Annotated in this window: 49 protein-coding genes and 1 pseudogene (1 of these 50 running past the window's edge); 14 read left to right on the top strand and 36 right to left on the bottom strand. The window is 69.4% G+C overall.

Features of this window, described 5'->3' with window-relative positions; translation table 11 throughout:
* The 20 genes and pseudogenes from dhaL to xylA all read right to left on the bottom strand — a co-directional run.
* Positions 1 to 258 (bottom strand): annotated as a pseudogene (dhaL, locus tag D4740_RS13565) (dihydroxyacetone kinase subunit DhaL) (its annotated part extends 372 nt beyond the left edge of the window); the annotation flags it as partial.
* Positions 246 to 1,256 (bottom strand): dihydroxyacetone kinase subunit DhaK, encoded by a 1,011-nt coding sequence (dhaK, locus tag D4740_RS11050; protein WP_119837006.1) that lies wholly within the window; start codon positions 1,254 to 1,256, stop codon positions 246 to 248. The gene dhaK and the pseudogene dhaL, both read right to left, overlap by 13 nt.
* Positions 1,257 to 1,466: 210 nt before the next feature.
* On the bottom strand, positions 1,467 to 2,273 hold the full coding sequence (locus tag D4740_RS11045; protein WP_119837005.1) for an L-ribulose-5-phosphate 4-epimerase: 807 nt from the start codon (positions 2,271 to 2,273) through the stop codon (positions 1,467 to 1,469).
* Positions 2,274 to 2,451: 178 nt separating this feature from the next.
* The gene (locus D4740_RS11040) at positions 2,452 to 3,450 is read right to left on the bottom strand and encodes a sugar-binding transcriptional regulator (protein ID WP_243106912.1); all 999 of its coding nucleotides are present in this window, start codon (positions 3,448 to 3,450) and stop codon (positions 2,452 to 2,454) included.
* A gap of 179 nt (positions 3,451 to 3,629) precedes the next feature.
* Positions 3,630 to 4,424 carry an SDR family oxidoreductase gene (locus D4740_RS11035; RefSeq protein WP_119837004.1) on the bottom strand — a complete coding sequence of 265 codons (795 nt, stop codon included), beginning with the start codon at positions 4,422 to 4,424 and terminating at the stop codon, positions 3,630 to 3,632.
* Positions 4,425 to 4,617: 193 nt separating this feature from the next.
* Positions 4,618 to 6,183, bottom strand: a complete 1,566-nt coding sequence (locus D4740_RS11030; protein ID WP_119837003.1) for a sugar ABC transporter ATP-binding protein — start codon at positions 6,181 to 6,183, stop codon at positions 4,618 to 4,620.
* On the bottom strand, positions 6,180 to 7,124 hold the full coding sequence (locus D4740_RS11025) for a substrate-binding domain-containing protein (RefSeq protein ID WP_119837002.1): 945 nt from the start codon (positions 7,122 to 7,124) through the stop codon (positions 6,180 to 6,182). Before D4740_RS11025 ends, D4740_RS11030 begins: the two co-directional genes overlap by 4 nt.
* Before the next feature lie 30 nt (positions 7,125 to 7,154).
* The gene (locus tag D4740_RS11020; protein WP_119837001.1) at positions 7,155 to 8,150 is read right to left on the bottom strand and encodes an ABC transporter permease; all 996 of its coding nucleotides are present in this window, start codon (positions 8,148 to 8,150) and stop codon (positions 7,155 to 7,157) included.
* Between the two features lie 22 nt (positions 8,151 to 8,172).
* On the bottom strand, positions 8,173 to 8,982 hold the full coding sequence (locus tag D4740_RS11015) for an SDR family NAD(P)-dependent oxidoreductase (protein WP_119837000.1): 810 nt from the start codon (positions 8,980 to 8,982) through the stop codon (positions 8,173 to 8,175).
* A gap of 481 nt (positions 8,983 to 9,463) precedes the next feature.
* A complete protein-coding gene (locus D4740_RS11010; RefSeq protein ID WP_119836999.1) occupies positions 9,464 to 10,414 on the bottom strand; it encodes a transketolase family protein in 951 nt (316 codons plus the stop codon).
* Positions 10,411 to 11,289 carry a transketolase gene (locus tag D4740_RS11005; RefSeq protein ID WP_119836998.1) on the bottom strand — a complete coding sequence of 293 codons (879 nt, stop codon included), beginning with the start codon at positions 11,287 to 11,289 and terminating at the stop codon, positions 10,411 to 10,413. The genes D4740_RS11010 and D4740_RS11005 overlap by 4 nt, the downstream gene beginning before the upstream one ends.
* 49 nt (positions 11,290 to 11,338) lie before the next feature.
* The gene (locus tag D4740_RS11000; protein ID WP_259390812.1) at positions 11,339 to 12,421 is read right to left on the bottom strand and encodes a sugar phosphate isomerase/epimerase; all 1,083 of its coding nucleotides are present in this window, start codon (positions 12,419 to 12,421) and stop codon (positions 11,339 to 11,341) included.
* A 136-nt stretch (positions 12,422 to 12,557) separates the two neighbouring features.
* Positions 12,558 to 14,027 (bottom strand): glycerol kinase, encoded by a 1,470-nt coding sequence (locus tag D4740_RS10995; protein ID WP_119836996.1) that lies wholly within the window; start codon positions 14,025 to 14,027, stop codon positions 12,558 to 12,560.
* Positions 14,028 to 14,193: 166 nt separating this feature from the next.
* Entirely contained in the window at positions 14,194 to 15,282 is a 1,089-nt protein-coding gene (locus D4740_RS10990; protein ID WP_119836995.1) for a D-ribose ABC transporter substrate-binding protein, read from the bottom strand.
* Positions 15,279 to 16,634 carry an ABC transporter permease gene (locus D4740_RS10985; protein ID WP_119836994.1) on the bottom strand — a complete coding sequence of 452 codons (1,356 nt, stop codon included), beginning with the start codon at positions 16,632 to 16,634 and terminating at the stop codon, positions 15,279 to 15,281. Before D4740_RS10985 ends, D4740_RS10990 begins: the two co-directional genes overlap by 4 nt.
* A 158-nt stretch (positions 16,635 to 16,792) precedes the next feature.
* Positions 16,793 to 18,337 (bottom strand): sugar ABC transporter ATP-binding protein, encoded by a 1,545-nt coding sequence (locus tag D4740_RS10980; protein ID WP_119836993.1) that lies wholly within the window; start codon positions 18,335 to 18,337, stop codon positions 16,793 to 16,795.
* Positions 18,334 to 19,065, bottom strand: a complete 732-nt coding sequence (locus D4740_RS10975) for a DUF2291 family protein (RefSeq protein ID WP_182911407.1) — start codon at positions 19,063 to 19,065, stop codon at positions 18,334 to 18,336. Before D4740_RS10975 ends, D4740_RS10980 begins: the two co-directional genes overlap by 4 nt.
* Before the next feature lie 258 nt (positions 19,066 to 19,323).
* Positions 19,324 to 20,280 (bottom strand): ribokinase, encoded by a 957-nt coding sequence (locus D4740_RS10970; RefSeq protein ID WP_119836991.1) that lies wholly within the window; start codon positions 20,278 to 20,280, stop codon positions 19,324 to 19,326.
* Positions 20,281 to 20,532: 252 nt separating this feature from the next.
* Positions 20,533 to 21,996, bottom strand: coding sequence for an FGGY family carbohydrate kinase (locus D4740_RS10965; protein WP_119836990.1), 1,464 nt, complete (start codon positions 21,994 to 21,996; stop codon positions 20,533 to 20,535).
* 187 nt (positions 21,997 to 22,183) lie between these two features.
* Entirely contained in the window at positions 22,184 to 23,365 is a 1,182-nt protein-coding gene (xylA, locus tag D4740_RS10960) for a xylose isomerase (protein WP_119836989.1), read from the bottom strand.
* A gap of 158 nt (positions 23,366 to 23,523) precedes the next feature.
* Between xylA and D4740_RS10955 the strand changes: the two genes are divergently transcribed.
* Positions 23,524 to 24,804 (top strand): ROK family protein, encoded by a 1,281-nt coding sequence (locus tag D4740_RS10955; protein WP_259390811.1) that lies wholly within the window; start codon positions 23,524 to 23,526, stop codon positions 24,802 to 24,804.
* Positions 24,805 to 24,995: 191 nt separating this feature from the next.
* The gene (gene tkt / locus D4740_RS10950) at positions 24,996 to 27,095 is read left to right on the top strand and encodes a transketolase (RefSeq protein WP_119836987.1); all 2,100 of its coding nucleotides are present in this window, start codon (positions 24,996 to 24,998) and stop codon (positions 27,093 to 27,095) included.
* Positions 27,096 to 27,214: 119 nt separating this feature from the next.
* On the opposite strand, the gene D4740_RS10945 is transcribed toward tkt, so the two are convergent.
* The 6 genes from D4740_RS10945 to D4740_RS10920 form a co-directional block, all read right to left on the bottom strand.
* Positions 27,215 to 27,517: a hypothetical protein gene (locus tag D4740_RS10945; protein ID WP_182911406.1), complete on the bottom strand. Its 303-nt coding sequence runs from the start codon at positions 27,515 to 27,517 to the stop codon at positions 27,215 to 27,217.
* 226 nt (positions 27,518 to 27,743) lie between these two features.
* Positions 27,744 to 28,253, bottom strand: coding sequence for a hypothetical protein (locus D4740_RS10940; RefSeq protein WP_147392910.1), 510 nt, complete (start codon positions 28,251 to 28,253; stop codon positions 27,744 to 27,746).
* Positions 28,254 to 28,281: 28 nt separating this feature from the next.
* Complete coding sequence (locus D4740_RS10935; RefSeq protein ID WP_119836984.1) at positions 28,282 to 28,608, bottom strand: hypothetical protein; 327 nt, start codon at positions 28,606 to 28,608, stop codon at positions 28,282 to 28,284.
* The gene (locus tag D4740_RS10930) at positions 28,605 to 30,062 is read right to left on the bottom strand and encodes a hypothetical protein (RefSeq protein WP_147392909.1); all 1,458 of its coding nucleotides are present in this window, start codon (positions 30,060 to 30,062) and stop codon (positions 28,605 to 28,607) included. The genes D4740_RS10935 and D4740_RS10930 overlap by 4 nt, the downstream gene beginning before the upstream one ends.
* The gene (locus D4740_RS10925) at positions 30,055 to 30,723 is read right to left on the bottom strand and encodes an ATP-binding cassette domain-containing protein (protein ID WP_259390821.1); all 669 of its coding nucleotides are present in this window, start codon (positions 30,721 to 30,723) and stop codon (positions 30,055 to 30,057) included. The genes D4740_RS10930 and D4740_RS10925 overlap by 8 nt, the downstream gene beginning before the upstream one ends.
* 140 nt (positions 30,724 to 30,863) lie before the next feature.
* Complete coding sequence (locus D4740_RS10920; RefSeq protein WP_220475045.1) at positions 30,864 to 31,130, bottom strand: hypothetical protein; 267 nt, start codon at positions 31,128 to 31,130, stop codon at positions 30,864 to 30,866.
* 353 nt (positions 31,131 to 31,483) lie between these two features.
* Between D4740_RS10920 and radA the strand changes: the two genes are divergently transcribed.
* Both radA and disA read left to right on the top strand, forming a co-directional pair.
* Positions 31,484 to 32,905, top strand: coding sequence for a DNA repair protein RadA (radA, locus tag D4740_RS10915; RefSeq protein WP_259390810.1), 1,422 nt, complete (start codon positions 31,484 to 31,486; stop codon positions 32,903 to 32,905).
* 173 nt (positions 32,906 to 33,078) lie between these two features.
* Positions 33,079 to 34,149, top strand: a complete 1,071-nt coding sequence (gene disA, locus D4740_RS10910) for a DNA integrity scanning diadenylate cyclase DisA (RefSeq protein WP_119836981.1) — start codon at positions 33,079 to 33,081, stop codon at positions 34,147 to 34,149.
* Between the two features lie 103 nt (positions 34,150 to 34,252).
* On the opposite strand, the gene D4740_RS13375 is transcribed toward disA, so the two are convergent.
* The 4 genes from D4740_RS13375 to D4740_RS10890 all read right to left on the bottom strand — a co-directional run bounded on the left by D4740_RS13375 (position 34,253) and on the right by D4740_RS10890 (position 38,598).
* Positions 34,253 to 35,587: a hypothetical protein gene (locus D4740_RS13375; RefSeq protein ID WP_259390809.1), complete on the bottom strand. Its 1,335-nt coding sequence runs from the start codon at positions 35,585 to 35,587 to the stop codon at positions 34,253 to 34,255.
* Between the two features lie 208 nt (positions 35,588 to 35,795).
* Entirely contained in the window at positions 35,796 to 36,728 is a 933-nt protein-coding gene (locus D4740_RS10900; protein ID WP_243107017.1) for an A/G-specific adenine glycosylase, read from the bottom strand.
* Positions 36,729 to 36,817: 89 nt separating this feature from the next.
* Positions 36,818 to 37,486 (bottom strand): amino-acid N-acetyltransferase, encoded by a 669-nt coding sequence (locus D4740_RS10895; RefSeq protein WP_119836978.1) that lies wholly within the window; start codon positions 37,484 to 37,486, stop codon positions 36,818 to 36,820.
* 122 nt (positions 37,487 to 37,608) lie between these two features.
* The gene (locus D4740_RS10890) at positions 37,609 to 38,598 is read right to left on the bottom strand and encodes a sugar-binding transcriptional regulator (RefSeq protein WP_119836977.1); all 990 of its coding nucleotides are present in this window, start codon (positions 38,596 to 38,598) and stop codon (positions 37,609 to 37,611) included.
* 359 nt (positions 38,599 to 38,957) lie between these two features.
* On the opposite strand from D4740_RS10890, the gene D4740_RS10885 reads away from it, so the two are divergent.
* Complete coding sequence (locus D4740_RS10885) at positions 38,958 to 39,746, top strand: DeoR/GlpR family DNA-binding transcription regulator (protein WP_205570082.1); 789 nt, start codon at positions 38,958 to 38,960, stop codon at positions 39,744 to 39,746.
* A gap of 83 nt (positions 39,747 to 39,829) precedes the next feature.
* Here D4740_RS10885 and D4740_RS10880 read toward each other — a convergent pair whose 3' ends face one another.
* The 6 genes from D4740_RS10880 to D4740_RS10855 form a co-directional block, all read right to left on the bottom strand.
* Positions 39,830 to 41,284, bottom strand: coding sequence for a sn-glycerol-1-phosphate dehydrogenase (locus D4740_RS10880; RefSeq protein WP_119836976.1), 1,455 nt, complete (start codon positions 41,282 to 41,284; stop codon positions 39,830 to 39,832).
* Between the two features lie 53 nt (positions 41,285 to 41,337).
* The gene (locus D4740_RS10875; RefSeq protein WP_119836975.1) at positions 41,338 to 42,945 is read right to left on the bottom strand and encodes a ribulokinase; all 1,608 of its coding nucleotides are present in this window, start codon (positions 42,943 to 42,945) and stop codon (positions 41,338 to 41,340) included.
* A gap of 105 nt (positions 42,946 to 43,050) precedes the next feature.
* The gene (locus D4740_RS10870; RefSeq protein ID WP_119836974.1) at positions 43,051 to 43,935 is read right to left on the bottom strand and encodes an HAD-IIA family hydrolase; all 885 of its coding nucleotides are present in this window, start codon (positions 43,933 to 43,935) and stop codon (positions 43,051 to 43,053) included.
* 14 nt (positions 43,936 to 43,949) lie between these two features.
* A complete protein-coding gene (locus D4740_RS10865) occupies positions 43,950 to 45,026 on the bottom strand; it encodes a hypothetical protein (RefSeq protein WP_119836973.1) in 1,077 nt (358 codons plus the stop codon).
* 194 nt (positions 45,027 to 45,220) lie between these two features.
* Complete coding sequence (locus tag D4740_RS10860) at positions 45,221 to 45,694, bottom strand: RpiB/LacA/LacB family sugar-phosphate isomerase (protein WP_119836972.1); 474 nt, start codon at positions 45,692 to 45,694, stop codon at positions 45,221 to 45,223.
* Positions 45,685 to 47,685: a ribulokinase gene (locus D4740_RS10855; RefSeq protein ID WP_119836971.1), complete on the bottom strand. Its 2,001-nt coding sequence runs from the start codon at positions 47,683 to 47,685 to the stop codon at positions 45,685 to 45,687. Before D4740_RS10855 ends, D4740_RS10860 begins: the two co-directional genes overlap by 10 nt.
* Before the next feature lie 405 nt (positions 47,686 to 48,090).
* On the opposite strand from D4740_RS10855, the gene D4740_RS10850 reads away from it, so the two are divergent.
* The 9 genes from D4740_RS10850 to D4740_RS10810 all read left to right on the top strand — a co-directional run bounded on the left by D4740_RS10850 (position 48,091) and on the right by D4740_RS10810 (position 57,436).
* On the top strand, positions 48,091 to 49,845 hold the full coding sequence (locus D4740_RS10850) for a glycerol-3-phosphate dehydrogenase/oxidase (RefSeq protein ID WP_119837080.1): 1,755 nt from the start codon (positions 48,091 to 48,093) through the stop codon (positions 49,843 to 49,845).
* 333 nt (positions 49,846 to 50,178) lie between these two features.
* Positions 50,179 to 50,922, top strand: a complete 744-nt coding sequence (locus D4740_RS10845) for an MIP/aquaporin family protein (RefSeq protein WP_119836970.1) — start codon at positions 50,179 to 50,181, stop codon at positions 50,920 to 50,922.
* Positions 50,923 to 50,983: 61 nt separating this feature from the next.
* On the top strand, positions 50,984 to 52,534 hold the full coding sequence (gene glpK, locus D4740_RS10840) for a glycerol kinase GlpK (protein WP_119836969.1): 1,551 nt from the start codon (positions 50,984 to 50,986) through the stop codon (positions 52,532 to 52,534).
* A gap of 447 nt (positions 52,535 to 52,981) precedes the next feature.
* On the top strand, positions 52,982 to 54,670 hold the full coding sequence (locus tag D4740_RS10835) for an L-lactate permease (protein ID WP_119836968.1): 1,689 nt from the start codon (positions 52,982 to 52,984) through the stop codon (positions 54,668 to 54,670).
* 168 nt (positions 54,671 to 54,838) lie between these two features.
* A complete protein-coding gene (locus D4740_RS10830) occupies positions 54,839 to 55,138 on the top strand; it encodes a hypothetical protein (protein WP_147392908.1) in 300 nt (99 codons plus the stop codon).
* A 14-nt stretch (positions 55,139 to 55,152) separates the two neighbouring features.
* Complete coding sequence (locus tag D4740_RS10825) at positions 55,153 to 55,428, top strand: hypothetical protein (RefSeq protein ID WP_119836966.1); 276 nt, start codon at positions 55,153 to 55,155, stop codon at positions 55,426 to 55,428.
* Positions 55,425 to 55,754 carry a hypothetical protein gene (locus D4740_RS10820; RefSeq protein WP_119836965.1) on the top strand — a complete coding sequence of 110 codons (330 nt, stop codon included), beginning with the start codon at positions 55,425 to 55,427 and terminating at the stop codon, positions 55,752 to 55,754. Before D4740_RS10825 ends, D4740_RS10820 begins: the two co-directional genes overlap by 4 nt.
* A gap of 266 nt (positions 55,755 to 56,020) precedes the next feature.
* Complete coding sequence (locus tag D4740_RS10815) at positions 56,021 to 56,227, top strand: hypothetical protein (RefSeq protein WP_119836964.1); 207 nt, start codon at positions 56,021 to 56,023, stop codon at positions 56,225 to 56,227.
* Positions 56,228 to 56,524: 297 nt separating this feature from the next.
* Entirely contained in the window at positions 56,525 to 57,436 is a 912-nt protein-coding gene (locus tag D4740_RS10810) for a DeoR/GlpR family DNA-binding transcription regulator (RefSeq protein WP_119836963.1), read from the top strand.
* The last annotated feature ends 235 nt before the right edge of the window (positions 57,437 to 57,671 follow it).

Raw genomic sequence — 57,671 nt, 5'->3', positions numbered from 1 at the left:
AGGACCGGAGGCACCACCCACCTTGGACACCAGGGTCATGCCTACTCGCTTGAGCAGGGCATCAGCACTGCTGAACGTCCCAGTGTCCAGCACCTCGACCACAGCGGTCAGACCACGCCGCATGTTGGCACCGTGGTCAGCGTCTCCGATAGCCGCGTCGAGGGCAGTCAGCTCCTCGGCACGGGCACCCACGAGCTCGGCGCAACGCCGTACCCAGGCCTCCAGGTCTGCGACCCCGAGCTGGCTCACGCTTCCCACCTCAGGCCCGGGGTGGACACGGGCGCGTCCCACAGACGCAGCATCTCGGCGTCGGCCCGCAGGAGCGTCAGTGAGCAGCCCGCCATGTCAAGGCTGGTGATGTAGTTGCCCACCAGGCTTCGGGCAACCCGTACACCGGCGTCCTCCAGGCGCTGGGCCACCTCCCCGTACATGAGGTAGAGCTCAAGCAGCGGCGAGCCACCCATGCCGTTGACGAAGGCGATCACTCCCTCGTCAGGTCCTGCGGCGTCAGGTAGTTCAGCCAGCACCGGTGAGACCAGGCGCTCGGCGATCTCGGATGCGGGGGCGACCTTCTCCCGGTGCCGTCCCGGCTCACCGTGGATACCGATACCGATCTCCATCTCGTCCTCAGGAAGGTCGAAGGAGGGCTTACCGTTGGCCGGTACGGTGCACGAGGTCAGCGCCATCCCCATGGAGCGTCCTGCCGCGTTGACACGGGAGGCGATGTCAGCCACCTCGTCCAGCGCACGGCCTTCCTCCGCCGCCGCGCCAGCGATCTTCTCCACCAGCACCGTGACACCGACCCCACGGCGCCCGGCGGTATAGAGGGAGTCCTCCACGGCGACGTCGTCGTTGGTAACCACGGAGGCCACCTTGATCCCAGACTCCATGTCGACGATCTCGGCAGCCATCTCAAAGTTCATGACGTCGCCGGTGTAGTTCTTCACGAGGTGGAGGACTCCTGCGCCCCGGTCAACCTGCCTGGTAGCGGCGACAATCTGGTCAGGGACCGGGGATGTGAAGATCTCTCCCGCACAGGCCGCGTCAAGCATGCCAAGGCCGACGAAACCGCCGTGAAGCGGCTCGTGCCCGCTGCCTCCGCCGGAGACGATAGCGACCTTGCCCTCCTCCTTAGGGTGCCGACGCAGGACCACCCGGTTCTCCAGGTCGACACGAAGCTGCTCAGGGTGGGCTGCGGCCATGCCGCGCAAACTGTCAGTAACGATGCTGTCAGTGGCGTTGATAAGTTTCTTCATAGCCTCGAACGGTACTCGACCGACCGCTCCTGTCCTAACATAATCGGGGACTACAAGGGAGTTGTGCACTTCGGTGCACAACAGGCACCCTCCAGAAGCACAAATGTTCACGACACGGGCCCAGACTGGCACGAGACAGCCTGGGCCACCGTGCCCTAGCCGGGGGCACCGGCTGGCAGCGCTGACTGCACCGCCAGCGCGCCAGCACAGTCAGCGCTGGCCGTAGACGTTCTGGTAGCGGTCGTTGAGACGCTCGACCTGATCAGCCGCGATAGGCACGACCTCCCCGCCCTGACGGGCGACGTGGACGGTGCGGGCGACCTCCTCGCACATGACAGCAGCCTTGACCGCAGCACGCGCGTCCCTGCCGATCGTAAAAGGACCGTGGTTGGCCATGAGCACCGCCGGGGACCGTGACCCGCTCAGGGTCTCCACGATGCCCCGGCCGATGGAGTCGTCACCGATGAGAGCAAAAGGACCCACAGGGACGTCCCCGCCGAACTCGTCAGCCATCATCGTCAGGACACAGGGAATCGGCTCCCGGCGCGCGGCCCAGGCGGTGGCGTAGGTGGAGTGGGTGTGCACAACCCCTCCCACGTGGTCCATGTGCCGGTAGACGTAGGCGTGGGCGGCCGTGTCCGAGGAGGGCGTGAGCCTGGCTGGCGTGCCGTCCTCAATCTTGTCCCCTTCCAAGGTGCACACCACCATGGTGTCCGCGCTCAGCTCGTCATAGGACACACCGGAGGGCTTGATGACAAACAGGTCGGTCTTCTCCGGGCCGCTGCCACGGTCCACAACGACACGCTGGGAGACGTTGCCCGCTGTCCACACGACCAGCCCCCACCGGGGCAGCTCGGCGTGAAGAGCGGCGACAACCTCCCGGGTGGCGGCGACGGCCTCCCGAAGAGCCGGGTCCAGCTCGGACAGCACGGGGACGGGCCGCTGCGGCTGAGACGACCGGGACGGTGACGACGGGGGTGACGAGGGGGACGGCGACGGGGATGACTGAGACGACATGGTGGCTCCTTTGCTGCCGGTCCAGGACGAGGCTCGTGCGCACGGGGCCGGGGGCTCTTGAACAGGCCGGTGTCGTGGACATTCCGATGGTGACCGCTGACACGAAGATCGTCAACCCCCTGCACCCGTCATTGCTGTCGGCAGGCACCTCCGCCCGGGTACGTGACTCGCCACGGCCTCAGGCAGCACCACCGGCGCCAGAGACGTCCTTTCCTGAGAGGGGCCGCTCCTGAGCGAGCAGCGCCCTGGCGGTGTCGACGTCGGTGATAAGCACGTCCACCCAGCCGCCCAGCAGGGCTCCCCTGACGGCGGCGTGCTTGCGCTGCCCTCCCGCCGCCGCCACGCGACGTGGCACCGCTCGCAGCTGCTCGGCGTCGGCCCCCACCAGACGCTCGTCGTAGTCGGAGGCCACGGGCCGCCCCTGCGCGTCAAAGAACCGCAGGCACACGTCCCCCACCGCTCCCGCTGCCCGTAGCTGGGCGTCGTCTTCCTCCGACGTCATGTTCCCTGACTCGCGCAGCAGCGGGGAGGGCTCCAGGCTGCCGATGCCCACCAGGGAGACTGTCACCTCGCGGAGCTGGTCCAGAACCGAGCGCACCGACACGTCCTGACGCAGCTGGGCCGCCGCCTCCGGGGTCCCTAGGACCGCAGGGGAGGGGAAGAAGACAGCCTGAGCCCCGGTGGCCCGGGCCAGCTGGTCGATCAGCCTGGTCGCCTTGACCTGGACCTGCGGGTGCCCGACCCCCCCGAACAGCTGGATGACCCGGTCCGCCACGGGCAGCCGGAACGGGGCCAGCTGCTGGACCGCCGCCAGCCAGGTGGCCGACCACGAGGACAGTCCGATGGTGTCCCCGCCGGTCAGCGTGGTCTCCAGGTAGGCGGCCCCCGCCGTGGCAAGCGCCGAGGTCACGCCCTGGTCAGAGTCGTCAGCGTCGACGACGACGCACTCCGACAGGCCGTAGCGCTCCTCCAGAGCCTCCTCCAGCTCGGTGTAGGTCCCAGTGGGCAGCGCGACGACAGTACGCACGATGCCCTCCTCACCAGCACGCTTAAGCAGGCGGGAGACACGCGGCTGGGACACGTGCAGCTCGGTGGCGATCTGCGTCTGCTTCATACCGAGCTCGTGGTACATGCGCGCGATGCGGGCCATGAGCCGCAACTGGCTGTCGTCGTTCACCGACTGGTGTCCTCTCCGGGGCAGGGGCTGTCCCGGTTGACGGGACCAGGGCACTCCCAATCTACCCGTGAAGCCACCAGCCCCAGAGCACCCGGTTGCAGGCACGGCTGGCAGACCCGCCCGTACGTACCAGGCGTGTCTCAGGTACGCCACTGGTACGTACCTGAGACGTCGTCATGTCACCAGGCAGTGAAGCCTCCGTCGACGAGAAGGTCGTGGCCGGTAAGGAAACTGGCGGCGTCGGACAGGAGAAAGTGGGCAGGACCAGTCATCTCCTCCGGCTGGGCCATGCGTCCCAGGGGGGTGTCCTCGGCGAACTGCCTAGCCTGCTCGGCCACCTCGGGTCGGGTGTTCATGGGTGTGGCGGTGTAGCCGGGACTGATGGTGTTGACCCGCACCCCCTGGCGTGCCCACTCCATGGCCAGGGACCTCGACAGGTGGATAACCGCTGCCTTGGCCGAGTTGTAGTGGACCTGGACCAGGCCCCGGTTGACAATCGTGCCCGACATAGAGGCGACGTTGACGATCGAGCCCCCGCCGGCCGCAATCATGGCCCGGCCCTGGGCCCTGCTGGCCAGGAAGACGCCGGTGCAGTTGACGTCGTACATGCGCTGCCACTGGGACAGTGACATGTCCAGGGCCGGGGTGGCGTTTGCGATTCCTGCGGCGTTGAAGGCCAGGGTCAGCGGACCGAGCCTGTCCTGGGTGGTGGCGACGGCGGCCTCGGCCTCCTCCTCCACGGTGACGTCCCAGGGGACGGTGACGGCGCTACCGCCTGCCGCAGTGATGTCCTCGACGACGGCCTCCAGGGGCTCGCCGGGCAGGTCGGCGCAGGCCACCCTGGCCCCGCAGGCGGCCAGGTGCCTGGCAACTGCCTGGCCGATTCCGGAGGCCGCCCCAGTGACGACAGCGACCCTGCCGGAGATGTCAAATACGTCGACGCTGCTAGTGGTACTGGTGTCGTTGACGCTCATACGAGCTCCCTTCGTATATGCCTTTCTCCTGCCCAAGGCCCCACGACCTATGAGCGCGGAAGCGTCACCGGTGACGGTGATCTCGCCTGGTTGTTCTGGTTTGTCCCCGATCGTCTCCCTCCTGCCCGCACGGCCGCCGTAGAACTGGTACCGCAGAACTGGTACCGCTCAGGCCACCAGCCAACGGGCCTGGTCAACGGGTAGCCATCGAGATAATTCGCTCCCCGTCAGCCTCCTCGTGGTCCAGGACTCCCTGGACCCGCCCCCGGCTGAGCACCATGACGCGGTGAGACAGCCCGATCACCTCCTCCAGGTCCGAACTCACCACGACGACAGCGACGCCACGACGCCGCAACTGGTCAACCACCTCGTAGACGGAGGCACGGGCGCCCACGTCGATCCCGCGAGTCGGCTCGTCAAGGATGACGACCTTGGGAGACCGCGCGACCCACTTTCCGATGACCACCTTCTGCTGGTTCCCTCCGGAGAGCTGTCCGACCTTCTTGCCGGGGTCGCCCTTGACGCCCATCTGCGATATGACGTCGTTGGCCAGCGCCTTGGCCCGGGAGCTGCTCAGCCACCCGGACGGCCCACATACCTTGTCAAAGTTCGGCAGGCTCACGTTCTCCCGCACGGACGCCTCGGTAAGCAGCCCCTGCCGCCTGCGGTCCTCGGGGACCATGACGAGACCCGCGGCCTTCGCTGCCCTGATGGAGCGTGGCCGCAGCCGACTGCCCTCCACCCACACGGTGCCGCTGGCCGTCGTGTCCGCTCCGGCCACCGCCCGAACCAGCTCAGTACGGCCCGCCCCCACAAGACCTGCGATCCCGAGGACCTCGCCCTCGCGCACCTCAAGGTCGACGTCCCTGACGAACCCGTTGGCGGCGCTGATCCCACTGGCGCGCAGCACCACCCGCTCACCCGGGGTGGTCAGAGGCGGGAACAGCCTGTCGACCCTTCTTCCCACCATCTCGGCAACCAGATCCTCAGGCGGGACCCGCGCGCTGGCGTGCTGGGCCACCTGTGCGCCGTCACGCAGGACCACGACCCGGGTGGCGATCTGTGCGATCTCAGCGAGCCTGTGACTGACGTAGACGAACGCGACCCCGTCAGCCTGAAGATCGCGGACACATGTGAACAGCGCCTGGGTCTCCTCGCCCCCAAGGGCTGCGGTGGGCTCGTCGAGAATGATGAGCCGTGAGCGCTGCGACAGCGCCTTGGCGATCTCCACCTGCTGCTGCCCGGCCACGCTGAGGTCGCGCACCAGGGTGGACATCGGTCTGGAGAAGCCAAGCCGCTCGAGGTGCCTACGCGCCTCCTCTCGCATCGCCCTCTGGTCGACACTGCCCCGCGCGAGGCGGGGCCACCGTCCGACGAACACGTTCTCAGCCACCGTCAGATCCGGCAGGAGCCGCATCTCCTGGTGGATCATGCCTACACCGGCACGGATGGCGTCCAGCGGGGAGGTCGGAGCGTAGGCACGCCCCTGCCACTCCATCGTCCCGCTGGTCGGGGCCTCGACGCCTGCAATGATCCTCGCCAGCGTCGACTTCCCGGCCCCGTTCTCACCCAGCAGCGCCACTACCTCGCCGGCACGGACGTCCAGGTCGATACCCGTCAGCGCTACTGTTCCCGGGTAGCGCTTGCCCACCTGCCTGACGGACAGCAGCGGTACGCTCCCGGCTGCGCCGCTGTCAGCGTCCCTGTCAACCACACCCGTCAGGCTCTCGTGAGCCACGCCAGTCGCTGTCCCCCTCATGGGTGCTCACCGATGAACTCGTCGACGTTGTCAGGCGTGGCCAGACTCCCCTCCTGAAGCTGCTCGGGCTCGACCGTCTCCCCATTGATGAGCCGCAGAGCGGACTGAACCGCCAGCTGCCCCATGTACATGGTCTTCTGGACCATGGTCGCGGCGATCGTGCCGTCCTTGACCCCCTGGAGCCCGGCGTCGTCGCCGTCGAACCCCACGATGAGGATGTCGTCACGCCCTACTGCCCGGGCTGCCTGCGCCGCACCCAGCGCAAGAGCGTCAGAGCGGCCAAAGATGACGTCGATCTCTGAGTGGGCCTGAAGCATGTCCTGTGCAATGTCAAAGCCCTCGTCCTGGTGCCAGCCCTCGGAGGCCTGACGCGCGACCTCAGTGACCTGGGAGCCGGAGATCCCGTTCTTGAACCCCTTGTCCCGGTCGTTCTCCGGGGTGGTCCCGACCTGCCCCTGGATGACTCCAAGCGTCCCGGCACCTCCGGTACGTTCCACGACCCACTCGCCCAGGACCTGGGCCGCCGCCACGGAGTCGGTGGCGATAAAGGTGTCTCCGGGCTCTCCGTCCGGATTTCGGTCAACCGTCACGACCGGGATGTCCTGGGCGCGGGCGTTACGGACAGGTACGCTCGCTGCGGTGGCCCCGGCCGGGATGTAGATGACTGCCTCGACCTGCTGGCTGATGAGGTCCTGGACCTGGCTGACCTGCTTGTCGGCGTCGCCTCCTGCGTCTGCGACGATGATCTGCGCGCCCTGGGCCTGAGCCTCTGCCTCCGCAGACTGGCGTATACGGTTGAAGAAGTCGGCCTGGAGGTTGGCGACGGCCAGCCCTATCCTCCTCCCACCAGAGGACTGGCTCGAGCGGCAGCCAGCCAGCGGGCCGACGGCCGCGACGGCCACCCCGGCCCCAACAAGCCTGATAAATTCTTTACGTCTCATGGAGGACCCCTTTCCTTCCGCTGGTCCCGCCTAGTTCCTGCGTCTGAGGACGTCACCCATCACCGCAACGGCAATAACCAGGCCGATGAGAATGGCCTGAATGAACGGCGACACCCCAAGAAGGTTGAGACCGTTTCGAAGGATGCCGATAATGAGCACGCCGACGACGGTCCCCGATATGCTCCCCACCCCACCGGTCAGGCTCGCTCCGCCGATGACGACGGCCGCGATCACATCGAGCTCAAGCCCTGTCCCTGCGCTGGGCTGCGAGGAGTCGAGCCTTGTAGCGAGGATGATCCCTGCCACCCCGGCCAGGGCTCCCGCAATGGCGTAGGTAGCCGTCACGACCCGCCTGACCTGGATACCAGCCAGCCGGGCGACCTCCTCACCTCCCCCGATCGCGTACAGCGCCCGCCCCGAGGGCCGCGACCGCAACCACACTGCGGACACGACAGCGATGACGACCAGCGTCACGGCCGTGACCGAGAAGAACTCCAGGTACCTCTGGGAGGAGAGACTGAAGAACCAGTCGGGGTAGCCCACGATCTGCTGGCCGTCCGTGATGAGGTTGGCCAGGCCGCGCGCAACAGACATCATGGCCAGCGTCGCGATAAAGGGCGGCAGCTTGGCGATCGTCACTGCTACGCCGTTGACGGCGCCGCACGCGGTACCGACAAGCGCCGCAGCGACCATAGCCGCCCACATGGGCCAGCCGCCGTCGTGAGACAACCAGCCCAGCACCATCGTCGCCAGTGCCATGACCGACCCCACCGACAGGTCGATACCGCCGGTGATAATAATAGCGGTCCCACCGATAGCGACAATACCTAGGGTCGTCACCTGGTCGATAATATTGACAAGGTTGCGCGAGGTGGCAAAGCCGGGGGCGACCAGGGACAGGACGACGACAAGGACGACAAGCCCTATCACCGCCCCTCCGGTGCTCTTGAGAGCCTCGGCCAGCCTTCCCCAGCGAGGCGCGGCCGACTGGACTGAGCCGTGCGCTACGGCTTGTGCGTACGACATCTGAGTTCTCCTCCGCACCCGGTCAGTTCATTTCCATGCCGCCGTCAACGTTGACGGCCTGGCCCGTGATGCACCCGGCAGCGTCAGACGCGAGGAAGAGGACAAGGTTGGCGACGTCCTCCCTGGTTGCCGCACGGCCCAGGGGAATCTTGTCTATCCACTCAGCCACGAGCTCACCCGGCTCGTAGCCGCCCAGCAGGGAGCCCCACCTCCTGTCGTTGTAGGCCCACATGTCCGTGACCACGATGCCCGGGCAGTAGGCATTGACCCGGATACCGTCCGCAGCCAGCTCCTTGGCCAGCGACTGGGTCAGTCCCAGCACACCAAACTTGGAGGCAGCATAACCGGGGGTGTAGATGAAGCCGTGACGGGCCTGGGCCGAGGCCGCGTTGATGATCGACCCCCCGCCGGCCCTGCGTAGTAAAGGCGCAGCCTCCCGAGCGGCGATGAACTGAGCCAGGGTGTTGACGCGCAGGACACGCTCGAACCCCTCGGTCGTCGTGTCCTCCAGCCTCTCGATCTCGATGACGCCCGCGTTGGAGACCAAGACGTCAAGCCCGCCGAAGTCCTCGCCGACACGCCGGAAGAAGGCTCGCACGCTGGGGTCGTCGGTCACGTCGAGCTGCTCGGCAGTAACCGCAAGCCCCTCGCTGCGCAGATCCTCAGCCACATCGAGCACTGCGCCGCACAGGTCAGCGACACGCACCGTCGCCCCGCAGCTCGCGAAGGCCCGAGCAATACCCAGGCCGATGCCTCCTGCGGCGCCGGTGACGACAACGTGCCTTCCCGCGAAGTGGTCGCGGAAGAGCGTCGATATCTGGTCCTGTGACATGAAGGTACTCCTCACACTCGCCCTTGAGTTGATGAATCAGTATTCAGTACCGAATGTCTGCACTTCATGCTATCTCCCTCGCACCTCTGTGTCAACCCACCCCACCTCCCCCACGTACGCACCCCTCTCAGATATGCCGCAATCTCACCCTAAAAATAGGGGTCGTACGCCCGAGACCTGCGGAGTCTAGACCAAGCCGCCCTCATCTCACCCACCCGAATGTCATCTGTATGCCAATCTGAATTAGAATCTGGGTGATCCCTAGAGATCACCAGTGGCTCCGGTAGCACGAGGTCGGCGGAACCATTACCTCACTGCCAGGACGTACCGGGCACGGATCGTGCGTCCAGACGGCGGGCACAGTCGGCAGAGCGCACCCCCGGAGCACCGCACAGCGGGGCCACCAGGTGCACGCCGGGCCGTCAACGTCGGCGCTGCCTGGAGGCCCCGCTGCGGGACAAGAACCTGGACAGCTCCTGCGTCAGGCGAGCAGGTCCTTGGCCGCGGCGATAATGCCCTCAGCGCTGATACCCCAGTGGTCCATAAGCCAGGACTCGGAGCCGGTGGGGGCGAACTCGTCGGGCACGCCGACTCTCCTGACTGGCACAGGGTGCCGACTGGCGGTCAGCTCGGCGACGGCACCACCCAGGCCACCCTTGACAGTCCCCTCCTCCACGGTGATGATCCCTACGGTCTCGCGGGCGGCAGCCAGGACCGCCTCCTCATCCAGCGGCTTGACCACAGGCACCGACAGCAGCCGGACACTGATCCCCTCCCGAGCCAGTTGTGTCACGGCCTGGACCGCCCGGTGGACGGTGACACCGTTGGCGATCACCGTCAGGTCCGTTCCCTCGTGGAGCACGACCGCCCGGGGTGTGAACGCGTAGTCCTCGGCGTGGACGGCAGGCACCTTCATACGTGAGACGCGGATGTAGGCCGGGCCGTCGAGCTGTTCGTAAGCCCAGCGCACGGCTCCGGCGGTCTCAGCCGGGTCCGCCGGGACGATGACGGTCATGCCCGGGATGGCGCGCATGATCGACACGTCCTCTGCGCTGTGGTGGGTGGAGCCTAGCGCCCCATAGGCCAGGCCCGGCGACTGGGCGCACAGCAGCACGTGACGGCGGGAGTAGGCGGTATCGATCTTGACCTGCTCGGTGGCGCGGGCGGACAGGAAGGATCCCGCGCAGGAGACGACAGGGACCTTGCCTCCGTTCTCCAGCCCTGCGGCCACTCCCACCTGGTTCTGCTCAGCAATGCCGACATTGACGAGCCGACCAGGCATCTCCTGACGGAACTCACCCAGGCTTGAGGATCCCACGGAGTCATTGGTAACCACGACAAGCCGCTCGTCATGGCGCGCGATGTCCAGCAGGGTCTGCGCGTAGGCCTGTCGGCAGTCGTACATGTGCCCTGTCTCAGTGATGGTATTCATACCAGTGCCTCCAGCTCTGCCAGTGCCTGCTCCACCTCGGCATCACTGGGCAGCCTGTGGTGCCAGGCGACCGAGTCAGACATGAACGAGATCGGGTGCCCCTTGTGCGAGTGGGCGATGACAAAGGTGGGCCGCCCGCTGGCGGAGGGGACCCCTGCGAACACGTCAAGGAGCTGTCCGTAATCGTGGGCGTCGACCTCAACGACCTCCCAGCCGAAGGCTCGGGCCTTGTCGTCCAACGGGGACAGGTCGTTGGTGTCCTCGACCCGGGCACCCTGCTGAAGACGGTTGCGGTCCACCAGCACACACAGGTTGTCCAGCTGCTGCTGGGAGGCGAACATGAGGGCCTCCCAGTTGGATCCCTCCTGGAGCTCGCCGTCGCCGGTGAGGACGAACACGCGTCGGGGCGAGCCGTCGATCTTGGCGGCGACGGCGTCCCCGACACCGACAGGCAGGCCGTGCCCCAAGGGTCCCGTGCTGGCCTCCACGCCGGGCACCGAGGTACGGGAGGGGTGTCCGTTGAGGGCGGAGCCCGGCTGGACAAAGGTGTCGAGCTGCTCGACAGGGATGACTCCGGCTGCCGCCAGCGTCGTGTACAGGGCGTTGGCGGCATGCCCCTTGGACAGGATGACACGGTCGCGGTCGGGGTCCTCCAGATTGTCCGGGGTGATCCTGGCCGAGTGCAGGTAGAGGACGGCCAGGGCGTCAATGATCGACATCTCCCCGCCTACGTGTCCCATCCCGGCACTGACGATGTTGGTCAGGGCCTTGCGGCGGATCAGGCGCGCCCCCTCCCTCAGGTGGCTGATCACCTCCTCCCGGGAGGCTCCAGGTGCGGTGCGCCCGATGACGGGCAGGTCGGCCGAGACAGTCATGACAGCAGGTCTCCTTTCCTCTTGCTCGGCTCAGGTGCTTCCTGGCGGCTCAGGCCATGCAGCCCAGAAGTGCGTCCTGGACGGCGCGCTGGGCGGCCAGGGAGTCGTGGCGGGCCTGGGCCTGCGCCAGGGCCTCCTCGTCCAGGCGCTCTAGGGCGCGGTGGATGGCCTTGAGGAAGCGGATGGAGGTGCGGGCGTTATCCACCACGTCCTCACGGAAGGGGAACTGGTCGAGTTGCCACACCCCCTCCCAGCCGTTCTTCCTCAGGGTGTGGAAGAACTCGAATACCTCGGTGATGTGGACACTGCCCACCACCATGTCGTCGTCCCAGCCCCGAAAGTTGTCGTTGACGTCCATACCCCACAGCAGGCCGTGGTCAATGAGCAGCTGGGCGGCCTCAGCGGGGGACTCCCCGCCGAACAGGGCGTGGCCGAAGTCCAGCAGCACGCCCACGTTGTCCACCCCCATCTGCTGGATGCCCAGTACTGTCCTGGCCGCGGAGGACCAGAGCATGTGGGTACGCGGCTCACGCGGCTTGTACTCAATGACGAATCGCAGGTCGGGGTTGGCCTGGGCCAGGTCGCGCATGCCGTCGACGGCCAGGCGGTTCAGCTCGGCGTAGTCCACCTGGAAGGGGTAGTCGAATCCGTCCTGGCCGGGCCAGATCTTGACGTAGCGTGCGCCGAGTTCGCGTACCACGTCGGCCGCGCCCTGCATGATCGCCATGGCGGAGGCCCGCCTGGCCGGGTCTGGGTTGGTGAAGGCCCCCAGCTGGTGCTCGCGCAGGTAGATCTCCGGAGTGACACCGATGGCCGCGATACCGGTGCGCTCTAGCGCCGCCTTGACGTCGCCGAGACTGACACCGTGCGTGAAAGGGTAGTTGAGGTCCACATAGCTGATGTCGCCCACCCGCGCAGCCAGCTCAATCTGCTCGATGGTGGAGCGGGCCTCCCCGTAGCGGTCCACGGCGTAGCGGTCCACGTAGGTAGCGAAGTTCCACAGGCCCGCGCCGAAGACGGGGCTGGCAGCGGCCTGGACCGTCCCCGGGCACATCCCTGGTCCTGCTGCAGTGCCTGTCGCCGCAGCTGGGGTCGTGTTCGTCGCCGTAGTCGCCGTAGTCGCTGTAGTCATGGTGTGTCATCTCCCCCGACTGGTGGTGTTGTCTGAGAATGGTTGGCGATCTCAGGTGTGGACTGGCTGCGGTGGACGGCCAGCAGCATCCGGGGCCTTCTGGCACCCCGCCCGGCTGCGGAGCCACCGTGAGGGCTCACGCGCCGGGGGCCAGGCGGGAGCGGGCCAGAGCGTGGGACCACCGGGTGCGGGCGCAGGAGCGCTGGTGCTCGTCGAGCACCGGGTGGTAGCGCCTGCCGCCCTGCTCCTGCTGGCCCGGCAGGGGTGTCGGCACTTCCCAGCCCAGGCGGGTGAAACCCATAAGGGCTGCGCCCAGGGCGGAGATCTCCGCATCGGCGCTGACCATGACGTCACGGCCCAGCAGGTCGGCCTGGGTCTGCATGAGCAGGCAGGAGGCGGTGGCCCCGCCGTCGGCGTGCAGGACGGTCAGGTCCTGCGCCCCCAGTGCATCGACGACGTCGGCGACCTGGTGGGCCACGCTCTCCAGGGCCGCGCGAGCCAGGTGCCCGCGGCTGGAACCAGCAGTGACGCCAGTGATGACGCCCACGGCCTGGCGGTCCCACCAGGGGGCGCCCAGCCCGGTGAAGGCGGGTACCAGGCTGACACCTGCAGCGTCCTCCACGGTAGCCGCCAGCGCGTCAAGGCCCTTGCCCGCCTCCACGCCCAGGAGCCGGGCGGCCCAGTCCATGGCAGTCCCAGAGGCGACGACATTGCCCTCGTAACCGTAGACGGGCTCCTCGGTCAACCAGGCCAGGGTGGTGGACACGCCCCGGCGCACGGAGGGCTGCGCACCTGCGGGCACCATGACGGAGGAGCCAGTGCCGTAGGTGGCCTTGCCCTCGGCAGGGGTGCGACAGCCGTGTCCGAACAGCGCGGCGTGGGAGTCGCCCAGCACCCCAACCACCGGTACCCCGTCGGGAAGCACGTCCAGCCCCCTGGTGGAGCCGAAGTCGGCGTTGGAGGCCACCACCTGGGGCAGAATCTCCCTGGCCACGCCGAAGAGGTCGCACATGGGCTGCGACCACTCCAGCGTGGACAGGTCCAGCAGCAGGGTGCGCGAGGCGTTGCCCGCCTCAATGACGTAGGAGTCCTGGCCGGTCAGGCGTGACACCAGCCAGGAGTCGATCGTGCCCACCCGCACCTGCCCGTCCACGACCCCGGCGCTGGCACCGAGCCGGTCCAGCAGGTAGCGCATCTTCGGGGCGGAGAACATAGGGTCCAGGGACAGGCCGGTGGCCACGGACACGGCGAACTCGCGCTCAGGGGAACGCAGCCAGTCACAGAACTCGGCGGTACGGGAGTCCTGCCAGCCGATGACGGGGCCGAGCGCGGCACCGGTGCGCGCGTCCCAGGCAACCACGGACTCGCGCTGGTTGGAGATGGCGACACCCTCCGGGCCTGCGTCGAGAACCCCGAGGCAGGCCCTGATCGCCTCGACCTGGGCCTTCCAGACGGCGTCGGCGTCCTGCTCCACCCAGCCGGGGCGCGGGTAGGCCACGGGCACGGGTGCCGACCCTGCTGCCAGGACGGTACCGTCACGTGCCACGGCGAGGGCCTTGGCGTTGGTGGTGCCCTCGTCGAGGGCGAGGATGTAGGGGGTACTCATCAGAAGCCTCCTCTGCGAGGGAAGCGGGCTGCCACGCGGGCAACGGACAAGAGAGAATAAGCATTCATCTTTGAATGATATCTGTGCTTAGCCTAGCAGACGACACTGCGCAGCACCAGTCCTGCCCGTCTGGCTCCCCGCCCCCACACCACTGTCGCGACGGGCCCTAGGAGTCCTCCTCCATCTCGAAGAGGGTGTAGCCCTGCGCGTTGGACTCGTCGATGAGCACGCAGTCCACAAGCTGCTTCTCCCTCTTCCCGGTACTGCCACCGGTCACGTAGGCGTGGGCCTGCTCCACCGCCATCTGGGCGATGAGCACGGCGGGCTGCATGCCGGTGGCCAGCATGGTGCCCGCCTTGATCGCGTCCACGGCGTCAGGACTGCCGTCGAACCCGGCCACCACGATGTCACCGGTGCGCCCGGCCTGCTGGACGGCAGCCACCGCCCCCACGGCCATGGTGTCGTTGCCACAGATAATGGCCTGGATGCCGCTGTCGCGCTGCAGCAGGGTCTCCACCTTGGTGTAGGCCTCCTGCTGGTCCCAGTTGGCGGTCTCCTGGCCAGCGAGCTCCAGGCCCTCGTACTGGTCCAGCACAGAGTGGAAGGCCGTGGAGCGCACCGCCGCGTTGGTGTCGGTCTCACGCCCGAGCAGCTCGTAGTAGCGCCCCTTTCCCTGAAGCTCCTCGGCCAGCCGCTGGGCCACCAGCGCCGCCCCCTGGGAGTTGTTGGCCACGATCTGGGCCTGGACGATCCCCGCCTCATTGATCTCGCGGTCGATGAGGAACACGGGCACCCCGGCCTCCACGGCCCTGCGGGAGGCCCCCTCGGTGGAGTCCGCGCCCGCGTTGTCCAGGATGATGGCCACCGCGCGTTGGGAGACCGCGGAGTCGATGAGCTCGGACTGCACGTTGACGTCGTCGCGGTGGGAGAAGGCCGTGGCCGCGTACCCCAGGGCGCGCGCTCTGTCCACGGCTGCGTCAGCCTCGGTCTTGAAGTAGGGGTTGTCGTGGGCCGGGGTGATGACGGCGATGTAGTCCGAGTCCGCGCCCCGCGAGGAGCAGGCGCCCAGGGCAGCCAACGCCGGCAGGGCGACGCAGCCGACCAGCGAGGCCCTCAGGAGGCTGCGCCGCGTGGGCACCACAGCGGCTGCACCGGGCGTCAGCGCAGCGGCTGGTGTCCTGGCCAGCAGCGCGGCCGAGGTCGCCGGAGGAGCGGGCAGAGCCGGTGGGACTGTCAGGGGTGTCCGGGGCGTCATTGCGGGTCCTCGCTCTCATCCGTCGCTGTCGGCACGGAAGCCGACCGGGAGGCCGCCGCCTCCGTCCGGGTCTGCGTCTGGGTCTGTATCTGGGTCCGGGTCTGCGTCTGGGTCTGCGCCTGCGGCCGCCGGGCACTGGTGCCACCCTCGCCTGCCTCGTCAGGCGGACCGGCCTGCGCACCCGCACTGGCCTCTCCGCCCGGGCTGGTCCGCTCGACCTCGAGCCTGACGCTGCGGGCGGCCTGGGCGGCGGCCCGGGAGCGCTCCAGGCGCTGCTGGCCCTGGTCGAGCACCACGGCCAGGACGATGACCAGACCCTTGAGGAAGGTCTGCCAGAACGAGGAGACCCCGACCAGCACCAGCCCGTCGTTGAGGAAGCCGATGACGAAGGCGCCGATAAGCGCCCCCTTGACGTCCCCGCGCCCTCCGGCCAGGGAAGCCCCGCCGATGACGACCGCCGCGATGGCGTTCATCTCGTAGGTCTCGCCCGCCGCAGGGGCGGCGGCTGTCAGCTCTGAGGCGATAATGAGCCCGGCCAGGGCGGCGAAGAACCCCGAGGCCATGTAGACGCGCATCTTCACCCGGTTCACCGGCACCCCGGAGAGCTCAGCGGCCCGCTCGTTGCCACCCACGGCGTACAACCACCTCCCGAAGGGTGCCCGGGCGACCAGGAGCGCCACGAGCGCCCCGAGGACGATCATGAGCCACACCGAGGTAGGCAGGCCCAGGAACCGTGAGACGCCCAGAACGTAGAATCCGGTGTTGCCCAGCCCTTCCGCGCCGTCAAGGTCGGAGTAGGTCTCCCCGCCAGAGATGAGCAGGGCGGCTCCCCTAGCCATGTACAGGGAGCCGAGGGTGGCGATGAAGGGGGCCACGCGGAAGCGGGTGACCAGGAGACCGTTGAGCGCACCCACTCCTGTGCCCACGAGCAGGGCGACGATGACGACGACAAGTACCGAGGGGTAGGCGTTGAGGTCCAGGAGGGACAGGTGCGTCCCACGCAGCATGACACCCGCGACCACGCCGGTCAGACCTACTACCGACCCCACCGACAAGTCGATGCCCCCGGTGAGGATGACCAGGAGCATTCCCAGGGCGAGCAGGGCGTTGTAGGCCACGTGCTTGGTCATGGACACGAGGTTCGTCGGGTCCAGGAAGCTGCTGGACAGGGAGGCGAAGACGACGACGAGGACGATGAGGGCGATGAAGGCGCGCTGCGCCATGAGGAACTCTCCCAGGCTGCGGTCGCCGACGCGCAGGCCGGTACGCGCCAGACGTGCGTCAGGAGGGGCGGACTGGGTCGACGAGGCTGTCGGGCCGGGCGGAGTGGATGAGGTGGTCGGGGTGGTCATGGGCGGCCGTCCTGGGTAGATATCCTGAGTGGGTCTTGCGTGAGTGGATGAAGGTGATGAGGGTCAGTCGCGAGGTGGTGCGGGTGAGGCCCAGTCGAACGGACGCGGTAGTCGCGGCGGTCGTGCCATCACTGCGGCGAGGCAAGCAGGTGCGGCTGTCACCCGGTCCTCAGCTGCTCACCCGTGGCGGCCATGACCTGGTCGCGGGTAGCGGTGCACGGGTCCAGCTCAGCCACCAGGCGCCCCCGGGCCATGACCAGGAGCCTGGTACTGGCCTGCAGAGCCTCGGCCAGCTCGGAGGTGGCCAGGAGCACTCCGGCGCCGGACCCGGCGATCTGCGCCGTCGTGGCGAAGATGTCCGACCTGGCGCCGATGTCCACGCCCCGTGTGGGCTCGTCCAGCAGCACCAGGCGCGGGGCAGTCATGAGCACCTTGGCCAGGACCACCTTCTGCTGGTTGCCGCCGGACAGGGAGGTGATAGGTGCAGAGGCGGACTCCGTCTTGACCCGCACTGCCTCGATCCCCCGGCCCACCTCGGCGGCCTCCCGCCGCCTGTGGATGGCGCCCGCCCGGGTGAGGCGTCTCAGGGCGGCCAGCGACATGTTGGAGCCCACGCTCATGACTTGGACCAGCCCGTCAGCCTGGCGGTCCTCCGGCGCCAGGACCACGCCCTGGTCGATCCTGTCGGCCACCGAGGTAGCGGTGACGTCCCGCCCGTCCAGAAGGATCCGCCCTGCGGCCGGGCGGTGGCGGCCGGCCAGGGTCTCTAGCAGCTCGGTGCGCCCGGCGCCCATGAGCCCGTAGACGGCGACGACCTCGCCCTCCCTCACGCTCAGGGATACCGTGTCCACCGCGAGGCGGGAGGGGTTGGCCGGGTCGGGCACCATAAGGTCCTCCACCTGGAGAACCACTTGTCCCGGACTCGCCGTGATGGCGGGGAAAAGGTCAGACTGGTCGCGTCCGGCCATGGTGCGCACGATCCAGGGCAGGTCCACCTCCGCCACGGGACGGCTGGCCACCAGCCTGCCGTCCCGAAGGACGACGGCAGTGTCCGCGACTTCCAGGCACTCATCCATGTGGTGGGAGATGTAGACCACGGCGACGCCACGGGAGGTCAGGTCGCGGATGACACTGAAGAGGACCTCGACCTCGGAGGCGGACAGGGCGGAGGTGGGCTCGTCCATGATGAGTACTCGGGCGTCCTCGTCCAGGGCGCGGGCGATCTCGACGAGCTGCTGCTGGCCCAGGCTCAGGTCGCCCACCAGGGCGTCAGGGTCGATCTCCTCCCCCAGCCGCTCCAGGACGGCGCGGGTGGCCTCGCGCTCACGGCGCCTGGCCACACCGGTGGGCCCAGCCAGCTCGCGGCCCAGGAAGATGTTGTCCACCACGGAGAGGTTGGGGCACAGGCTGAGCTCCTGGTGGATGATCGCCACGCCCAGCGCCACCGCCTGCGCCGGGGAGGCGAGGAGCACCGGCTGCCCGTCGAGCTCGACGGTCCCCGAGCTGGGCTGCTCCACGCCGGAGAGTATCTTCATCAGCGTGGACTTCCCGGCTCCATTCTCCCCAATGAGGGCGAGAACCTCGCCCTGGTGGATCTCCAGGTCCACGCCGCGCAGCGCGTGGGTGGCCCCATAGGCCTTGGTGACGCCCCGCCCCGCAAGGACCACTGGCCGAGTAGGTGCCGTCGGCCGCCCCGCCGTCATGACCCGACCTCGATGCTTACGGGCACGACGGTGATGGCCTGGGGGTCGGAGTAGGCAAAGGCGCCCGTCACGGTGACCGTCCTCCCGCCCAGCGAGGCTAGGTCCGCTGGGACTAGGACGTCGTCGCGGACCTGCTCGTTGAGGGTAATGCCCACCTGGGCGTAGTCGATCTGGTTGGTGAACATGTCAAAGGTGGTCTCCCCCGTGACGTCCCGCAGCGCCGTCCCGGTCAGTGCCGGCCCGGTGGGCACGTAGACGGCCACACCCCGGGGCATGCCGTCCACCTGGACCGAGACGGTGCCGAAGCCTCCCCCACCCACGATGCCGGTGAAGGTGGTGGCGTAGGTGTAGGCGGCCTCGCCGTCACGCTGGCCGTGCTGCTCGGCGGCCGCGTCCTCGTCAGCCTCCAGATCGGCCGCGAGCTCGGGAAGGGGGACCGCGTTGTCCTCCACGTAGGCGACGACGTCGGAGTAGGTGTCCGTCGCGTAGTCGACGGGGTCGACGCTGTCACCCGACAGGATCGCCTCAGCCTCGGAGGGCGAGACGAACCGTGTGCCCAGGAGGCAGACGGCCACCAGCACCGCCGCCGCCACCGTACGCCACAGGATTGGGCGTCGCCAAGCCGCGCTCGCCCCTGCCCGCACCCTCCGGTCTACACCCGACCCGCCCGGCCTGCCCGAGGTGCTCCTGCCTGTGCCGCTGTCCGTAGTGCTGTCTATCTGTGCCACGCGAGAGCCTCCTTGCTCCGGCAGACCCACCAGGGCTGACGCACCAACCTGGTGTATATCCATTCATCGTCGAATGGACTACATCCATGCTCTCACGTCCACCCTCGGGCGTCAAGAGCGAGCCCTGGAGGTACTGGAGCGTGCGGCGGCCCTCACGCCCGCCCCCGGGCGCGAGGAGGAGGAGGTAAGGAGGAGGTAAGGAGGATGTAAGGCGGACGTACCGCACTGGCACGAGCGGAGTCGGGATGCCGCACCCCGCTACCGCGGCAGCTCGTCCCCCGGCCCCGGGTAGGAGTCCTGGGCGCCGCGGCCGGTACAGGCGTAGGCTCCCACCCGCACCCCGGCCCCCACGGCCTGGGCGAGCGTGCCACCTGCCGCCAGGCTGGCCGCCAGCGCCCCCACGAAGGCGTCCCCAGCGCCCACCGTGTCCACCACCGCCACTCGGGGTGAGGGGAAGGCCAGCGGCCTACTGGGATCTCCCGCCTCCAGCGCGACCGCACCCCGCTCCCCCAGGGTCATGACCACCGAGGCCAGGCCCTGGGTCACAAGGGCGCGGGCCACCGCGACGTCCGGGTCGGCCTGCTTCTCCAAGGAGGCCGGGTCGATGCCGAAGACCTCCTTGAGGACCAGTCGGCCCTCGTGCTCGTTGACCACCAGCGGGTCGGCCAGCTGCACGATCCGCGCGTCCAGCGGGATGACGGGAGCGAGGTTGAGAAGGATACGGGGCCGCCCAGGGACCCCAGCCCCGCCAGCGTGTCCGCAGGCCGCCCTCACGGCCGCAGCCACCGCACCAGGAGGAACCTCTCCCTGGAGCACCAGGACGCTGGCACGGGTGATCGCTGGCGCGGCCGCCTCCACCTGGGCGGCACCAACCAGACCGTTGGCACCCGGGACGACGACGATAGTGTTCCGCCCGGCGCCGTCCACCACGCACACAGCCAGCCCCGTAGGCGCGTCCAGGCCAGCCACCAGGGACGTGTCCACACCTGCCTGTGACAGACGGCTCAGGGCGACGGCAGCGTTGGCGTCCTCGCCAACCGCCCCCACCATGCGTACCTCGGCCCCGCGCAGGGCGGCGGCGAGCGCCTGGTTGGCCCCTTTGCCGCCAGGGCTCGTGCGGCCGCCAGCGCCCAGAAGGGTCTCCCCCGGCCCGGGAAGACGATCCACAGTCACGTTGAGATCCACGTTGAGCGACCCCACCACCACGACACTCATGGGCATCCTCCTTGATGCAGGGCTGCGACCGCTGTGAGCAACGCACGGCCGGAAACCGCTACCGGGTCCTGGCGGCCCGGCCTCTTTTCCCACACAGGGTACCGGCCCGGGAAGCGGAGCTCCTGGGCACCTGGTCCACCGCCGCGGCCCCGAGGTCCCAGGCCTGCGGCGCCAGACGCAGCAGCGCGCGATATCGTCGCCGGTCCCGCGATGCGAAACTCCACCACACCACCACGTGGAACGTCGCCGCCCCTACGACGTCTGGGAGGAGGCCACCAGGGCGGCAGCGCGCTCGTAGGCGGCACGCACCTCGGGCTGAGGCTCGGCCTCCAGGTGCTCAACCGGGCCGAGCTCCCAGACGGGCGGCTCCTCACCCCCGTCCAGGACCCAGGCGGCCTGCCGGGCGGCGCCGTCGGCCACGTACTCCCCCGGCTCAGGCACCTCCACGGGCACCCCCAGGACGGCTGGAGCGAGCCTACGGGCGCACTCCCACCTCACGCCGCCGCCCACCAGCACCACCGAGCCGACCTCGACCCCCAGCGAGCGCACGGCGTCGATCCCGCCCCCCAGGAGACACAGGAGCCCCTCCACGGCGGCGCGGGCGTAGTTGCCCGGGGTGAGAGAGGCCAGCGTCATCCCGGTGAGCACCCCGGTGGCACGAGGCAGGTTCGGGGTGCGCTCCCCCTCCAGGTAGGGCACGTGCACCAGGCCGCCCGCTCCGGCAGGCGCGGCCAGGGCCAGAGCGTCGAACTCCTCGTAGCCCACCCCCAGCACCGTCCTGGCCGCATCCAGCACCCGGGCGCCGTTGAGAGTGCAGGCCAGCGGCAGGAACCCTCCGGTGGCGTCGGAGAAGCCGGTGACCAGACCAGAGGCGTCGTGGGTGGCCACGGCCGAGACCGCGGCGACCACGCCGCTGGTGCCCAGGGACACGCTGGTCTGCCCGGTACGCAGGCCCAGCCCCAGAGCGGCCCCGGCGTTGTCCCCGCACCCGGGCCCCAGAACCAGGTGGGACAGGTCCCGCCCGGCGACATCGCCGCCTCCGCGGCCAACAGCCTCCCTGGGTCCCGCCACGCGCGGCAGGACGATGTCGGCCACCTCCTCCTCGCGGCGCCGCAGCGCCAGGGCCAGCAGGTCACGCCGGTAGACGTTGGCCTCGGCGTCAAAGTAGCCGGTCCCGGAGGCGTCGGAGCGGTCGGTGACCAGGTCTGTCAGGGAGCGCGACCCTGACAGCCTCCACGTCAGCCAGTCGTGGGGCAGGCACACGGCCGCGACGCGGGCGGCAGCCTGCGGCTCGTGGTCGGCCAGCCAGCGCAGCTTGGTGACGGTCAGAGACGCCACCGGGACGCTGCCCACGGCATCAGCCCAGGCAGCTCGCCCGACAGCGACGTCTCCGTCCCCGAGGTCGGCGACAAGCTGCTCAGCAGCCTGCGCGGAGCGGGTGTCGTTCCACAGCAGGGCGGGGCGGATCACCTCGCCGTGGGCGTCAAGGACCACCATCCCGTGCTGCTGCCCTCCCACGCTGAGGGCGGAGACGTCGTCAAGACCACCGACGGCGTCAACAGCCTGCTCCAGCGCCGTCCACCAGTGGTCCGGGTGGACCTCGGTGCCATCGGGGTGAGAGGTCTTCGCCTGCCGGACCAGGGCGCCGGTGGCGGCGTCGCGGATGACGATCTTGCAGGACTGGGTGGAGGAGTCGATTCCGGCTACGAGTGTCATGAGGTCTCCTTCCCGGGTGTCCCCGAGCGCGCCCGGTGTGACCAGGCGAGGGTTGTCTGTCCGGTCTGTTCGCAGACTGTCCGCGTGCCAGGCCCGTCTCGGTGCGGTACGCGGACGTGGGCGGCCAGCAGCCGCCGACCACCTCCCGTCATATCCCGGCAGGAAAACAGGGAGACGGCAGGCCAGGTCACCCAATGAGGTGGCGCATGGCGTGGTGGTAGAGCTCGACAAAGTGGTATTCGCGCGCACCCGCAGCCGTGGCGTCGAAGTCCTCGTAGGCGCTGGTGTCAGCCAGGAGGTCTGCGACGGACTCCCCGGGGGCGAGCGTGGGCTGGGCCAGCTCAGGCACGGAGGCCTTGTCCATGAGCTCGGCGGTAGCGGGGTCGGCACGGAAGGCGCGCGCCTTGTCCGCGAGCATGAGGTACATCTCCATGTTGGCCGCCGCGGAGGCCCACACCCCCTCCAGGCCCTCGGTGCGTGAGGGCTTGTAGTCGAAGTGGCGCGGCCCCTCGTAGCGGGGGCCTCCGCCGGGGAAGCCGTTCTCCAGGAGGTCCACGGTGAAGAAGGCGCTGGCCAGGTCGCCGTGGCCGAAGACCTTGTCCTGGTCGTACTTGATGCCCGACTGGCCGTTGAGGTCGATGTGGAAGAGCTTGCCCGCCACTAGGGCCTGGGCGATGCCGTGGGTGTAGTTGAGGCCTGCCATCTGCTCGTGGCCCACCTCGGGGTTCAGGCCCACGACCTCACCGTTGTCCAGCTCGGCGATGAGCGCCAGGGCGTGACCCACGGTGGGCAGGAGGATGTCCCCGCGCGGCTCGTTGGGCTTGGGCTCCAGGCCGATGCGAAGACTGTAGCCCTGGGACCTGATGTAGCCGGCCACCGTGTCCAGGCCCTCCTTGTAGCGCTCGAAGGCGGCACCCAGATCCTTGGAGGAGTCGTACTCCGCACCCTCACGACCGCCCCACATGACGAAGGTGGTCGCGCCCAGCTGCGCGGCCAGGTCCACGTTGCGCAACAGCTTGCGCAGGGCGAAGCGGCGCACGCCCCGGTCGTTGCTGGTCAGACCCCCGTCCTTGAACACGGGGTGGGTGAAGGTGTTGGTGGTGACCATCTCGATGACCAGGCCAGCCTGGTCGGCGACCTTCCTCACGCGTCTGACTCGCTGCTCGCGCTCGGTCTGCGAGGCGTCGAAGTCGAAGACGTCGTTGTCGTGGAAGGTAATGCCCCAGGCCCCCAGCTCGGCGAGCCGGGCGGTGTACTCCCAGGGGTCCAGCACCGGGCGGGTCCCGGTGCCGAAGGGGTCGACGGCGTTCCAGCCGACCGTCCACAGGCCGAACGAGAACCTGTCCTCCTTGGTGGGTGTGCGGACCATGGTCTCCTCCTTGAGACGACGTGAGATGCGTGGAGACTGCGCGAGACGACGTGGGACAGCGACGGCGTCAGACGACCTGGGACGGGCCGCCCAGGACCCTGGCAGCAGCATTTGTTTATTGGAACAACTATGGCACGGTGATGGAGTATGGTCAAGGGGTGAGTCAGAAACTGCGACGCCCGGGCGGGCGCACGTTAGTCCGCCCCACCTCGGCAGCCTCCCCCGCACCACCCTCACGACTGCCTTCAAGACGGCGCGCCGCCTCTGCTAGCCAGTCCTCGCTGCGCGACACCAACCTGGCCCTTGTGGCGCAGCACGTGTTCGCCTCCCCTGCGCCTCTGTCAAGGGCCGACGTGGCGGCGGCGACCGGCATGACCCGCTCCACCGCCTCCCGCCTGGTCGACGCGCTCGTGGCCGCCCACCTGCTCACCGAGCTGCCGCCTGCAGCCTCCTCGGGTCCCGGGCGACCCGCCGTGCCGCTGGTCCCGGCCCGGGGGACGGTGGCGGCCCTGGGACTGGAGGTCAACGTCTCACGCATGGCAGTACGCGCCATCGACCTGTCCGGGGCGGTGCTGGCCGAGCGAGTGGTGCACGCGGACCTGGCAGGCTCGGACCCGACAGCAACGCTGAGCCGTCTTGCCGACCTTATGGAGCAGGTCCTGGAGGCCCCCGCCCTGGCACGCGCGCGCCTGGCCGGTGCGGCCCTGGCCCTGCCCGGCCTGGTCAGCGAGGGCACCCTGCTGCGCGCCCCCAACCTCGGCTGGTCAGGCGTGGCCCCGGCCACCCGCCTGGCCTCACGCCTGGACCCGGTGGGAGGCAGGCTGCTGGTGGGCAACGAGGCCGACTTCGGCGCGCTGGTGGCCGCCCGCACCCGCCCGGGCGCCCAGGCGCAGACCCACGACTTCATCTACCTGTCCGGGGAGAACGGAATCGGCGCGGGGCTGGTGCGCGACGGTGTCGTCATCCACGGGTCGGCTGGGTTCGCCGGGGAGGTGGGCCACGTCCAGGTGGCCCCGGACGGGCCCGAGTGTGGCTGCGGTAACCGGGGCTGCCTGGAGCGCTACGCCGGACGCCGGGTCATCCTTACCGGGGCGGGTCTGGGTGAGGACGCCTCCCCCGACCAGCTGGTCCGTGCGTGGCAGGAGGGCCGGGAGGAGGCGCGGGCCTCGGTGTCGGCAGCCGCCCACGCCCTGGCGGTGGCCCTGAGCGCGGCGATCAACATCCTGGACATTCCCGCAGTCGTCCTCGGCGGGCACCTGGCACCCCTGACCGAGGTGCTGCGTCCCGAGCTGGAGCCCGAGCTGAGCCGACGAGTCCTGGCCTCCCCCTGGTCGCCCCCGCGCGTGCTGCCCGCACCCTCCGACGAGACACCCGGCGCCACGGGAGCGGCCTGGGCGGTCCTGGAGGGGGTCGTCGCCAACCCTGCCGAGTGGGTGTGAGCAAGCGGACGCGAGGCATTCTGCCTGGCGCAGGCGCCCCAGCAGCACCACGATGACATGTTGCTCACATCCTGCGTCCGGGGGGACAATGCTTCCAGCAGCCAGCAAGCCGCAACGGCCAGCAACGACGACATCAAGCGACATCACAACTTCACGCACTAACGAGCGACACCACGCAGCAAGGAGCACCCATGAGTACGGAGCCTCTGCTCAGCGACCTCGACCGCCAGGCCATCGCTGTCTCCAGGGCGCTGGCCGCCGACGCCGTCGAGAAGGCCGGGTCAGGGCACCCGGGCACACCCATTTCCCTGGCCGGGGTCGCCTACCTGCTCTACCAGCACGAGATGCGCGGCGACCCGGCGGACCCGAGGTGGCTGGGCCGCGACCGGTTCGTCCTGTCCGCCGGCCACGCCTCCCTCCTGCAGTACATCCAGCTGGTGCTGGCCGGCTACGGCCTGGAGGTGGAGGACCTGCGCCAGCTGCGGCAGAAGGGCTCCCTGACCCCGGGCCACCCCGAGTACCGCCACACCCCCGGCGTGGAGACCACCACCGGCCCGCTGGGCGCAGGCTTCTCCAACGCGGTGGGCCTGGCCATGGCCGCCCGCTACGAGCACGGCCTGCTCGACCCCGACACCCCCCTGGGGGAGTCCGTCTTCGACCACCACGTCTACACCATCATGGGCGACGGGTGCATGCAGGAGGGGGTCACCGCCGAGGCCGCCTCCCTGGCGGGCACCCAGGAGCTGGGCAACCTCATCGCCATCTACGACGACAACGACATCTCCATCGAGGGCGGCACCGACATCGCCTTCACCGAAGACCCCTCCGCCCGCTTCGAGGCCTACGGGTGGCAGGTCATCGACGTCGACTGGACGGCCGGGGAGGCCTACCAGGAGGACTACGACGCCCTCCACACCGCCCTGGACCACGCCCGGGCCGAGACCCGCCGCCCCAGCCTCATCCGCCTGCACACGGTGATCGCCTGGCCGGCCCCCACCAAGCAGGGCGACGAGTCCTCCCACGGGGCCAAGCTGGGCGGCGAGGAGGTCGCAGGCCTCAAGACCACCCTGGGCCTGGACCCCGACCAGGCCTTCCATGTGCCCGAGGAGCTGCTGGCCCACACGCGCTCCCAGGCGGCCAGGCGAGCCGCAGCGGCCCGGGCCGACTGGGACGCCCGGTTCGAGGCCTGGCGGCAGGCCCACCCCGACCAGGCCGACCTGCTGGAGCGGCTGGAGGCTGGGCAGCTCCCCATGGGGCTGGAGCAGTCCCTGCCCACATGGGAGATGGGCGACTCCCTGGCTACCCGCGCGGCCTCCGGCAAGGTGCTCTCCGCCCTGGCCCCGGTCATGCCCGAGCTGTGGGGCGGGTCGGCGGACCTGGCGGGCTCCAACAACACCACCATGGCTGGCCAGCCATCCTTCCTGCCCGCCTCGGTGGCGCCGAAGGAGGGCGACGGCCCCTACGGGCGCACCATCCACTTCGGTGTGCGCGAGCACGCCATGGGCGGCATCCTCAACGGCATCGCCCTGGACGGCCTGACCCGCCCCTACGGGGGGACCTTCATGGTCTTCTCCGACTACATGCGCCCAGCGGTGCGCCTGGCGGCCCTTATGGGAGTCGGGTCGGTCTTCGTGTGGTCCCACGACTCGATCGGGGTCGGTGAGGACGGCCCCACCCATCAGCCCATCGAGCACCTGGCCGCCCTGCGCGCCATCCCCGGGCTGGCCGTGGTCCGCCCCGCCGACGCCAACGAGACCGCCGCCGCCTGGGTGGAGATCCTGTGCCGTTCCCAGGAGCCCGCAGGCCTCGTCCTGTCCCGCCAGAACCTCACCGTCCACGCCACGCCCGGGGCCGCCGCCGTCGGGGTGCGCCAGGGGGCCTACGTCCTGGCTGAGACGGGGGAGCCTGCCGACGGCGAGGTGACCACTGCGGCACCGGCCGTGGTCCTGGTGGCCACCGGCTCCGAGGTGGGGGTCGCCATGGAGGCGCGGGAGATCCTCCAGGCTGAGGGTGTGCCGACCCGGGTGGTCTCCGCTCCCTGCCTGGAGTGGTTCGCCCAGCAGCCGGAGGACTACCGCGTCTCGGTGCTGCCGGATGACGCCGTCAAGGTCTCCGTGGAGGCGGGGGTCGCCATGGGCTGGCGCGAGCTGGTGGGTGACAGCGGCGAGGTCATCTCTCTTGACCACTTCGGCGCCTCCGCGCCCGGCGCCCAGCTGTTCGAGGACTACGGGTTCACCGGGGAGGCCGTGGCACAGCGCGCGCGCCAGGCGCTGGAGCGCCAGCAGCGGTAGCCAGTAGCGGCAGCACAAGCCGCCGTCTACTAGCGGGGTGGTCGGGCAAGCCTGCGAGCCACCTACTGGGGTACCAGGCTGGCCACCAGACGGCCCCTCCAGGCTCCCCATCGGTCCTCTCAGAGGCCGCTGCCCGGGTGGTCGGTGGCCTCTGAGGAGACCGCCCTGGCTCGTCGGCGCGCTGACACCTTCCGCAGCACCCAGTACTCCAGCAGCAGCACGGCTATCGCCGCCGCCAGGAGCAGGCCCACACCGACCCGGCTGCGGACCACGCAGTCATGGGACAGCCCCTCCACGTACTCCGGGGCGGTGTGGAGCATGAACAGTATGCTGCCACCACACAGCGCCATTCCGTCGCCGAACTGGTACGCCACCTGCACGTCAGCCCAGGTCCAAGTCCACGCCGTGAAGATGCCGAGCACTGCGGCCAGGCTAACCACCGTCCTGACGACGCGGTGCCCAGCACCTCTCATGAAGGGAGCCCATGGCAGCCATCCTGCCGCGACGGCGAGGGCACCAAACAGCGCCGTGACAGCGAGCCCAACCTGTATCTCAGGGCGCATGAGCGGCCTTTCTTGACGGGTGTGATCCAGGCAAGCAAAGTGGGCGCCCTGAGGCAGACCCGGGTGCTGCTGCCCGTCCTAGATACTACCGTGACGGGCCGTGGCCATCTCCCGCCTCTCTGGCAGAACTGACTCGCAGGCTCCGTAGCAGGTACCTCCATACCGTGATCCCATCACCGAATACCGGCAGGAGAAAGACCCCGTGGCACAGGTACCACGCCCACAGCCACGTCGGTGCGCTCACCACAGCCATAACCGCGCCCAGTACCACGCAGGGCAGCGGGCCAGCCACCGCGACCAGGGCGCGCGCACCCCGCGCAGGAGGCACGCCCCGGGTCAGCAGCGACACTCGCAGGGCGGTCAGTTGCCAGGCGGCCTGCGTCCCCGCCGGGTACCAGCGGCGTGCGGCCAGGAGGTGCCCCGCCTCGTGGAGGCTGTAGGAGCCAGCCAGCCCTGCGACAACCACGACCAGAAGGTGGACGAACAGCAGTGACCCCCCGTAGGAGCCCGAGCCCCACTCCACCGCCAGCTGGAAGCACAGAGCCGGAAGCGCCACGACCACAGGCACTGCCCCGACACGCGCCACCAGCCGCACAACCGGGCGGAATGATAGGTCTGCAATATCAGCCCAGGGCGTCGTCCTGCTGCTCAAGGAGCTCCCTCCGCCGAGCCTTCAACCTGTCATAGATCGCGAAGACGAGGAGACAGAAGACGAATATTACCGCCCATATCACGCCAAGGGGAGCAAAAGATTGAATCCCCGCAGACGCCTCAATATTTCCGTCGTCCAACAACTCGGAACGAAAGAAGACGGAACCGAACAGGGCAGTCCTGTACGCCTCCTCCTCCGTGGTCTGGAACATAATGGAGAGAATGGAGAAGACCGCCAGGGCCAGCGTCCCCACAAGACTCGTCATGGCGGAGAGCAGGACCCTCATCATGATCCTCATGAGTGAGACACCTTTCTATTGTAACTGATTCCTGCGACGCCTATAGCCGCTACAGCAATCCAGCCAACGATAGCCGCAGAGATATTGACAACCACCGGGAGCTGGACAATTCCCAGCATCAGGGCGGCCAGCAGCAGGATGACACCGATAATCGCCGTGCCCAGGAGGACCGAGACCGGGTTGTCATCGTGGGCCGGCATGATCGAGCCGACCGAGACCGTCACCACCGCGGAGGAGATCACGCTGGCGCAGGCAATGGCTGAGGCCTGCGGCGTTATTACTCCCGCCATCGCGTCCAGGAGCAGGGCACCAACGATAAAGGGCAGCACGATGACGACCTGTGCCCCGACCATCTGCGCGTACAGCCAGACAGTATTCTGGCGGGGGAGGAAGACCAAGAGCCCCGGGTTCACGCTGGCGTAGTGGAAGAAGCCTCCCATCACCACGGGCTCAAGCGCCCACACGGAGCTGATCGGCACCCGCAGGGCAAGAATGAGAACCGCCGCCGTCCCAGAGATCATCAGGTTGTCCACGACAAACCTGCTGCGGGCCGCCTGGGCCAGGTGGTAGGAGAACGACGGCGCCAGGGCCACCAGCCTGCCGGGAAGGCGCAGGGCGTAGTAGCGCGGCCTCACGGGCACCGGCGGCGCGGGGACCAGGAGGATCAGCACCGCCCCAGTCATGGTGGCCGCCACGGCAGCGAGCAGGAGGGCGGGCACACCGTGCACCGCCAGCAGGTCGTGAAAGACCAGTGGCCACAGCGTGAACGGTTCCTCCCCGCCGTCCAGCGCAGAGGCGCTGAGGCGCCTGGTGTAGTCCGACACCCACCCCCAGGAGCGCACCACTGTCAGCATGAGGGCTAGGACAATGGCATTCGCCCTCATTCCTCCTATGCCGACCGCCGCCATGGCCAGGTCCGCCAGGCGGCACAGGATGAGCAGGACGGTGAGCGCACTCAGGCAGGGCAGGACGACGCAGGCAAGGACCTCGGCCATGACTGGCGCCCCGTAGGCCAGAACCGCCCCGGTGGTGAAGGAGAACAGGGCGGCGGCACTGACACAGGCGGCCAGCACCGCCTCCAGGACGTTGACCGCGTGCTGGCGCTCCCGGGCGGTGACCGGCAGCAGGGTCGTCGTCGCCATCATCTCTGGGGACCCCTGGACGAGCACGCGGACAACCAGGACCGACAGCAGCGCCCAGAGCAGGACTGAGCCAGCCATCAGCCGAAAGACGAAGACCGCGACCTGCGCGTCATCACCGGACTGACGCAGGAAGAGGTAGGACAGGGAGCCCATGAGCAGGCCTGTCACCGTGACGCACAGGACCAGGACGCGACGCACCGTCCGGGAGGCCAGGATCCCGCGAGAGACCACCACCCGCACGATGTAGAGGGCGAGGAGGCGGAGCACCTGCGCCAGGCGTGCCGGCCTCTCCAGGACCGCGCCTCTAGCCACCACCGACCCCTAGGTAGCTGGTGACCAGGGCCTCAATGCTCGTGGACTGCCGAGCTAGCGACTCGGTATAGGCGTCCTCGACGATATAGCCCTCGTCAAGCATGATGACCCGGTTGGCGCAGCGCTGCAGCATGGAGAAGTCGTGGCTGCACATGATGACCGCGCCCCCGGCGGCGCAGTAGTCACGCAGCATCCCCTCGATACGGTACTGCGCCTCGATGTCGATGCCGTTCATGGTCTCGTCTACGACCGTGACGGGGCGGCTGACCAGCAGGGCCGCAGCCAGCTGGGTCTTCTTCACCATGCCGTGGGAGTAGCCGCTCATGAGCTCGCGGGTCCGGCCTCCCATGCCCAGCGTGGCGAACAGGCGGTCAACGGCAGCCGGGTCAAACCTGATCCGGCGTCCTGGTGCCGAGTGGAGCCGTGCCAGGAACCGGACGTACTCCTGGGCGCTGAGAAACCGGGGCACGTGGTCGTTATCGGCGGTGTAGCAGGTCATGCGCAGGGCCGGAGCTGACCCGGCAGGCTCGCCCCCGACCTCCACGCGTGCGGCCGCAGGAGTGGGGACAATACCGCGCAGGACCCGGCACAGCGTCGACTTCCCCGAGCCGTTGGGACCGATCATGGCCACAAAGTCACCTGGATATACGCTAAACGACACCCTGAGAAGCACCGGAGTCGTTTTATAGGAGAAGGTCAGGTTCCCAACATCGACAACCGCCCCCTGACGCGCCCACTCCGCCCTGCTCCCAGGAACAGGAGCAGGGACGGAGAAGGCGCGCTTACCCGAGTGAGGCACAGTCAGCGCCTGCACTCGAAATAGACCTGGAGCCCGCTCTTCCAGGCCCACCTGCCGGTGAAGGCTCCATGCTGGTTGACGACGCACCAGATCGCCATTCCCGTTATGAGAGTGGCACCAAGCGCAAGAATCACAGCGACAAACACCAGGAACCACGCGTCGTGACGCACGATAGCCTGATCAAAACGGAAACGGGCTCGCGTGACCACAGGAGACGCCAGCAGGATGGGGCTAGGCACGGGACTGTACAACAGCGAGGATGAGGTCATCGGTCTGCACTCCTTCCATAGCCGAGACCAAGACAACCGACTTCTTTCGGTTGTCTCGTCACGGTAACAGTCGTCGGGACCCGCCGCAACAACCACAGGCAAAAAGCTGACATTCATCAATACCAGACCCAACTAAAGGTGGAGGGACACTCCATCGTCTGACGGACCCCGGCTACCACCTCCGGACTACGGTGAGGCGGGCAGGGGGCAGGACCGGGGACAGCCGAGCACAGCGGACGGCAGCGTCCTCAGGTCACCGCCCCGATTGCTGTCACACCCTGCGGCTACCCTGCCTGCATGCCAGACTCCGCAGCCACACCCTCCCCAGCCACGCAGCGACCAGGACCACCAGCATGACCGGAGGTATGGCCAGCAGGGCACCGCGCCCCTCCTTCCGCTGCACCGAGTGCGGCTGGACCGCGCCCAAGTGGCAGGGACAGTGCCGCGAGTGCCGCGCGTGGGGCACCCTGGAGGAGGTCTCCCCCTCCCCGGCAGGCGGCCCGGCCGGGGCAGCCGGCCTGCCTGCCACCCCGGCGGTACCACCTGCTGAGCCTGCCCGCCCCATCGGGGAGGTCAGCGCGGAGGAGGCCCGGGCCCGCTCCACCGGCGTCGAGGAGCTGGACCGTGTCCTGGGCGGCGGGATCGTCCCCGGAGCGGTGGTCCTCCTGGCGGGCGAGCCAGGGGTGGGCAAGTCCACGCTGCTGCTCGACGTCGCGGCGCGCTCAGCCGCAGCAGCCCGCGCGCGCGGCGACGGCCCGGTCCTCTACGCCACCGGGGAGGAGTCCGCCTCCCAGGTCCGGCTGCGGGCCGAGCGCATCGACGCCCTGGACCCGGGGCTGCTCCTGGCCTCGGTCACCGAGCTGGGCGCGCTCCTGGGGCACGTGGAGGAGGCCTCCCCCTCGATGCTGGTGGTGGACTCCGTCCAGACGGTCGCCTCCGCCCAGGTGGAGGGCAGCGCCGGGGGCGTCAACCAGGTGCGCTCGGTGGCAGGGGCGCTCATCGCCGTGGCCAAGGAGCGCTCCGTCCCCGTCCTGCTGGTCGGGCACGTGACCAAGGACGGCGGGATCGCGGGCCCCCGGGTCCTGGAGCACCTGGTGGACGTGGTCACCCACTTCGAGGGGGACCGTCACGCCCGCCTGCGCCTGCTGAGGGCGGTCAAGAACCGCTACGGCCCCACCGACGAGGTCGGCTGCTTCGACCTGGGCGAGCGCGGCATCACCGGCCTGGCCGACCCCTCCGGCCTGTTCCTGTCGGCCTCGCGGTCACAGGTCCCCGGCACCTGCGCCACCGTCACCCTGGAGGGGCGCCGCCCCGTCCCTGTGGAGGTCCAGGCGCTCGTCGCGCCCACCGGCGCAGGCTCGCCCCGGCGGACCACCTCCGGGGTGGAGCACTCCCGCGTGGCCATGGCACTGGCCGTGCTCGGCGCCCGCGTGCGCGTAGACACCTCCTCCAGCGACGTCTACGTCTCCACGGTGGGCGGAGCGCGCGCCGTGGAGCCTGCCACCGACCTGGCGGTCGCCGTCGCCGTGGTGTCGGCCGCACGCGGTCTGCCGACCTCCCCGGGGCTGGTGGCCCTGGGTGAGGTCGGGCTGACCGGGGAGGTGCGTGCCACCGTCGGCATCCAGCGGCGCCTGGCGGAGGCCGCCCGCCTGGGGTTCGACCGGGCGCTCGTCCCCCTAGCGGGCTCTCAGGAGCTGCGCCCCGTGCCGGGCGTGCAGGTCCTGCCCGTGTCCCACGTGGGCGAGGCCCTGGGAGCAGCGCTCCCCCAGGGGTAGCCTCTGCCAGGACGTTGAAGAGCTAGTACCGGGGTACCGGGGGTACTGGCCGCTACCATGGCCCCGGCGGGCACGGGAAGCACCTGGACCCACCAGGACCGTCCAGACCTCCCCTGGAGCAACCACCCGCCGAGCCCCTCCTACCGAGGACGCCCCACGACCAGGAGGCACTGATGACCGAGCCCGCCAGCCAGCTGCGCGAGACCCTTGCGCTCGTCGCTCCTGGGACCGTCCTGCGTGACGGCCTGGAGCGGATCCTGCGAGGGCGCACGGGTGCGATCATCGTGCTGGGTTTCGACCCCGTGGTCGAGGCGATCTGCTCCGGAGGGTTCCACCTGGACGTCGAGCTGTCAGCCGCCCGGATGCGCGAGCTGGCCAAGATGGACGGTGCCGTCGTGGTGGACATGGACACCAACCGTATCCGCCGTGCCAGCGTCCAGCTCCTGCCCAACGCCTCCATCCAGACCTCCGAGACCGGGATGCGTCACCGCACCGCCGAGCGCGTCGCCCGCCAGACCGGCTACCCTGTCATCTCAGTCAGCCAGTCCATGCGGATCATCTCCCTCTACGTCGACGGCAGGCGCCACGTCCTGGACCCCAGCGAGGTGATCCTCTCGCGCGCCAACCAGGCCCTGGCCGCGCTGGAGCGCTACAAGTCCCGCCTGGACCAGACCTCCGCCGCCCTCAACTCCCTGGAGATCGAGGACCTCGTCACCGTGCGTGACGTCACCTCGGTGCTCCAGCTCATGGAGATGGTGCGGCGTATCTCCGCCGACATCGACGGCTACGTCCTCCAGCTGGGGACAGACGGGCGGCTCCTGGCCCTCCAGGTAGAAGAGCTGACCCGCGGGCTCGCAGCCGAGCACAGCTTCCTCCTGGAGGACTACCTGGCGACCGGGCTGGAGCCCCCAGCGGTGGAGGCCCGCCTGAAGTGGGTGGGCTCCCCCGCCCTCCTGGACCTGGCCATGGTGGCCCGCTCCATGGGCCTGGGAGGCAGCGACGGACAGGACCTGGACACCCCGGTCTCACCCCGGGGGCTGCGTATCCTCTCCAAGATCCCACGCCTGCCCGTCACCACCTCACGGGCGGTCGTCGAGCACTGGGGCTCCCTCCAGGCGGTGCTGGGCGCCACGACCGAGGAGCTGGCCGCCGTGGAGGGAGTGGGAAGCCACGGGGCACGGATCCTGCGCGACGGCCTGTCCCGGCTGGCTGAGATCTCCATCGTGGAGCGCTACACCACCTGAACCCCCTCCCCAGGAGCACCGCCAGCCAGGTCAGCCAGCCCAGGTCGCTGACGGCCCGCTCGCTGAATGACTACTGCACGACCACGACATGACTGCCGCGCAGCTACTGGACAAGAAAAACCGTGTCCTCGCTCAGGTCCTGGTCCCCCAGGACGACACGGAAGCGGTAGGTCCCGGCCGCTGCGACCTGCCCTGCCACCGAGCTCTGCCCGGCAGAGGGCTCCTCCCGGGCAGGGTCAGACGCGGAGGACGGCTCCGGTGCCGCCCCGGGGTCCGAGGGCGCCGGGGCGGCTGACGGGCTGGTCGAGGCCTGACCCGGCCCGGTTGTCCCGCCCGGTGACGCCGAGGCAGAGGGCTCCGCCTGCGCCCCGGGCGCGGGTGCTGCTGCCAGGGCGCAGTCCGACGTGGTGACGTAGCCGTTCCACCCTAGAGTCACCTCCGTGGAGTCGCCGCCCCCCAGCAGCAGGGTGCGCTCTGAGGCCCCCTCCTGGCAGGCCGTGGAGCTCCAGACCTGCTGGCTGCCCGAGGTGACCACGACCCCCAGAGAGGCGCTGCCCGCATCCAGCAGGCAGGAGACGTCACCGTCGTTCGTGACCCGCAGGACGAAGGTGGCACCTGCGCCGGCGCTGACGGACTCAGGTCCGCTGACCTGCGTCGCCAGGGAGGCCGGGTCGCAGGCCTGCGGATCGGGGTAGACGGTGTGGGTCTGGGCGGCCGCCCGCTCCTGCTCCTGGGAACGGATAGTCTGGCGCATCCACGCAGCCCCGCCGACGGCCCCCGCCCCCACACCCACGACAAGCAGGACGGCCGCCATCGCGAAGACAAGACGCCTCAGCCCGTAGCGAGGGCGCCGGGGCGCCCGCCGGGCAGGCCGGGATTGCGAGGACCTCGGGGTAGCGCGGCCCCGGGTTCCTGTGGCCGCACCTGTGGAGGCGGGACGGCGCGGGGTGTGGGTCTCACCGCGCGCTCCCTGCGAACCGGCGGAACGGGGCTCCTGACCCTGCGTGCGCGACGTCGGCCGATGCGAACGCTGCCCTGAACCGCGCCGGGCCTGTGCCGCCTGGGCACCGGCTGCGGTGGTGCGCCCGGAGGAGCGGCGCCTGGCCGCAGCCCGCCTGCTGGGACGCCCTGCCTGCGTGGAGGTAGCGCGAGCGGAGCGAGCCGTACCGGGCACGGCCTGGCGCGTCCGGGTACCGGAGGCACTAGAGGACCCGGAGGCGCCAGGGCGACCAGCTGCGCGTCCCGTAGCAGCCGTGCCCGCCTCCCCTCCGACAGCACCAGAGCGCCTCTGGTGGGTTACACCGCGGGAGCCTCCGGAGGCCTGACGGCGCGGCCTGCCTTGGCTGCTGGAGGAGGCGCTACTACTGACGCGGCGGCGGGCCGCCCCTCGCCTGCCCGCTGGCTGCCGACCAGCGTCGTTCCCCCGTCCCTGAGCCATGGAGACGACTGTACCGGTGACCACTCCCCCCGCCGACCAGCGCCTCACCCACCGTCGCCGCCAGCCCGCACCCGTGGCTCACGAGACCGCCGCACCACCCACGCCTCCACAGGCACGGATTCGAGGCGAGTCCCAGGGGCAAGGGCCGGGCGGCAGGACAGGAGCAGCAGGTCAGGACGGCGAGGAGCACAGGAGCAGGGGGAGACAGTCAGGGCAGGGAGAAGGTGGCGCCGCCGTCAGGGGTGACAACCAGGCCGTCAGCCAGCAGGCTGGCCAGTACCCGGTCGCAGGAGGCGTCGAGCCCGGCTCGCCCCTGCGAGCGCCGCTCGGTTGCGGTGCGACCGGCCTGCCACGCCCGTGCCGCGGCGTCACGCAGCACACCGGACTCAACAGGTCCGTCAGTCTCGCGCAGCACCGCCATGACCATGCCTCTGGCCTGGCGGTCCGTCCCCCTCCATGCCTGTGTCCTGCGCCTGGAGGCGTGACGGTCGGCGGGACGACCTGCCGCCACCCACGCGCAGCCACCCTCCCAGGGACAGGCGGTGCAGCCAGGCTCACGGGCCGTACAGACCAGGGCGCCCAGCTCCATGACCGCCACCGACCACGCGGCCGCCTCGCTGTCGCCGGAGGGCAGGAGCGTCTCGGCACGCCTGCGCTCAGCCCGGGTCAGGCTGGGCGGAGGCAGGGCCTGACCGCCGACGGCCCGCGCCAGCACCCGGCGCACGTTCGTGTCCAGAACCAGCGCCCGCCGCCCGTAGGCGAAGGCCACGACCGCCCCGGCCGTGTACTCCCCCACGCCCGGCAGGCGCAGCAGCTCCTGCCTGTCCCGGGGCAGGACGCCCCCGTGCTGCTCTACCACCGCCTGGGCGCACTCCTTAAGGCGCAGTGCCCGGCGCGGGTAGCCCAGACGGCCCCACACGCGCAGGACCTCCGAGGCTGGGGCACCAGCCAGCTCCTCCGGCCCGGGCCAGCGCTGCAGCCACTCCTGCCAGACCGGCACGACACGTGAGACGGGGGTCTGCTGACTCATGACCTCACTGACAAGCACCGCCCACGGCGTGGTCCCCGGCCTCCTCCACGGCAGGTCACGGGCACTGCGCCGATACCAGGAGATGACGGACTGCGGGGTCAGGGCACCCACGGAGGCGGCCTGGGCCTCACCTGGGCGGGCGCGCCCGCCCTCCCGGCCGGCAGGAGACCCGGGAGACCCGGTGCCCGTCTGCTTCCCACTCACAGCTGCAGCAGCATACGGGTGTTGCCCAGGGTGTTGGGCTTGACCCGGGCGAGGTTGAGGAACTCGGCCACGCCGTCATCGTGGGAGCGGACCATCTCGGAGAACACGTCCGTGCCCACCGGAGTACCCGAGATCCTGCGGAACCCGTGGGAGGCAAAGAACTCCACCTCAAAGGTCAGGCAGAACAGGCGCTGGAGCCCCAGCGTACGGGCGCGCTCGACCAGCTCACGCAGCAGGGCCGAACCCACCCCCTTGCCCAGGTGGTCGGCGTGGACCGCCAGGGTCCGCACCTCAGCGATGTCGTCCCACATGACGTGCAGCGCCCCGCACCCCACGATGGCCGAGCCCGGGGATGCTGACCCGTCGGCGGCCTGCGCGCTGGCGGTGGCCACGTCCTCGGCCACGGTGAACTCCTGGACGTCCTCAAAGTAGGAGATGAGGTCCTTGGCGATGAGGACCCTGCGGTCGGAGTAGGGCTGCACCAGCTCGGCGATCGCCCGAACGTCGGCCGGGCGGGCCGGACGCAGGAGGGTCCGGGTTCCCGTACCCGGCCCACCCTGGCCCGTTGCGGCGCGCCCGGGCACGGTACCCGCCCCGGGGCGGACAGCCCCCGGGGCAGCCACACCCTGGGCGCCACCTGGCACGTACGCCGCCGTATCACTCATAGTCACTCATATCCGTACTACCCGTCTGTCTACCTGCCTCCGCCCGGTGGCGCGACATTGTGCCACACCCGCTCACGGCCACCCTCGACCGTGCCCACCTGGCCGCTGCGCCCCGGCCCCACCTAGCGGCGTCGCTCCAGGATCTCCACCACACGGTAGGCCGTGGCCTCGTCGACGACCAGGTCCGTGGCCACCCTGGCACGCAAGGCCGCCAGGAGCGCAGGGGCCTTGGCCTCCCCGGCAACGGCACACAGCCGGACCGGGATGTGGGCGAGCTGGGCGGGCGTGGGGCCGGTCGCACGGGCGTTGAGGGCGATACCACGGTAGGTGCCGTCCGCTCGCAGCAGCACGGTGCACACGTCGCCGACCACCCCCTCCTCGCGCAGGGTGCGACGGTCCTCCATGGTCAGGTGCTCTCCCTGGTACACCTGGGAGGGAACCGCCCCGCGCACGGAGCCGACACCGAACACGGCGACGTCGGTGTGGTCAGCCAGGGCCAGCACCCTGCGGATGGAGCGCTCCTTCCACATGGCCTCACGCACCTCGACCCGGTCAAAGAAGGCGGGCACCGGGAAGGCGACCGTCCGTGCGCCAAAAGCCTCTCCGATGCGCGACAGGACCTCCCCCGCGAAGGGCGCCTCCCCCACCGCGTCGGAGGCACCGTTGAGCTGGACGACCGTGACGTCGGGGACCGTGGCCCGGTGCAGGGACAGCGCGATCTCGGAGACGGTCGTCCCCCAGGCCACCCCGACGGTCGACCCCGGGGTGACGTAGCCGGTCAGCTGCTCGGCAGCTACTGTGGCCACCTGCCTGAGCCGGTGGATCTCCGTGGCACCCCTGCGTACAGGCACCAGCCGGGCACGCACCCCGAACTCCTCACGAAGCCGCCTGACGACCGCGGAGTCGCCCGTGGGCCTCTCCAGCTCGATACGCACCAGGCCCGTGCTGCGGGCGTGCGCCAGGAGCCTGGAGACGGTCGAGCGTGACACGCCTAGGTGCCGGGCAACGACCTCCATGGTCTCGCCCTGAAGGTAGTACATGGAGGCGGCGGTGTAGGCGCGCTCATCGGTGCTGGCGTACACGGGAGGCGTCCCACCAGCCACGTCACTCATACGCTCCTCCTGCTGCCGTGGTCTGCAGTCTGTTGTCACGTCTTGTCACGTTGTCTGCGGCCTGTTCGCGGCCAGGCCGCCAGTGCTGCCACCCAGAGGGCACCACATCCCTGGAACCAGGGTGCCAGAGGACCTGGGCGCACGGCCCTGGGCACATGGTCCCATCCTCGCCCCGCGCACACGTGCAGCGGAACCCGACGCGGCCAGCTACAACACGAGCACACCCGTCCCGGTGCCCGCAGGCACCGCGCGGCCCCCAGGCCACTTGTCCCAGGTCACTGTGCCCAAGGCGCCTCCCCGGCGACGGCTGGCAGTAGCGTGAGAAGGCCCCTTCAGCCACGACCCTCAGGAGAGTCCCGTTGCAGCCCGACCCACCAGGCAGTCCCCGGGACCGCCGTCTGGCCGTCGCTGAGACGGTCTTCGCGCGCGGCAACGTCAGCGTCGAGGAGCTGGCCGCACTGACGGGCGTGTCCACGATGACGATCTACCGGGACCTGGCCGCCCTGGAGGACAGTGGCATGGTCCAGCGGCACCGAGGCAGGGTCGTCGCCCTGGCCTCAAGCCTGCACGAGGCCGACGCCGACTTCCGTCTGCAGCAGAACACGTCGGCCAAGAAGAGCATCGCCTCGGCAGCCGCAGCCCTGGTCCCCCACGGCAGCTCGCTCATGATGGACGACTCGACCTCCGGTATCTGGCTGCTTCGCGCCGTCGCGGACCTCGGCTCGATGACGGTGGTGACCAACTCGCTACTGGTAGCCAACGAGATCGCCTCCGCCCGCTCCGCCAAGCTCGTCGTCACCGGCGGAGAGTACCAGCCCTGGGCGCACGCCATGATGGGCCAGTACGTGACCGAGCAGATCGCCTCCATGCACGCCGACTTCTGCTTCCTGTCCGCCTCCGGCATCGCCGGGCTGTCCTGCTACCACCCCTACCAGGCCTTTGCGGAGGTCAAGCGGGCCATGATGCGCTCCGCGCACACCTCGGTGCTCCTGCTGGATCACACCAAGATGAGCCGTCGTGCCCTGTTCAAGTTCGCCGACCTCACCGACTTCGACCACGTCGTCGTCGACTCCGGCCTTGACCCCGACCTGGTAGCGCGGCTGCGGGAGGCGGAGGTCAGCCTGGTGGTGGCTGATCCACCCGGCTGACACGACCGTCCCTGGTGGCCCGCAGCCCCGGGGCGGCGACCTCGCGGACCGCCCGGGAACCGCCGCCAGGACCAGCGGAACAGCTACCGTGACCACGGGCGAGCAGCCCAGAAGCCGCCGTCGCAGAAGAGGGCGTCCACCTCCGCCTCCAGGACCCCGGCCTGGTAGAGGAGGTCCAGGAGCGTATAGCGCGAGCGGATCATCCGCGAGCGCAGGTAGGTGTCACGGAACCGCTGGCGGCTCAGGCCGACCTGCTGGGGGTGGTAGACACCGCCCACCCGGCGCAGGAGGCTCTCCACCTCGGCGGCGGCGACCAGCTGCGCCCGGCAGCGGCGTCGTACCTGCGGCCAGGAGCGCCGCACGAGCTCCAGGCGCTGGCGCAGCTCCTCGGCACTGACGTACTTGGCCATGGTCTGGCGCACCGCGGGCTCGACCATCGCCCCGGTGAAGGAGGCACGCACCCGCGCCTCCTCCTGCTCGGCGCTGGGCCAGGCAGCCACGGCAGCGTCCACGTCGAGGGCACCCAGGTCCGTACCACCAGCGCTATCAGCATCACCAGCGCTACCTGCACTGCCAGCACTGCCAGGGCCGACGACCCGCTCCCACAGCGCCAGCACCGCGACGGTCCCCAGACCTACCTTGAAGCCGTGGGTCAGGGGCGGCTCCTGCTCCGCGCCCAGGTGCTCCATCTCCCAGGTGTGGGAGAACTGGTGTCCTGCCCCGGAGGCGGGCCGTGAGCTGGCACGGTACCTCTGCATGGACAGCCCGGACATGACCAGGCCCTCCAGGAGCCCCTCAAAGGCCTCGGCCCGTCCCGCGACCAGCCCCTCAGGGTCACCGACTGCCCTGCCCAGGGACCCCTGGGCCAGGTTCCAGGCCTCGTGGTCGATGGGCTCGATCCCCAGCTCGTCGGCCAGGATCCAGTCCGCCCCAGCGGGTATCTTCTCGATCAGGTCACCCACCCCGGACGCGGTGCAGCGCCGGGGCGCCCTGGCGATGACGTCGAGGTCAGCGACGAGCCCCTGGGGCGCCCGGCAGGTCATCGTCTGCTTGAACCCCTCCCGGGTGATCGCCGCCCCGAAAGCCGCGTAGCCGTCCATCGAGGCCGCCGTGCACACGTGCATGTACCTGCGTCCCAGCTCCTCGCTGGCGAGCTTGGCCAGGTCGTTGAGGGTCCCCGAGCCCACCGAGCAGGCCACCGCGTCCAGGTCGCGCAGGCGCTCCCGGAGGAGCTCCACGTTGCGGTAGTCGGCGTAAAGCGTCGGTACGGCGGGCAGCACGCAGGGCTCAGCCAGCTCGACCCCCGCCTGCCGCAGCGAGTCCTGCACGGCCCGCCCGGCCGCCTCCCAGGTGTTGCCGTCAGCGACGACGACCCCCCGGGCCTGCCCGAAGAGCTCGGTGAACACCTGACCAGTCCGGGCGAGCACCCCCCGGCCCCGCAGCACGACGTCAGTGTCGTCGGCGTCCCTGAGGGCCTGCTGCACCAGGTCTCCCCCGTCCTGATCGTGCTCCTGATGGTGCTCCTGATCGTGCTCCATGGCACTACCTCCTGTTTCTTTCCGGTTCTTTCTTTCCCTGACTGCTGCCCTCTCTAGCGCATGGCCTCACGGTCAACCACCTTGTGGATGGTGTCCTGGACCCGGGGGAACAGCTCGCGGTAGCGCTCTAGGTAGAAGCGGTACTCCTCGTGCGGCTCCGAGCGCGGCTCGAAGACGTCGATCTCACGGACCATGGACGCGGCCGCCTCGCCCAGGTCCTGGTACAGGCCCGCTCCCACGGCGGCCACGACGCAGGCCCCCAGGGCCACGGCGTCTCCGACCTCCGTGACCGCTATGGGCACACCGGTGACGTCGGCGTGCATCTGCATCCAGTCCCGGCTCTTGGTGGCCCCGCCGCAGGCGACGATACGACGCACCTGGAACCCGGCCTCGGCCATGACCTGCAGGTTGTGGGCCGTCCCGTAGCACACCGACTCCTCAATAGCCCGGTAGAAGTGGGCCGGGGTGTGCATGAGGGACAGCCCGGCGACTATGCCGCGGGCCTTGGAGTCGGAGTAGGGCGTGCGGTTGCCCTGGAAGTAGTCGTTGATGATGAGGCCGTCGCTACCGGGGCGGATCTTGGCGGCCTGGGCGTCAAGGACCGTGTAGGGGTTGAGGCCGACCTTCTCCGCCGCGCTGGTCAGGTCCGAGGCGAACCCGTCCTTGAACCACTTCAGGACCGACCCGGTGGAGACCTGCCCTCCCTCGACGGTGTACTGTCCGGGCACGACGGCGTCGGTGTAGGCGCCGAAGAACCCCGGCCCGTGGATCTCAGTGGCCGACTGGCCGGTGAGCACGTGGGAGGAGCCGGTGATGAGCGCCATGGACCCCGGGGACAGCACCCCCAGGCCGATCTGCCCGGCCCAGGCGTCGGCAGGCCCCTGGGCCACGGGGATACCGGGCCGCAGACCTAGCAGCTGGGCGGGAACAGTGGCCAGCGGCCCCACCGGTACACCCAGGTCCAGGACCCGCTCAGGAACCTTGGCCAGAACGTCGGCGCAGCCGATGGTCTCGTAGAAGTCCTCCGGCCACCCCCCGTGGCTGCGGTTGTAGTACATGCGTAGGGCCGCCGAGCTGATGCTGGTGGTCCACTCCCCGGTGAGCTTGTAGGTGGCCCAGTCCACCGCATCCACCACGTGGGCGGCCTGGATGTAGGTCTGCGGCTCGTTCTCCTTGAGCCAGGCGGCCTTGAACGGGTACCACTCGGCGACGGCCGGGGAGCTCCCCCCGCCGTTGTACAGGCGGGCCACGGAGTCTGAGGCCTGCGCCCGGGCGGCCTGCTCGGTAGCACGCACGTCCATCCACATGATGGCTGGGCGCAGGACCTGGCCGCGCCTGTCCATGGCCACCAGCGTCAGCGTAGTGGCGTCATAGGAGATCCCCGCGATCTGGGAGGCGGAGATCCCCGCGCTGTCCAGCGCCCTGTGGGTGGAGGCCTGGAGGGCGTTCCACCAGTCCTCGGGGTCCTGTTCCGCCCAGCCTGGCCGGGGGTGGGAGGTGGGGTACCCGGTAGCCGCCAGAGCCAGAGGGCGGCCCTCGACGTCGCAGACGGAGACCCGGCAGGACTCGGTGCCGAAGTCGATCCCCATCAGGTAGGTGCCCTGGTTTCCAGCGCCGCCGGTGCTGCCGGTGCTGCCAACGGTGTCGGTTCTGTCAGTCATGATGCTCTCCTTTGAGTCGTCGTGCTGGTGGTCGTGCTGGTGGTCGTGCTGGTCGTCGTGGTCGTGGCGGGTCGGCGGGAAGGCAGGTCGTAGCCGACAGGCAGCTCACTCGTCCTCGGACCACCCCAGCCGCTGCCACGTCCCTGCGGGTACGAGCCGGTCAACGCGGTCAAGGACCCAGCGGGGCCGACGCGACGGCTCCAGGGAGGCGATGTCGGAGGCGGTGGCCTCCCCGGTCAGCACGCAGGCCGATCCCATGCCGGCGTCCAGCGCCATCTGGATGTCGGTGGCCAGACGGTCGCCCACCATGACGCACTGGGACACCTCCACCTCCAGGCCCCGCAGCGCCTCGGCCACCATGAGCGGGGAGGGCTTGCCCAGGCTGACCCGGCACCTGTGGCCGGTGCACGCCTCGATGGCTGCGGTGACGGCGGCGCAGTCCGGCTCGCCACGCCCGCCCGGGAAAGGGCAGTACGGGTCCGGGTTGGTCTGGATGAGGAAGGCTCGCTGGTAGAACCAGATGGCGTCGAAGGCAGTCTGGAGCTTGCGGTAGTCGAAGGTGCGGTCGTAGGAGGCGACGACGATGTCGATCTCCTCCGGGTCCTCGGTCAGGACGATGCCCGCCTGTGCCAGTGCCCGCTTGAGAGGCTCCTCGGCGATGGCAAAGACCTTGGCACCGGGGTGGTGCTCGCGCAGCCACCGGGTCGTGGTCACCACGGTGCTGCAGATCTCCTCAGGGTGGACGCAGACTCCCAGGCCGCGGAGCTTGTCCAGGTACTGCTGCGGGTCCCTGGTCGGGTTGTTCGACAGGAAGCGCACCGGGACACCCTGCCTCCTCAGTTCTGCGACCAGTCTTCTGGCGCCGGGGAGGAGCTGGTCCCCCAGGTAGATGGTGCCATCAAGGTCGAACACGTAGGCCTGGGCGAGCTCGGTGGGGAAGGAGAGCAGGGCTGGGTCCTGGTGGCGGACCAGGTGGTGGGGGCGTCTCATGGCAGTGCTCCCGGTCACGACAGGAGGGCCGCGACGCTGACCACGACCGTGTTGCCCAGCCAGATGGAGGCAGCCGGGGGGTCGATATGGCTGGTGCCCCGGTTGTGCCACAGGCGCGCGGCAGCCTCGGCGAGGAACGCCGTCATTGTGCCGAAGAGCGCCGCCAGGCCGACGGCGCCCACGGCAGACAGCCAGGCACCGGACTGCCAGGAGGAGGTGGCCGTCCAGGTGTAGTCGGCGAAGGAGGAGCCCTCAAGGAGCGGGAAGAACTGTACTGCGGCCAGGCCGGCGATATTGGTGACGTGGTGCTGGACCGGCATGCTTCTGTTGGTGATGAGGAAGAGGATGATGACGGCCGAGATACCGAAAGCGAAGGTGTTGGCGTTGGCCGCGGCCAGGTTGGGGGCCAGTCCCCGGCCCGCCAGGTGCGCACCCACGTTGGCGGCCAGGAAGAGGGCGGCCCCGCCAGCGAAGGCCCCGAACATCACTCCGATGGTCACCACCTGGGCCGGCCTCTCCTGCCACTGGAGCCAGCGGCCGTTCTCACCGGGCCTGAGCCGGGCCAGCCCCTGGACGCCACTGGGCAGCGCGTCCCGGTTGAGCAGAGAGCCGCGCATGAGTCCCCGGCCTGGTGCCCCTCCGAAGAGGCAGCGCGCTAGGAACGCGGACACCAGGACAGTCAGGGCTACAGAGTCGGTGTGGGTCCCGAACCAGGGAACCCGGGAGATCCCGGCCTGGCCGAGGTAGCCCAGGGCGCCGAAGACCGCCCCTGCCAGGAGCACGTCGGGCCGCCCCAGGCCCGCCAGCGGGGAGTTGATGTCCTTGGCGTCGTCCACGTAGCCCCTGTAGGCGGCGTAGGCGGCGCCGGCCACGCCGCCGGCGAAGGCGACGTGCGGCCCCATGAACGGCCCGAAAGCCAGGTAGTCGAAGCCGACAGTCGATCCCGTGGCGGCGAACACCCCCCAGGAGGCGAGCACGCAGACACCGGTAAGGACAAAAGCGTAGTTGGCGCCGATCGCGGCACCGACGGCCCCGCCCGCGCAGGCGAGCACGAGACCGAAGAGGAGTATCCCGACGGAAGCGGTAAACATCGTTGTTCCTTCGCCGTAGGTGGTCCAGGTGGATAGTCCAGGTGGATGGTCTAAGTCGGTGGTCTAAGTCGGTGGTCTAAGTCGGTGGTCTAAGTCGGTGGTCTAAGTCGGTGGTCTAGGTCGGTGGTCCAGGTGGATGGTCTAGGTCGGTGGTCTAGCCGGGTGATCCAGGTAGATGGTCCACGTGGGTGGCCCTAGGTAGTTGCGCTGCCGACCTCGGCCTCCAGGCGGTCCAGGAGGTCGATATTGGCCTTGGAGTGGGACGCCGGGTCGAAGGTGTAGCTGAGGAACTCCCCGGCCAGCCTGCGGGCGAGCTCACGGCCGATCACCCGCTGACCCAGGCACAGCACGTGGGCGTCGTTGGACATGATGAGGCGCTCCACGGAGAAGGAGTCGTGGGCGGTGCAGGCGCGCACCCCCGGTACCTTGTTGGCACAGATGGCCATGCCCATGCCCGTGCCGCACACGAACACCCCCCGGTCGGCCCGCCCCTGGGCGATGAGCCGGGCACCCGCGAAGCCGAGCCCCGGGTAGGTGGCCTCCTCACCAGGTGTGGCTCCGAGGTCGATGACCTCCTCGACCCGCGGGTCCTCCTCCAGGTCGGCCTTGATGGCCTCCTTGTAGTCGGCTCCCACCGAGTCCCCGGCGACGACGATCCTCAGTGCCATGTCTGCTGCTCCTTCCCCTGCACTGTCGTCTCCTGCACTGTCTCCTGCACCGCCCCTGTCCTGCCTGCGTGCGCGCTCAGAGCGCCAGTACCCACGGCCTGGCGCCGCATGTCCCCCAAGCGGTGCATAACCTCGTTGGTGCCACGGCCGAAGTAGTCGTGCAGGAGCGTGTACTCCGCGAACAGGGCGTCATAGGCGGCGTGGGCCTCAGGGTCAGGGGTGTAGGCCGCACGGGTGCGCCGTCCCATCACCGCCGAGGCCGCCCGTACGTCCGGGTAGCACCCGGCTGCGACCGCGGCGTGGATGGCCGCGCCCAGGGCAGGACCCTGGCTGGACTCCAGCACGGAGACCGGCACGCCCAGGACGTCGCAGTAGACCTGCATGAGGAAGGGATCCTTGACCAGCCCGCCCGCAGCCACCAGTTCGGTAGCGCCTACGCCCGCGGTGGCGTAGGCCTCGATAATGGTGCGCGCCCCAAAGGCCGTGGCCTCGACCAGTGCCCGGTAGATCTCCTCGGGGCGGGTCTGGAGGGTCAGCCCCAGGATCATGCCGCTGAGCCGGGAGTCGGCCAGCACGCTGCGGTTGCCCGACTGCCAGTCCAGGGCGAGCAGCCCGTGCTCACCCACCTCCTGGCGGGCGGCCAGCTCGCCCAGGTAGCGGTAGATACTCACTCCCTGGCGGCGGGCCTCCTGGTGGTAGGAGCCGGGCAGGCAGGACTGGACGAACCAGGCGAAGATGTCACCGACGCCGGACTGCCCGGCCTCGTAGCCCCACAGCCCCTTCACGACGCCGCCGTCCACGACGCCACTCATGCCCGGGACCTCGGCCAGCACCTCGCTGACGGTCACCAGGCAGGTCGAGGTCCCCATAATGGCCAGGACCTGACCGGGGTCGACCACCTGGGCCGCAGGCGCGGTCACGTGGGCGTCCACGTTGGCCACGGCTACGGCCACCCCCTGGGGCAGCCCGGTCCAGGCAGCCGCCTGGGCGCTCAGCCCTCCGGCCCTCGCCCCCAGGGGAAAGGTCTCACGAGGCAGGCGGCTCCTGCTGAGCTCGCTGAACCCGGGGGACAGCTCCTCCAGGAGCTCCTCGTCAGGGTAGCGGCCGTCCTGGTAGAGAAGCTTGTACCCCACCGTGCAGGCGCTGGGGACATAGCGGCCGCACAGCTGCCACACGATCCAGTCCGCGGCCTCTACCCACAGGTCCATGACCTCGAAGACCTCGCGGTCCTCCTCGTAGACCTGCAGGGCTTTGGGCATCGACCACTCGCTGGAGACCACGCCCCCGTAGCGGGCCAGCCAGGGCTCCTGGCGCTGGCGGGCGAGCTCGGTGAGCCGGTCCGCCTGGGCCTGGGCAGCGTGGTGCTTCCACAGCTTGACCCAGGCGTGGGGGTGGTTGGCGAAGCCGGGTAGCTGCGCCAGGGGTGTCCCGTCGGCCTTGGCTGGCATGACGGTACTGGAGGTGGCGTCAACGGCAAGACCGACGACGTCGCGGGCACTGGCCCCGTGGTCACGGCGGGCTGCCTCCAAGGCCTCAGGCACCGCGCGCTGCAGCACGGCGAGGTAGTCAGCGGGGTCCTGAAGCGCCCAGTCAGGAGGCAGCTCACGCCCGTCACCAGCGGTGAGGCGGGAGTCCATGACGGCGTGCTCGTAGTCGTGGGTGGCGCTGGCCAGCTCCGCGCCGTCAGCGGCGCGTACCACGACCGCGCGGCCGGACAGCGTGCCGAAGTCGACTCCCACGACAAGGGCCTGGTCGGGCCAGGTGGGCAGGGAGGCCTCCGAACCCGAGGGAGTCAGCCCCGGTGCCGACCCGGGCGGAGCCTCAGGGTGGCCGGGCCGGACCGGGCGTGAGCCCGCCCGGCGGGAGGAAGGAGGTGACGTCGGTGAGGACGGTACCGGTGGGGAGGCTGGCTGAGAAGCCGACCGTGAGACTGGCTGCGGTTCTTGTTGCGAGACGGCTTGTGGTGCTGACTGTGCTGACTGTGAGGACATAGCGCTCTCCAGGTGTGAGGGCAGCGACGGTGCTGCGAGTCCGACGCGCACGGCCCGGCGGCCCGGGACCGCCACCCTGCTGGGGCCAACGTGAGCCCGCCCTCGAGCCTGGCGGGCCGACGGGCCAGGGCTCAGGCCTGCGCTGCCTGACCCCTCCACTATAAACACATTTTTTGTTAAAAACAACAGAAGTTCTGTTACTTCTCTCGAGCGACCGCTCCCCGTCGGGCACCGGCACCCCTGGCACCCGGCCAGAAGGCGCCTCTGGGAGGGGCTGCGGTCCCGCAACGACGTTCAGGTCACCTCCCCCCACCTGCACGCCCGTCCGCAGAGATGGCGCAGGTTCCAGCCCAGCACGAGGCTGGCACCAGTGCAGGCACAGCCAACGCTGACAGGAGACAGCTCATGAGCCCCGCCACTGATCAACCCTCCACAGCCCTCAACCACAGCCAGCGCCAGGCGGCACTGGCCGAGCTCACCTCCTCCGAGGGGCTCGACCTCCTTGTCGTCGGCGGCGGAGTCACCGGCGCCGGCATCGCCCTGGACGCCGCCTCCCGCGGCCTACGCACAGGCATCGTCGAGATGGGCGACTGGGCCGCCGGAACCTCGTCCTACTCCTCCAAGCTCGTCCATGGCGGGCTGCGCTACCTCTACCAGCTCGACTTCGCCCTGGTCCACGAGGCCCTGACCGAGCGCGGCCGCCTGCTGACCACCACCGCACCGCACCTAGTCAAGGCCCAGCCCTTCCTGTGGCCCCTCAAGCACCACTACGAGAGGTCCTACTCCGCGGTCGGGGTCGGCCTCTACGACGCCCTGGCCCTGGCAGGCGCGCGCGGGCACAAGACCGTGCCCGTCCAGCAGCACCTGGGCCGCAAGGGCACCGCCGCCCTGGCACCCGCCCTGGACACCTCCCACCTGGCGGGCGCCATCCGCTTCTACGACGCCCGCGTGGACGACGCCCGGCTGGTCATCGACCTGGTGCGCACCGCCGTCGGCCTGGGTGCCCACGCGGTCTCGCGCACCAAGGTCACCGGCTTCCTCAAGGACGCCCACGACCACGTCACCGGAGCCCGCATCACCGACCTGGCCACCGGCCAGGAGCTGGAGGTCCACGCCAGGCGCACCATCAACGCCACCGGGGTGTGGACCGAGGACGTCCAGGACCTGGCCACCCAGGAGGGAGGCCTCAAGGTCCTGGCCTCCAAGGGCATCCACATCGTGGTGCCCAAGGAGGTCATCGACGCCGAGACCGGCATCTTCCTGCGCACCGAGAAGTCCGTCCTGTTCATCATCCCCTGGCCGGACTACTGGGTCATCGGCACCACTGACACCCCCTGGGACCAGGACGTCGCCAAGCCTGTGGCCACCTCGGCCGACGTCGACTACGTCCTGGAGCACGCCAACTCGGTCCTGACACGCCCGGTGCAGCGCGAGGACATCATCGGCGTCTACGCGGGCCTGCGCCCGCTGCTCCAGCCCCGCCTCAGGCCCGGGGCGCAGGCAGCCTCCACCAAGGTCTCCCGTGAGCACACCGTGACCCGGGTGGCCCCGGGCCTGACCGCTATCGCCGGGGGCAAGCTGACCACCTACCGGGTCATGGCCGCCGACGCCGTCGACCACGCCCTGGGAGAGGGTCTGGCCAAGGCACACCCCTCCGCAACCGCCGACCTGCCCCTGGTCGGGGCCGCGGGATACGCCGATCTGGCCTCCCAGGCCGGGAGGATCGCCCAGGAGCGCGGATGGACCCTGGAGCGCGTCACCCACCTGCTGGACCGCTACGGCTCGGAGACCACCGAGGTGCTGGCCGCCATCGACGCGGACGCTGCTGCGCCGCAGTCCGAGCGCCTGGGGCTGGCAGCGCCCCTGGAGGCGGCCCCGCAGTACCTGCGTGCCGAGGTCGCCTGGGCTGTGACCCATGAGGGGGCCGAGCACCTGGAGGATGTCCTGACCCGTCGTGTGCGTCTGGACATCTCCCGGCGGGACCGGGGCCTGGGCGCAGCCGACGAGGTCCTGGCCGTCATGGCCTCCCTGCTGGACTGGGACCAGGAGAAGGTCTCCGCCGAGCGCGAGTCCTACGCCCAGCGAGTGGCACAGCTCGCCGCCGCCGAGACGGAGACGAGCGACGCCGCCGCCGTCGCCCACGTCTCCCGGCCGATCTGAGGCAGGAAGAACCGGTGGCCCCATACCACCCGGACACACCCGGCACGCATCCAGAAAGGTCACAAAGGGAGGACTCGCCGAGCTCCTCACGCGGCTGTGCCGCACCGGTCCCTACAGTTCTCCCGACGTCGTGCGAGGACCTTGCGTGGCCCGTGTGACGTCCTGGCGCCTGGATCCAGACGGCCGCGCTCCCGCCACAGGCACACTACCCGCCTGGTAGGAGTGCGTCCGCCGACCTGACCACGGCACCTTTTCCTTGTCCAGAGCACGGCAGCCCGCCGCGCCCGACACCGCGTACGGCCACCCGGGTCGGCACGCAGAAAGCGAACCACGATGACAGAACTGTCCATGGTAGAGATCTTCGTCTCGGAGGCCTTTGGAACCTTCCTCCTCATTCTTCTAGGTGTCGGAGTGGTGGCAGCCGTGTCGCTGCCCACCTCCAAGGCCAAGGACGCGGGATGGATCGTCGTCACCTGGGGATGGGGCCTGGCGGTCTTCGCCGGCGTCTACGGCGCCTACGCCACCGGAGCCCACCTCAACCCGGCCGTCACCATCGGCCTGACCGTGGCCGGCAGTGACCTGGCCGAGGGCGTCCCCGCCACCGCTGGCAACATCGCCGTGTACGTCGTCGCCCAGTTCGTGGGCGCGATCCTGGGTGCCGTGGCCGTGTGGCTGACCTACAAGAAGCAGTTCGACCAGGACGCTGACCCCGCCGCCAAGCTCGGGATCTTCGCTACCGGCCCGGCCGTACGCTCCTACGGGTGGAACGTCGTCACCGAGGCCATCGCCACCTTCGTCCTGGTCGGCTGGATCCTGGCCTCCGGCCAGACCCCCTCCCAGCTCGGCCCGCTGGCCGTCGCCCTGGTCATTGTCGCTATCGGCCTGAGCCTGGGCGGCCCCACCGGCTACGCCATCAACCCCGCCCGTGACCTCGGTCCCCGCATCGCCCACGCCTTCCTGCCGATCCCCGGCAAGGGTGGCTCCGACTGGGCCTACTCGTGGGTCCCCGTCGTCGGCCCGATCGTCGGTGGCGTTGCCGCGGGACTGATCGTCCCTAACCTGGCCGGCCTGTTCTGAGCAGGACCGCCGCACCCACCGTGTCCGCATACGGACTCACAACGGAGTGAAAGGAATCCCCATGTCCGAGAACCCGGGTACCGTCGAGAAGCAGTACGTGCTGTCGATCGACCAGGGCACCACGTCCTCGCGTGCGATCCTCTTCGACCACGCTGGAGCCATCGTCGCCGTGGACCAGAAGGAGCACGAGCAGATCTTCCCCCGCGCAGGCTGGGTGGAGCACGACGCCGTCGAGATCTGGAACAACGTGCGCTCCGTCGTGGCCGGAGTGCTGTCCAAGGCAGAGGTCAACCGTCACCAGATCGCCTCAGTCGGCATCACCAACCAGCGCGAGAGCGCCGTGGTGTGGGACAAGAACACCGGGGAGCCGGTGTACAACGTCATCGTCTGGCAGGACACCCGCACCCAGGCCATCTGTGACCGCCTGGCCGGGGACGTCGGCCCCGACAGGTACAAGGACCAGGTAGGTCTGGGGCTGGCCACCTACTTCTCCGGCCCCAAGGTCGCCTGGATCCTGGAGAACGTCGAGGGCGCCCGGCAGCGGGCCGAGGCCGGAGACCTGCTCCTGGGCACCATGGACACCTGGGTACTGTGGAACATGACTGGCGGCGTCAACGGCGGCGTCCACGCCACCGACGTCACCAACGCCTCGCGTACGATGCTCATGAACATCGACACCCTCGACTGGAACGAGGACATCTGCGCGGACATGGGGATTCCTACCTCCATGCTGCCTGAGATCAAGCCCTCCTCAGGCATCTTCGGCTACGGCCGCAAGAACGGCCTGCTGGTTGACACCCCCGTCTCTGGCATCCTGGGGGACCAGCAGGCGGCCACCTTCGGCCAGGCCTGCTTCGAGGTGGGCCAGGCCAAGAACACCTACGGCACGGGCTGCTTCATGCTCATCAACACCGGGACCACCCCGGTGCGCAGCGAGAACGGCCTGCTGACCACCGTGTGCTACCAGATCGGGGACCAGCCCGCCGTCTACGCCCTGGAGGGCTCCATCGCGGTCGCAGGCTCCCTGGTCCAGTGGCTGCGCGACAACCTGGGGATCATCAAGGACTCCAAGGACGTCGAGGAGCTGGCCAAGACGGTAGAGGACAACGGTGGCGCCTACTTCGTGCCCGCCTTCTCCGGGCTGTTCGCCCCCTACTGGCGTCCCGACGCCCGCGGCGCGCTGGTGGGCCTGACCCGCTACGTCAACAAGGGTCACATCGCCAGGGCCGTGGAGGAGTCCACCGCCTTCCAGACCCGTGAGGTCCTGGAGGCGATGAACCGCGACGCGGCCGCCTCCGGCACCACGCTGACCGAGCTCAAGGTGGACGGGGGCATGACCCGCGACGAACTGCTCATGCAGTTCCAGGCCGACCAGGTGGGCGTGCCCGTGGTGCGTCCCCAGGTCACCGAGACCACGGCACTGGGTGCAGCCTACGCCGCCGGTATTGCCGTCGGCTTCTGGTCCGGCACCCAGGACGTCATCGACAACTGGGCCGAGGGCAGGCGCTGGGAGCCCGCCATGAAGGAGGGCGAGCGGGAGCGTCTCTTCCGCAACTGGAAGAAGGCCGTGACCCGCACCCTCGACTGGGTGGACGAGGACGTGGTCGAGTAGGCGCTGGCCTGGGGCGTGCACCGCGCCCCAGGCGCCCGCACCGCCCACGGCAGGCCCGCCCACGGCAACAAAAAGCTCATAGGACAACGCACAGCATGTTGTCCTATGAGCTTTTTGTTGCCCTCGCGCGCCTGAACGGCATAGCCGCTGGGCCCCGGTGGTGCTGGACAAGACCGGAACCCTGACCGAGGGCACCACACCGCCTGTGACAGGCTGCACCGCCCCATGACATGATGGTGACAACGTGTGGCATCATCGTGACACGTCGCGCCAACGCCGGTCCGGTCAGTGCTGGTGCTGCCGTCCCGCCCTCGCGGTCGGGTCCCGGCGTCGTCCGCCCCGGCCCGGCACACCCTTGGGACAACGCGGTCCGCCAGGCAGCGCCCTCCCGCACTGCCCGTGACGTCCCGTCTGCACGAACCCGCGCCAGACTCGGAGAGCACGCCAATGACGCCCCTCACCCAACCGGTCCTGCAGCTCGCAACCTCCTTCACCCCCTCTACCACCGCTGTCGGCGGCAACGTCTTCCTCACGGCCCTGGTAGGGCTGGCCCCGCTCATCCTGTTCTTCGTCCTCATGGGAGCCTTCAAGGTGCCCACCCACCGGTGCTCCCTCATATGCCTGGGAGTCTCCGCCCTCCTGGCAGTCGTGTGCTTCCGCATGCCACTGGGGATGACGGCCCTGTCAGCCACCCAGGGACTGGCCATGGGGTTCGTCCCCATCATCTACATCATCATCGCGGCCGTGTGGCTGTACAACCTGACCGAGGTCTCGGGCCGGTCCCGGGACCTGCGGGCCGTGTTCAACACCATCGGCAAGGGCGACCAGCGCGCCCAGGCGCTCATCGTGGCCTTCTCCTTCTGCGGACTGCTGGAGGGCCTGGCCGGCTTCGGTGCGCCGGTGGCGATCACCGCCGCGATGCTGCTGGTACTGGGGCTGCCCAAGATCAAGGCAGCGCTGCTGACCATCGTGGGCAACTCAATCTACGTGGGCTTTGGGGCGATGGCGATCCCGGTGACCACCGCCGCCAACCTGGGTGGGGGCGAGGACCCAGCCGTGGTCGCCACGTTCATGGGCCGCTTCACCTGGCTCATGTGCGTGCTCATGCCCTTCATCCTGCTGTCCGTGCTCGACGGGGCGCGTGCCCTGCGCCAGCTGTGGCCTCTCGCCCTGGTATCCGGACTGGCGACCGGCGCCGGGCACTTCCTGTCCCCCTCGGTCTCCTACGAGCTCACCAGCGTCATCGCCGCCCTCCTGGGCTTCGCCGCCTCCTACCTGTTCCTTCTGGTGTGGACGCCGAGCACTCCGCAGGAGTACCGCTCAGAGGTGGCGGCACAGGACCGGCCGGACCGTGAGCGCGTCGTCCTGGCCCTGCTTCCCTACGTGCTGGTGGTGGTAATCATCGCCGTCACCAAGCTGTGGCGGATCGGCGTGGACCTGCGTGAGGTCCTGGCCTCTACCGACGTGGCCGTCCAGTGGCCGGGAGTGTACGGGTCCCTGCTGACCCCCTCCGGGGAGGCCTCCCAGTCGGCGATCTACACGCTGCAGACCCTGTCCAACCCCGGGACGTGGATCTTCCTCACGGCAGTCATCGTGACCCTGGTGTACGCTGCCCGCTCCTCGGGGGGCATGTTCCCGATGACGGCCGCGCGAGGGTTCCGTGCCCTGCCGGAGACCTGCTACAACCTGCGCCTGTCGATCCTGACCATCGCAACGGTCATGGCCCTGGCCTACGTCATGAACTTCTCCGGGCAGACCTCTGCGGTGGGCGCTGCCCTGGCCACGGCTGGCGGGGCCTTCGCCTTCCTGTCCCCGGTCCTGGGCTGGATCGGCACGGCGGTGGCAGGGTCGGCCACCAGCGCCGGGGCGCTCTTCGCCAACCTCCAGGCCACGGCAGCCCAGGGGGCGAACCTGGACCCCCGACTCCTGCTGGCGGCCAACACCATCGGCGGCGGTCTGGGCAAGATCGTCTCCCCGCAGAACCTGGCCGTAGTGACCACTGCCGTGGACTCCCCCGGCTCAGAGCCGGAGATCCTGCGCAGGGCGGCCCCGTACTCGGTGGGCCTGCTCCTGCTCCTGTGCGTACTGGTGCTGGCCGCCTCCCAGGGGTGGCTGGGCGGCTACACGCCCGCCTAAGGCGCGGGCGGGCGCGTACCGACTGCAACCCTCCGGTACTCGCTGGCCGCTCCCGGTACCTGGCGTCCTGGTGGTCATGTGGTTGCGCACACCCAGGGGCGCGTCTTCCCTGGCGATCTCACGGTGCCCGGCTGCCAGCACTCCAGAAGAATAAAGTTGGTTGCGGCCATGACTACGACCGTCACGCTGTCGGCTGCGGCGTCCTTCACCCCGGAGCCTTACTACCAGGCCGCTTTTCGCTTGAACTCACAGGGACGCACCGCCCAAGACGCCGCGCACGGGATCGTCAGCGCCAAGACGACGGCTGCCGAGGGGTGGAAGGGCAGGGCCGCAGCAGCCTTTGCAGCACGCGCCACCTCAATAGCAGGCACGGTAGAGGGGCTGGCCAGCAGCCTCATACAGCATGCCAACCTGCCGAAGTGGTATGCATATGCAGAGGCCAAGAACACCGCCTGCCAAGAGCGGTAGATGCCGCGCAGCAGATGGAGGCTGCGGGTTTCGAGGTTGCGGACGACTGGACGCTGTCCCTGTCGGCGGCTCAGCAGCAGGCTACCGGGCAAGGTTTCCTCCTGACCCAGATGGCTGCCATGCAGACGACGCTCAATGCCTTTGCCCAAGCGATCACCCTGGTGGACACCCAGGCCACGGCCCCGCTGGCCTCTACAGCGCCTACTGCGCCCATGTCGCCACAGGAGGCCCCATACACCACCGCCAATGGCTACACGACCGGGGAACCCCCGGACCGGACCATCAAATGACCTTCGACTACGAGGAGGGGTACCGGGAGGACACCTCGATACGCAAAGAGGTTGACGGAGAGCTGAACGAGACCATCACGGCAGCCAACGAGCTCGTCGAGAACGGCTATACCGACACCGAGTTTCACTCCCCTATACGTCAGGGGACCCTCACCCGAACGGTGTCGTGGAAGGTCGGGGAGGAGCCAGGCGACTCGCACGACGATGAGTCCCGGGACCGCAACGACTGGCGCGGCGGGTGGGACAACGGTGGAGGCCGCTACCCCCGCCACGAGCCCGGTGGCGACGACCAGGCCAACCGGTACCCTGACGGCAGGCAGTACTGAGGAGGTTGCGTCGATGGTGACTGGCCGACTTCGAACCGACACCGCTGCGCTTCTGCCACTCATTCCGGCCCTACGAGGTGACGAGCCACGCCGGTGGATTGCCTGCGACGACTCCGACAACCGCCTGCGCCGTCCTCCTGACGGGGTGCTCCGTCCTGCCCCTCCCCGGCCAGGAGGAGCCGCAGGACGACCGCTTCGCCGACTTCACCCAATACGTACCAGAGCCGCTGAAAGTCCAGACGTCTCTAGGCTCAGTGACCCAACGCATGCCAGGCATCATCGCCACAGAGGCGCAGTTTGTCGCACAGTACAGGGTCAGCAAGAGCGAGTCACGGCTGCCGGAGCCTGATCGTCCCTACTGGTTCCACGCCGTCGTCTCCGTCGGGCCAGCCACCACCCAGGCCCTCGACGAGCTCGCCGTCTCCACCAGCTGCAACCTCATCATCCTCACCGGCACAGGAACCTCCTCCTAGCTCCACGCACGGCAACCCCATCCTGACCTCCTGGAGCCGGGGAGAATCGGCTGCTGCACATCTTCAGACTGTCTTGAGCCAGCAGCCACGGACGAACTGGCGTCATCACGCGGGAACCACGCCGTTCCAGCACCGAACCAGAGCCGAAGATGTGCAGCAGAGACTGGCACACACATCGTCGACCTCGGCTACGACCTCATGGTGCTGCTCTTCGGGGCTGCTCCTGGGCAGCACGTCTCCGACCCACTCCCGGCACAAACAGCTGCGCGCAGCCGCCTGCGGGCGCACCATGGAGATATGGGTAACGACGATGTCACCACCCCTCAGGCCTCCTCGTCCCCGACTACCTCGTCTCCAGCCAGCGCGCCCTCGCCCACCCCGGCGTCCGCCTCAGCGTCGTCAGCAAGCTCCCCGACAGCCTCCACCGCTGCCACCACTGGGCCAGTAGGCAGTGCACGCGACCGTCGTGAGGTCCTGCTGGCCTTGATCCGTGAGCAGGGCACGCTAGCCGTCTCCGACCTGTCCACCCAGTTCGGCGTCTCCCAGGAGACCGCCCGGCGTGACGTGCGCGCCCTGGAGGACCGCGGCCTGGTCACCCGTTCCTACGGCGAGGTCACCGCCGTGGACGTCTCCACCTTCGAGACCGACCGCGCCTTCCGGGAGACCCACCAGACCGAGGAGAAACTGAGAATTGCCGCCGCTGCCAGCAGGTACGTCGACACCGCAGAGACCATCTTCCTCGACGAGGGCTACCTGCCTCTGCTGGTCGGCCGGGCACTGAGCGTGGAGCGCGACCTCACCATCATCACCACGTCCCTTCCTACAGCCATGGAGATGAGCGAACGTCCCCGTACCCGGGTCATCAGTGTCGGTGGGCGGGTGCGACGCACCACCATGGGTGTCGTCGACTTCTGGGCTCTGGGCACCCTGCGGCAGATGACCCCGGATCTGGCCTTTATCGGCGCCAACGGCGTCAGCGAGGACGGCTGGCTGTCCACCCCCGATCCTGCTGTCGCCTCCGTCAAGGAGACTGTCATCGCCGCGGCCCGGCGCAGCGTCTTCGTAGGAGGCCACGAGAAGTTCGGACGCCAGACATTCACCCGCTTCGCCCACGTGCGGGAGATGGAGGTGCTCCTGACCGGCCACGAGCTACGCTCCACGACGGCGCAGCGCCTGTCACTCCTGGGCACCAAGGTGGAGCGGGTCTAGGCCCGGTACTGACGGGCTGGCTCAGGCGGACTGGTTCACGCCAGCCCCCCCAGGAACTGCTCCGGTGTCTAGCGTGTGGGGGCGGGGCTCCTCGACGTCGCCGGAGCAGGGCCTGCCCCGGTGCCTAGCGCGTGCGTGCGGGGTAGTAGGGAGCCAGGGCCAGGCGCAGCTCGTAGAGCTCGCGCAGGGAGGCACTGACCTCGTCACGCGGCAGGACCACCCGGCCCAGGCCCAC

It is taken from the genome of Actinomyces sp. 2119 (assembly GCF_003591215.1).
In the GTDB taxonomy this organism is placed as follows: domain Bacteria; phylum Actinomycetota; class Actinomycetes; order Actinomycetales; family Actinomycetaceae; genus Actinomyces; species Actinomyces lilanjuaniae.
This window is presented reverse-complemented; position numbering and strand designations above follow the sequence as displayed.

Coding starts and splice junctions, on each gene's coding strand:
- D4740_RS10870 (WP_119836974.1), bottom strand. CDS start 43,935: ATGAGACGCCCCCACCACCTGGTCCGCCACCAGGACCCAGCCCTGCTC.
- D4740_RS10875 (WP_119836975.1), bottom strand. CDS start 42,945: ATGACTGACAGAACCGACACCGTTGGCAGCACCGGCAGCACCGGCGGC.
- dhaK (WP_119837006.1), bottom strand. CDS start 1,256: ATGAAGAAACTTATCAACGCCACTGACAGCATCGTTACTGACAGTTTG.
- D4740_RS11030 (WP_119837003.1), bottom strand. CDS start 6,183: ATGAGGGGGACAGCGACTGGCGTGGCTCACGAGAGCCTGACGGGTGTG.
- D4740_RS10850 (WP_119837080.1), top strand. CDS start 48,091: ATGAGCCCCGCCACTGATCAACCCTCCACAGCCCTCAACCACAGCCAG.
- D4740_RS10965 (WP_119836990.1), bottom strand. CDS start 21,996: ATGACACTCGTAGCCGGAATCGACTCCTCCACCCAGTCCTGCAAGATC.
- D4740_RS11045 (WP_119837005.1), bottom strand. CDS start 2,273: ATGTCGTCTCAGTCATCCCCGTCGCCGTCCCCCTCGTCACCCCCGTCG.
- D4740_RS10815 (WP_119836964.1), top strand. CDS start 56,021: ATGCCAGGCATCATCGCCACAGAGGCGCAGTTTGTCGCACAGTACAGG.
- D4740_RS10980 (WP_119836993.1), bottom strand. CDS start 18,337: ATGACGGCGGGGCGGCCGACGGCACCTACTCGGCCAGTGGTCCTTGCG.
- D4740_RS10865 (WP_119836973.1), bottom strand. CDS start 45,026: ATGTTTACCGCTTCCGTCGGGATACTCCTCTTCGGTCTCGTGCTCGCC.
- D4740_RS11015 (WP_119837000.1), bottom strand. CDS start 8,982: ATGTCACAGGACCAGATATCGACGCTCTTCCGCGACCACTTCGCGGGA.
- xylA (WP_119836989.1), bottom strand. CDS start 23,365: ATGGTCCGCACACCCACCAAGGAGGACAGGTTCTCGTTCGGCCTGTGG.
- D4740_RS10935 (WP_119836984.1), bottom strand. CDS start 28,608: ATGAGGATCATGATGAGGGTCCTGCTCTCCGCCATGACGAGTCTTGTG.
- disA (WP_119836981.1), top strand. CDS start 33,079: ATGACCGAGCCCGCCAGCCAGCTGCGCGAGACCCTTGCGCTCGTCGCT.
- D4740_RS11020 (WP_119837001.1), bottom strand. CDS start 8,150: ATGTCGTACGCACAAGCCGTAGCGCACGGCTCAGTCCAGTCGGCCGCG.
- tkt (WP_119836987.1), top strand. CDS start 24,996: ATGAGTACGGAGCCTCTGCTCAGCGACCTCGACCGCCAGGCCATCGCT.
- D4740_RS10995 (WP_119836996.1), bottom strand. CDS start 14,027: ATGAGTACCCCCTACATCCTCGCCCTCGACGAGGGCACCACCAACGCC.
- D4740_RS13375 (WP_259390809.1), bottom strand. CDS start 35,587: ATGGCTCAGGGACGGGGGAACGACGCTGGTCGGCAGCCAGCGGGCAGG.
- glpK (WP_119836969.1), top strand. CDS start 50,984: ATGTCCGAGAACCCGGGTACCGTCGAGAAGCAGTACGTGCTGTCGATC.
- D4740_RS11025 (WP_119837002.1), bottom strand. CDS start 7,124: ATGAGACGTAAAGAATTTATCAGGCTTGTTGGGGCCGGGGTGGCCGTC.
- D4740_RS10830 (WP_147392908.1), top strand. CDS start 54,839: ATGACTACGACCGTCACGCTGTCGGCTGCGGCGTCCTTCACCCCGGAG.
- D4740_RS10835 (WP_119836968.1), top strand. CDS start 52,982: ATGACGCCCCTCACCCAACCGGTCCTGCAGCTCGCAACCTCCTTCACC.
- D4740_RS10845 (WP_119836970.1), top strand. CDS start 50,179: ATGACAGAACTGTCCATGGTAGAGATCTTCGTCTCGGAGGCCTTTGGA.
- D4740_RS11035 (WP_119837004.1), bottom strand. CDS start 4,424: ATGAGCGTCAACGACACCAGTACCACTAGCAGCGTCGACGTATTTGAC.
- D4740_RS11005 (WP_119836998.1), bottom strand. CDS start 11,289: ATGACTGTCTCGGCCGACCTGCCCGTCATCGGGCGCACCGCACCTGGA.
- D4740_RS10970 (WP_119836991.1), bottom strand. CDS start 20,280: ATGAGTGTCGTGGTGGTGGGGTCGCTCAACGTGGATCTCAACGTGACT.
- D4740_RS11000 (WP_259390812.1), bottom strand. CDS start 12,421: ATGACTACAGCGACTACGGCGACTACGGCGACGAACACGACCCCAGCT.
- D4740_RS10860 (WP_119836972.1), bottom strand. CDS start 45,694: ATGGCACTGAGGATCGTCGTCGCCGGGGACTCGGTGGGAGCCGACTAC.
- D4740_RS10855 (WP_119836971.1), bottom strand. CDS start 47,685: ATGTCCTCACAGTCAGCACAGTCAGCACCACAAGCCGTCTCGCAACAA.
- D4740_RS10880 (WP_119836976.1), bottom strand. CDS start 41,284: ATGGAGCACGATCAGGAGCACCATCAGGAGCACGATCAGGACGGGGGA.
- D4740_RS10895 (WP_119836978.1), bottom strand. CDS start 37,486: ATGAGTGATACGGCGGCGTACGTGCCAGGTGGCGCCCAGGGTGTGGCT.
- D4740_RS10810 (WP_119836963.1), top strand. CDS start 56,525: ATGGGTAACGACGATGTCACCACCCCTCAGGCCTCCTCGTCCCCGACT.
- radA (WP_259390810.1), top strand. CDS start 31,484: ATGACCGGAGGTATGGCCAGCAGGGCACCGCGCCCCTCCTTCCGCTGC.
- D4740_RS10890 (WP_119836977.1), bottom strand. CDS start 38,598: ATGAGTGACGTGGCTGGTGGGACGCCTCCCGTGTACGCCAGCACCGAT.
- D4740_RS10825 (WP_119836966.1), top strand. CDS start 55,153: ATGGAGGCTGCGGGTTTCGAGGTTGCGGACGACTGGACGCTGTCCCTG.
- D4740_RS10920 (WP_220475045.1), bottom strand. CDS start 31,130: ATGACCTCATCCTCGCTGTTGTACAGTCCCGTGCCTAGCCCCATCCTG.
- D4740_RS11010 (WP_119836999.1), bottom strand. CDS start 10,414: ATGAATACCATCACTGAGACAGGGCACATGTACGACTGCCGACAGGCC.
- D4740_RS10990 (WP_119836995.1), bottom strand. CDS start 15,282: ATGACGCCCCGGACACCCCTGACAGTCCCACCGGCTCTGCCCGCTCCT.
- D4740_RS10985 (WP_119836994.1), bottom strand. CDS start 16,634: ATGACCACCCCGACCACCTCATCCACTCCGCCCGGCCCGACAGCCTCG.
- D4740_RS10820 (WP_119836965.1), top strand. CDS start 55,425: ATGACCTTCGACTACGAGGAGGGGTACCGGGAGGACACCTCGATACGC.